Raw genomic sequence first — 55,241 nt, forward strand, 5'->3', positions numbered from 1 at the left:
GGGTACGTTTCCTGTGATCAATGAGAATGGATCGTCCGGCGGCGCCGGTTTGGGGAGGCGTTTAAGGGTTTCGGAAGAATTGCGCAAGACTTAATTATTTTGCGCCCGTCCAAGACCTTGGCCTCTTGATAATGTCTATGTGGGGATTGCCGAGCGCGATTCCAACGCCGCCGACGACAAAGGCGCAAGTTGGCGCAAATCAACGACTTATGCGCGATTGCTAGCGAAACACTTCAGGCGACGGGATTGCTTGACCATTTGCTGGAGCGGGTAGCGGGAATCGAACCCGCGTATTCAGCTTGGAAGGCTGCTGCTCTACCATTGAGCTATACCCGCGGGTCATGATCCGTCTGACAGAATGGTGGAGGGAGTTGGATTTGAACCAACGTAGGCTGAGCCAACGGATTTACAGTCCGTCCCCTTTAACCACTCGGGCATCCCTCCATATTCTGTCGGGATCAAGCGACCAGGCATTTCAGATCGAAGCGCTCTGCCGGAGCAAGGCACCCCTTCGATCTGCGCCGGGTATATGACCGCCCCGTTTCATCCTGTCAACACGATCGGTCAGAAAAAGTTGCGAAATTCGCCATAAAGATTGCGAGCCGTCGATTTCGCGAAAAACGGTTCCCCGTGCCCTCGATCACCAGTATAAGGCGGGCATGAGCAAAGATATTCCGGGCGACAAGAGCGCCAAAGACACCCATTATGCCACTCTCCGCCGCGCCCATCGCGACGCCCGGCGCGAGCGCGGCGAAATTCCGACGCCCGTCCAGGACCGCCGCAAGAAAACATCAAATGCCGACTGGAAGGCACCTCAGCTGGCGCCCGACCAGGTCCTGCTCTACGGCATCCACACCGTTCGTGCCGCGCTCGATAATCCTGAACGCCAGATCACCAAGCTGTCGGTGACGCAGAACGCGCTTGTGCGGCTCGAAACCGGTCCGGTCGAATCGCTCGGCTTTCCGGTGGAAATCGTCACGCCGCAGGATCTCGACAAGTTACTCGGGCCAGACGCCATCCATCAGGGCGCCATGCTGGAAACACAGCCCCTGCCCGTTCGCCGCCTTTCGGCACTGACGGACAGCCCGCTGATCCTCGTGCTCGACCAGGTCACCGACCCGCACAATGTCGGCGCCATCATGCGCTCGGCCGTCGCCTTCGATGCCGGAGCGCTGATCACCACCATGCGCCACAGCCCGACGGAATCTGGCGTCATGGCCAAGTCCGCTTCCGGCGCGCTGGAAATGATCCCCTATATCCAGATCACCAATCTGGCCGATGCGCTGGAAGAACTGCACAGGCTCGGCTTCGTTTCGGTCGGTCTTGATTCGGAAGGCCCTGCCCCCCTCGAGCAGGCACTGTCCGGCGACAAGATCGCGCTCGTGCTCGGCGCCGAAGGCAAGGGATTGCGGCAGAAGACGCGCCAGACCGTCAATGCGCTCGCCCGGCTCGATATGCCCGGCGCCATCAAGTCGCTCAATGTCTCCAACGCCGCGGCAATCGCCATGTATGCCGCGAGCAGTTACCTGGCCAACAAGGCGTGACCGGCGTTATTGGGTGAGGTTCAGCTTGCCGACCGACAGTCTGGCTTCGGGGCAGCCGTCCCGCAGCTTGCGCCATGTGGTGACATTGAGTGCCATTTCGCAGCGTGCCAGATAGGTGAAATCGCCGATGCGAATGCAGGTGGTCTGGCCAAGCTCGAGTTTCGAACCATCGCGATCGCGGCAAGTGCAGCGTATGTTCGGCGGCGACGCATGCGACAGAGCGGGAAGTATCCCGGCAAAGGCCGAAACGAGCATGACCAACAAGAGAGCCGGAGCGCTTTTCATAGCTAGAGCTTAATACAAAAACGCTCGCCCTCCAAGCAAAGCAGGCGGCGCCCTGCGTCGATCAAGCCTTCTTCAGGAACTCGGTGCGCAGTACCAGGCCCTTGATCTTGGCGTGGCGGCACTCGACTTCCTGCGGATCATCGGTGAGGTGGATACCCTTGATCATCGTGCCCCGCTTGAGCGTCTCCGAGGTGCCCTTAACCTTCAGATCCTTAATGAGCGTAACGTTGTCGCCCTCGACGAGGATCGTGCCGTTGCTGTCCCTGACGTCCATTTTCGATTCCAATTCATGATGCTGTAAAGCTTGTGATCGGCGTCTACCGCCTTGGACGTTGCTTGTCCAGTCGGCCTCGAAAGGCAGATGGTAGCGCGCTTCCGTGCGCGAGCCCATGAAGGGAAAACCGTTTATCCTGGCTATCGCCACATAGAAAAGCCGGACACTTGGCGTGCCCGGCTTTCAAGGTTCTGCGATCCCGCGCGTGATCAGGCGGCGATATCGAAATGACCGCGATCGGCGATCGCCTTTTCAGCCTCGGTGATTGCTGCTTCCTTCGAATCCGGGCTGATGGAGAGGCCTTCGGCACGAACGAATTCGACATCGGTGATGCCGATGAAGCCGAACACCGTGCTCAGGTAGGTCTCCTGATGGTCCATTGCGCTCATCGGAGAAGCACCCGAATAATGGCCGCCACGGGTCGAGGCAACAATCACCTTCTTGCCCTTTGCCAGACCTTCAACACCGGATTCGGTGTAGCGGAAGGTGGTTCCGGCAACGAGGATGCGGTCGATCCAGGTCTTCAACTGGCTCGGGATGGCGAAATTGTACATCGGTGCGCCGATGACGATGACGTCGGCAGCGAGAAATTCGTTGAGCGAGGCGCGGCCGGCGTCAAGCTCGGAAACGAGGGTGGCATCGAGCCCCTCGGGGTTGGCCGAGGCCGCCATCAGGTGCGAACCGTTGAGATGCGCCAGAGGAGCGGCGGCGAGATCGCGGTAGGTGACCGTGTCGCCCGGGCGCTCTGCCTTGATGCGTGCAACGATCGACGCTGTCAGGCGACGGGATACGGAATGATCTCCGAGGATACCGGAGTCGATGTGGAGAATGTTCATGTTGGCACCTTCGTGTCTTGAGTGGCGTTTGGGTGCATTACATATGAATTTAAAACAATGAGCCGAGAAGTCCGCCCTTCTTTGACAGACTGTTTCCTGATAGAGACAATACCAGTCTCGACATTGGCCAGTCTCGACTTTGGACGGAACGGAAGGTGTGACATGCAGGACCTGAACGACCTCGCCCTGTTTGCTGCCGTGGTGAAGCACAAGGGCTTTTCCGCCGCGGCGCGGGTACTCAACATCCCGAAATCCAAGCTCAGCAAGCATGTGGCGCGGCTAGAGCAGCAGCTTGACGTTCGCCTCCTCGAACGCTCGACGCGCAAGCTGCGGGTGACCGAGATCGGCCAGGCCTTCTACGAGCGCTGCGAGACGATCCTCTCCGGCGTCGAGGCGGCGGAAGCGGTGGTCGCGGCGGCCAAGAGCGAGCCGTCCGGCATCGTCCGCCTCGCCTGCCCGATCGGCTTCACGCCGATGGTCGGCCATATCCTGCCCGCCTTCCACCGGCGCTATCCCGGCGTCAGGTTGCTGATCACCACCACCAACCGGCGGATCGACCTGGTCGAAGAGCGCATCGACATTGCACTACGGGCTCGCGACAATCTCGATACCGACAATCACCTGATCGTACGCAAGCTTGGACAGGCGCGCCAGTTCCTCGCGGCAAGTCCGGCACTAATGGCCAGGATCGGCAGCGTGACGATCGACACACTCGGCAGGATGCCGACGCTTTCGATGAACGAACAGCACGGCTCCGACGCGTGGCAGCTCAATCACACCGACGGAACGAAGCGCGATATCGTCCACCAGCCGATCATCGGCTGCAGCGATTTCGGCATTCTCGAGCGTGCGGCAATCGAAGGCGTCGGGATTGCGCTTCTGCCGGATCATCTTTGCGCGCGCGCCTTCCGCACCGGCGTACTCTTGCCCGTGCTGCCGGAATGGTCTTCCAACGACGCCATCGTTCACCTGGTTTTCACCTCGCGCCACGGCATCCTGCCCGGCGTCCGGGCGCTCATCGACTTCCTCGTCGAAAATCTGCCCGGCGCCATGTCTCGTTGCAAGGAAATCGATCCGGCCCCGGCGATGCTGGAGGCAGCGGAATAGTATGGGTGCCGGAAGACGAGGCCATGGGTTGCGACTGTGCGCATCGCAGCCGGAAAACCGGACTGCCAAGTGCGTTTTCGCTTTACACGCGATCAGAATATGCTAACTCCCTGCCCACATGCTGCCCTTATAGCTCAGTTGGTAGAGCACCTGATTTGTAATCAGGGGGTCCCGGGTTCGAGTCCTGGTGGGGGCACCATTCTTTTCCTTTCCCGCCTTGATCTTTTATGCATGATACCGATGGTATCGGCAGCGGTGATACCTGCCGCCAGTTGAAGAACGGACGCGCAGGACTTCTTCGAGGGCTCTCTCAGTTCGCCGGCGCCCATTTCTTAAAAGCATACAGGCATTTCATGGCTCGCACGTTCAAAACCATCGCTTTCGCAGCCTCCGGCACCATCGAAGCGCAGAGGGCTGCAGAGGAATTGATCGCTCTTTACGGCCAGCATGATCCCGACGAAGCAGACGTGATCGTGGCGCTCGGCGGCGATGGCTTCATGCTGCACACGCTGCACAAGACGATGAATTCCGGCAAGCTGGTCTACGGCATGAACCGAGGCTCGATCGGCTTTCTGATGAACCGTTACAGTACCGAGAACCTGCACGAGCGCCTCGCGGAGGCTGTCGAGAACACGTTCCGGCCGCTGGAAATGCAGACCACCGATACCGATGGCAAGCGCTTCCGGGCGCTCGCCATCAACGAGGTCTATCTTTTTCGCCAGTCCTATCAGGCCGCGAAACTGCGGGTCGTCGTCGATGGCCGTGTCAGGCTGGAGGAGTTGATCTGCGACGGCGTCCTGCTGTCCACGCCGGCAGGCTCCACCGCCTACAACCTCTCCGCCCACGGGCCCATCCTGCCGCTCGAAGCGCCGCTTTTGGCGCTGACGCCCGTCAGCCCCTTCCGGCCCCGGCGCTGGCGTGGTGCACTACTGCCCAACAAGGTGACCGTCGACATCGCCATTCTCGAACCGGACAAACGCCCGGTCAACGCAGTGGCCGATCACGTCGAGGTCAAGTCGGTCGTCCAGGTCCGGATCGCCGAATCCGAGAAGATGACGGCGCATATTCTCTCGGACCCTGACTATTCCTGGTCTGACCGCATTCTTGCCGAGCAATTCTCGAACTAGCGCGGCGTCCGTACCCGCAATCTTTTGAGTTGGAATCGATTCCCGCCGAAGGTTGTGCAAGAATTCAACGTGCCTTCGGGCCTGCGGGGGACAACAGCACCCGAGCAATCCTGCTGTCACACGCGTGCACCAAAGGCGACGACGATGCTCCAGTTTCGAAATTTCAGGGCAGCCACGCTTTCCGCCTGTTGTCTTGCCTTGCTCCTCGCCGTCGGATCTTCCGCCCATACCGACGACCCTGTTCTCATGCCCGACAATGTCATTTTCGTCACGAGTACCGGATATTGGGAAGAAAGTGGCGATCCGCTGGCCGTGCTTGACCCGAACGCCGCCAAGACGGAAAACGCGCCGGCAGCGAGTTCGTCGCCCGCGGCAGCACAGCGCGGATATTACAAGCTTGTCGCCGTGCGTCAGCCCGAGGGAAATACTCACGTCTTCCTGCAGCAGATCGCACTTGGCGCCGCAGGGCCGAAGGTGGTTTCGTCCGCGGAACTCGAAGAGTTTTCGGCGATGAAAGTCTACGTGACCGACATCCGGCCGGAAACATCGGATGGCGTTTCCCGCCAGCCCGGATTGTTTGCCACCGTCTATCTGAAGACCGATCCTGGCGCGACGGAACCGGAAACCTGGACCGTGCTGATCGACGACATCGGCGACATCAAGGTCGAGCGCGAAACCAACTGACCAAGATGCATCCTCAGAAGCAAAAACCGGGCGATCGAGGCGCCCGGCTTTTTTTGTTTGTCACCCACGTGTAGTCTTAGGCGAGATCGTCGACCAGGGCATCAGCGCCGCCACTGACCCTGTGGGCCAGAGCCGCTTCCATGAACTCGTTGAGATCTCCGTCAAGCACGTCGTCTGGCGCCGTGCTTGCTACCCCGGTACGCAGGTCCTTGACCAGCTGGTAGGGCTGCAGCACGTAGGAGCGGATCTGGTGGCCCCAGCCGATATCGGTCTTCGACGCGGCTTCGGCGTTGGCCGCGTCTTCGCGCTTCTTCAGCTCCGATTCGTAGAGACGGGCGCGCAGCATGTCCCAAGCCTTGGCCTTGTTCTTGTGCTGCGAGCGCTCTTGCTGGCACTGCACGACGATGCCGGAGGGCATGTGCGTGATGCGCACGGCCGAATCGGTCGTATTGACGTGCTGGCCGCCGGCGCCGGACGAGCGATAGGTGTCGATGCGGCAATCGCTCTCGTTGATGTCGATCTGGATCGAATCGTCGACCACCGGGTAGACCCAGATGGACGAGAACGAGGTATGACGCCGGGCGTTGCTGTCATAGGGCGAGATCCGAACCAGCCGATGCACGCCCGATTCGGTCTTCAGCCAGCCATAGGCATTGTGGCCCTTGACCAGCAGGGTCGCCGATTTGATCCCAGCTTCTTCGCCGTCATGGATTTCCATCAACTCGACCTTGAAGCCCTGCCGTTCGGCCCAGCGGGTATACATGCGCAGAAGCATGTTTGCCCAGTCCTGGCTTTCGGTGCCGCCGGCGCCGGAATGCACCTCAAGATAGGTGTCGTTGCTATCCGCCTCGCCCGATAGCATCGCTTCGACCTGGCGCCGCGCCGCTTCGGCCCGAAGCACCTTTAACGCCTCTTCCGCATCCTTGACGATGTCGGCATCGCCTTCTTCCTCGCCCAGTTCGATGAGGTCGATGGCATCCTGCATCTGCCGTTCGAAAGAGCGAACGCTGTTGATGCCGTCATCGAGCTGCTGGCGCTCGCGCATCAGTTTCTGCGCTTCGCTCGCATCGTTCCAGAGGTTTGGATCCTCAGCCTTGTTGTTCAACCAGTCCAGCCGTCTTACCGCCTGGTCCCAGTCAAAGATGCCTCCTCAGCAGGCTTATGGCCTGCTTGATTTCGTCGACGATATTCTCGATTTCGGTCCGCATTGTCCTGCTTCTTGCACTCGAATGAAATGTGCGCCGTGAATAACGGCACCCGCCGTTCCTGTAAAGACGGCGGGCGTCGGTAAGGGAAGATTAGCTAGGGTCAGGCGGAGTCAAAACAGTCCGCTCGAGCCACGGTTGATGGCGTCGTTTGCCTGCGGCGAAGCCTTCAGGATTTCCTCCGGCGGAATATACTCGGCGCCGCCATCGATCACCGAGAAGCTCTCGGCCGGGCCAGTCCCGGGCTTGAAGGCTTCGATGATGGTGTCCGGGTCGCCCTCGGCCGCCGCCATGCCGGTCTTGCGGTTGACGGGAATAAGGCTCATTCCCTCCGGCGGCACGAACTTGACCGGGCGCGTGCCCTGCATCGCTATCTGCATGAAATCGTTAAATACCGGGGCAGCAAGACCGCCGCCCGTCGCGCCGCGTCCGAGCGGCGCCGGATTGTCGAAGCCGAGATAGAGGCCGGCGACCATGTCCGGCGTGTAGCCGACGAACCAGGCATCCTTTTCGTCATTGGTCGTGCCGGTCTTGCCGGCCACCGGGCGATCGAGCTTGATCTTGCCGGCAGCGGTGCCGCGGGTGATCACGCCTTCCATCATCGAGGTGATCTGATAGGCGGTCATCGGATCGAGAACCTGTTCACGATTGTCCGTGAGAACCGGTTCTTCCTGGTCTTCCCAATCAGCAGCATTGCAATTGTCGCAAGTGCGCTCCTCGTGGCGGAAGATCGTCTTGCCGTAGCGGTCCTGAATGCGGTCGATCATCGACGGCTTGATCTGCTTGCCGCCATTGGCAAGCACCGCATAGGCCGAAACCATCCGCAGCACCGTCGTTTCGCCCGAACCGAGCGACATGGCCAGTACCGGCATCATCTTGTCGTAAATGCCGAAGCGTTCGGCATATTCGGCAACCACGTTCATGCCCATGTCGTTTGCAAGGCGAACAGTCATCAGGTTGCGCGATTTCTCGATGCCGAGACGCAACGTCGATGGGCCGGCCGAACCGCCACCGTAGTTTTCGGGCCGCCAGACCTGACCGCCGGTCACGAGTTCAAACGGGGCATCGAGAATGACGGATGCCGGCGTATATCCCTGGTCGAGCGCCGCCGCGTAGACGAAGGGCTTGAAGGACGAGCCGGGCTGGCGCATCGCCTGCGTCGCGCGGTTGAATTCCGACTGCCCGTAGGAAAAGCCCCCGGCCATGGCCAGAACGCGGCCGGTCTGCGGGTCCATGGCAACAAGGCCGCCCTGCACTTTCGGCGGCTGACGCAGGCGAAACTCGCCGTCCACGTCCGTCGCCTCGACATAGACGACATCGCCCGGGCCGACGACGCCTTCCGGCGATTTAGCCGACTTGCGATCCCCCGTCGACGAGCGATAGGCCCACTGCATGTTCTTTGCCGTAATGTGCCCGGTCAGGCGGTCGGCGCCGACTTTGCCGCCGCCATCCTTTTCCGGCTGAATACCGATTTCGGCACCGTTTTCGTCGACGGCGAGCACGACCGCAAGCTTCCACTCCGGCACATCGGAAAGCGCATCTAGCTTGCCGAGCGGCTCGCCCCAGTCGCCGCCGATCTCGATCGTCTTCAGTGCGCCATGGAAACCGCGCCGCTCGTCATAGGAGACCAGCGCATTCTGCAGCGCCTTGCGCGCCTCGACCTGCAGCCTGGGATCAAGCGAGGTGCGAACGGACAGGCCGCCTTCGTAGAGCGCATTGTCGCCGTAGCGTTGGATGATCTGGCGCCGGACTTCCTCGGCAAAGTATTCCGAGGCGAACAGGTGCGAGCCGCCGCGCCGGACGCTGACGCCAAGCGGCTGTTTCTTCGCTTCCTCGCCATCGGCCTTGGTGACGTAGCCGTTCTCGACCATGCGGTCGATGACCCAGTCGCGGCGTTCGAGCGCTGCCTTTTCGCGGCGGAACGGATGATAGTTGGAAGGGCCCTTCGGCAGTGCCGCCAGATAGGCCGTCTCGGCAACGGTCAGTTCGGTCACCGACTTGTCGAAATAGGTGAGTGCTGCGCCGGCGATGCCGTAGGAATTCAGGCCGAAGAAAATCTCGTTGAGGTAAAGTTCGAGAATGCGGTCCTTGCTGTAGGCCTGCTCGATGCGGAAGGACAGGATCGCTTCCTTGACCTTGCGGTCGATCGTCTGGTCGGCCGAAAGCAGGAAGTTCTTGGCGACCTGCTGGGTGATCGTGGACGCGCCAACTGGGCGACGACCGGAACCGAAGTTCTGCAGGTTGACCGTGATGGCGCGGGCAAGACCGGTGATGTCGACGCCCGGATGCTGATAGAAATTCTTGTCTTCGGCCGAGATGAAGGCGGCCTTGACGCGGTCTGGAATGGCCTGGATCGGCAAATAAAGGCGGCGTTCGCGAGCATATTCGGCCATCAAGGCGCCATTGCCGGCGTGAACGCGCGTCGTTACCGGCGGCGCGTAGCTGTTGAGAACCTCATAATCAGGCAAGTCCTTGGTCACGTGGCCAAGATAGATGGCGGCAGCTGCGGCCACGCCGAGCACCAGAAATGCGCCAATGCCAAAGAAATATCCAATCAGTCTGATCATCAGCCAGATACCGGTACCCTGTTGTCGTTTCTCTGTGCGGAGCACGCGAGCATGGTGGGCCTACCCCGCACCTTGTCCGAATGCAATCACGCCGAACGAATTAAACCGCAAAGAACGGCGCTGCCGGTTGTCCCGCAGCCGCCCTTTACGTCTACGATCGGCCACCTCTTCCCGATTACCGATCGCATAATTCAGGTTCCGGATAGCGACCGGATTGTGAGCAAAATAGGGCTTTTCGCGTATTAAACACGCGCATCCCCTTGAAAACGATATCGCTGTTACTTCAGCGACACAAATCACATCAAATGTTATTGCTTTGGAAAACAGGAAAACGGCTCAAAGCGCATTCGCCACGACGATATCTTTAACCGCCATTTGCCACCGACCCGCCCCGATAGCTGCGCACCGCACCGGCCAAAAGATCCGCGACTTTCTTGCGCCAAACCGGATCGACCAGCAACTTCTCGTCCTGCTTGTTGGACAGAAATCCGAGCTCCAGCAGGATCGACGGGACGTCGGGCGCCTGCAGAACCCGGAAGCCGGCATGGCGGTGGGGATTGTTGATGAGGTTGATCTGCCCCTCGAAGGACGAAACCACGGAGCGCGCCAGATTGACCGAGAACGCCTGCGTCTCGCGGCGCGTCAGATCGATAAGGATGTCGGCAACCTCGGCGGGTTCGCTCTTCAATGTAATTCCGGCAATCTCGTCGGACAGGTTCTCACGCTCGGCGAGGTTGGCCGCCAGATGGTCGGACGCCTTGTCGGAGATCGTATAAACGGTCGCGCCGCGGATATCGCGCTGCTTGAGCGTATCGGCATGCACGGAAATGAAGAGATTGGCGCCGTGCTGGCGGGCAATCTGCACCCGTTCCGGCAAGGACAGGAACTCGTCCTTTTCCCGCGTCAGGAACGCCTTGACACCCGTCTCCTTGTTGAGCGTCTCCACCAGTTCGCCCGCAAAGGCGAGCGTCACGCTCTTTTCTTCCATCTTGGTTTCAGAGCCGATCGCGCCGGTATCGATGCCGCCATGCCCGGCATCGATGGCGATCACAAATTGTCCTGCGGCCGGCGGGTCGATGACACGGCCCGCCTTGATGGCCGTCACGGTGCCCGTCCATTTCTGTTCCTCAAGGAGCCCCGAAAAGCGCTCCTCAGTCACACGCTCCGCATCAAGTACCAGCCGGAAGCCCCTACCCTCCTCGTCGGCCATCACATCCGCGACTGTGATCTCCACTGGCTTGTTTGCCGTCAGCACGACGCGCGCGCTACCGGCCCCCATGGCACCGTAACGGATTTCCGTGAACAGGCCGCGCGCCGCAAGGTCCTCCGGTTTCAATCCGAACGAGGTTTCGGGCAAATCGACAATGACGCGCGTCGGGTTGGCAACGTAGTGAACGAAGAAAACCGGCTTCTTGTCGAAATCGATGACAACCCGTGTGCGGGCGTCATCGCCCGCGATCCGTGCGCCATAAGCGAGCAACGGGGCTTCGGCGGCCTGTGCGGCGGGTACCGAACACAGGAAGAAAAGCCCCAGCAAACCTTGCCGCATCATCGCAGATAGGATCAAACCCGCTTTTCCTTGTCGCCAACGCTCCGCAGGATGCGCGACCGGCGCATCACGGACAATTCGGACACGGCCTCCTGATTCAGGATCTGGCGATGCACACCGCCGGTTGCCACTACGATCATCCATGACCCCTTATGGTTAACCAAACATTGCCGAACGCGGCAAACACCTGCGGCCACCGGTCGCCGCACCGAAAAACAAGCCTTAAAGCTGCCAGAACCGGCATCCTGGCAGTGCATACCCCGACAAGCGAATCAATCAATATTATGGCCGTTCCGGCTTTTCCCTTGCCATTGTGGCATAGAAAACATAAAAGCTTCACAGGGAGAAAGTGTTGACGGGATAGAATCGACTACCGGCAGCCAAAGGGTTTTTAAAGCCCCGGCGCCAGAGCATGATCGGAACAGGTAAGACCCGGTTCAACGTGGATCATGTCTCGGACAAGCAGTCGCGCTTCATCCGCCGTCGCTCCACCTTCTCCTCGCATACTGAATCGTGAAATTCCGGCGGTGGCCGGTGCGTTTATGGTGACGATCACCGAAGGCCCGTGAGCGGGCACATTCATCGGGCCTCCAGGGCCTACTACATTGGCATTCTTGTTTGGTCATTGACGTTGTCTCAGCAGTATCGGTCAGAAGTAAACAGGCCCCGGAACGAAACCGTTCCGGCTGCCGTCTGGCTGTTGGACCATCTCCCCGACCACGCAGGAACATTCACATCCGGCGAAAAACCTGAACTGTATGGAACGTGTCCTCCGGGGCGCGTTTTTCCTGCTGTTTCACAGGTGCGCCGAGGAGCACCACTTACATGGCAGAGAAAATGCTTATCGATGCGTCTCACGCTGAAGAGACGCGCGTCGTTGTCGTACGCGGAAACCGCATAGAAGAATTCGACTTCGAATCCGAACACAAGAAACAGATCCGCGGCAACATCTACCTCGCGAAAGTCACGCGCGTAGAGCCGTCGCTGCAGGCCGCCTTCGTCGATTACGGCGGCAACCGCCACGGCTTCCTGGCCTTCGCCGAAATCCACCCCGACTACTACCAGATCCCGCTCGCCGACCGGCAGGCACTGCTGAAGGCGGAAGCTGAGGAAGCGCGCCGGGATGACGATATCGAGCATGTCGAGACCGGGACGGATCTCGGCCCTGATTCCGATGAGGAAACAGTAGCTGCAACGGAAGAAACTGTTGCCGAGCCGGAAGAAGCCGCAGTCGCGGAAAAGCCGAAGGCCAAGGCAAAGCGCCCGCGCCGGACCAAGAAGGCGGCAGCCGAGACGGTCGAAGCCGTGGCGGAGACCGCCGACGCCGATGGCGAGGAAGGTTCGACCGGCGAGATGGCCGCCATGGTCGATACCGACAGCATCTCAGAAGAGACGCGCGGCCGCCGCCGCAATTCCGATGACGATGATGACGACGATGGTCATCAGGAGGAAAAGGAAGTCATCGAATCCGTCGGCGCCGAAGACGCCATGGAAGAAGTGCCGGATCGTCAGGTTCGCAAGCCACGCAAGCAGTACCGCATCCAGGAAGTCATCAAGCGCCGGCAGATCCTGCTGGTACAGGTGGCCAAGGAAGAACGCGGCAACAAGGGCGCGGCACTGACCACCTACCTGTCGCTCGCCGGCCGCTATTCGGTGCTGATGCCGAACACGGCGCGGGGCGGCGGCATCTCGCGCAAGATCACCAACCTGCCGGACCGCAAGCGCCTGAAGGAAATCGCGCGCGCACTCGACGTGCCGCAGGGCATGGGCGTCATCCTGCGCACCGCCGGTGCCAACCGCACCAAGGTAGAGGTCAAGCGCGACTTCGAATATCTGATGCGCCTGTGGGAAAACGTCCGCACGCTGACGCTGTCCTCGACCGCTCCCTGCCTCGTCTATGAAGAAGGCAGCCTGATCAAGCGCTCGATCCGCGACCTTTACAACAAGGATATCAGCGAGATCATCGTTGCCGGCGAGGAAGGCTACAAGGAAGCCAAGGGCTTCATGAAGATGCTGATGCCGAGCCACGCCAAGGTGGTTCAGCCGTACCGCGACGTGCACCCGATCTTCTCGCGCTCGGGCATCGAAGCCCAGCTCGACCGCATGCTGGTGCCGCAGGTGACGCTGAAGTCCGGCGGCTACATCATCATCAACCAGACCGAAGCGCTGGTCGCGATCGACGTCAACTCGGGCCGCTCGACCCGTGAACATTCGATCGAGGATACCGCACTCCAGACGAACCTCGAAGCGGCCGAGGAAGTCGCCCGCCAGCTGCGCCTGCGCGACCTTGCCGGTCTCGTGGTCGTCGACTTCATCGACATGGAAGAAAAGCGCAACAACCGCGCTGTCGAGAAGCGTCTGAAGGATCATCTGAAGAACGACCGGGCCCGCATCCAGGTCGGCCGCATCTCGCATTTCGGCCTGCTCGAAATGTCGCGCCAGCGCATCCGCGCGTCCGTTCTCGAATCGACGATGCAGATCTGCCCGCATTGCAACGGCACGGGCCATGTGCGTTCGCAGTCTTCCGTCGCCCTGCATGTCCTGCGCGGCGTGGAAGAATATCTGCTGAAGAACACCACGCACAACATCACCGTGCGCTCCACGCCGGATATCGCGCTCTACCTGCTCAACCACAAGCGCGGCACGATCGTCGATTATGAAGAACGTTTCGGCGTTCAGATCATCATCGAGGCGGACGCCCATGTCGGCGCGCAGCATTTTGCCATCGATCGTGGCGAAGCCGTCGAAAATCCGGTCAAGATCGACCAGATCATCCACTTCGAACCCGAGCCTGAGGAGGACGATGATATCGTCATCGAAGAGGATATCGAGGACGAAGAAGAAGTCGCAGTCGAGGCCAAGGCTGAGCGCGCCGAGCGCGAGCCGTCAGCACAGGGCGACGACCAGGGCAACCGCAAGCGCAAGCGCCGCCGCCGGCGTCGTGGCGGCCGCGGTACCGGCCCGAACGGTGAACAGCCGTCCGCAGAAGCCGGTGCCCGTGCCGACGACATGTTGGATGAGGATGGCGACGAGGACGAAGGCGACGACGATGCCGTTCAGGCAGCTGCCGATGACGCCCAGGATGCAGGGCTGAGCGAGGAAGAACGCCAGAAGCGCAAGCGCCGCCGCCGCGGCAAGCGTGGCGGCCGACGCAACCGGCCGGACGAAGCCGAGGGCGAAAACCTTGCCGTCAGTGGCGAAACGGCGAACGATGAACTATTGGAGACTGAATTCGACGCATCGCCGGCTATCGCAGCCGAGGCAACTGCATCGGCTGCGGCAACAACAGAAGAGGCGTCCGAGGCACCTGTCGCCGCCGAAGAAGAGGCAAAACCCGCCAAGCCGAAGCGCGGCCGCAGCAAGAAAGCCGTAGCCGCCGCTGTTGAGGAGGCCCCCGTTGTGGAAGCTTCCGTCCCGACCACAGATGCAGAGGCCCAGGCAGCGATCGAAGCACAGCCGCAGGACGTCGCCGTTGCTGAGGAATCCGTCGTCGAAAAGGCAGCGGCTTCCCTTGAGGAGAGCAGGCCGGTTCGAGCCAACCGCGACATCGATTCGATCGCCAGCGAACCGGTGGTAAAATCATCCTCGGCCAGTCAAGACGGCGACGAACCGCCGAAGCCCAAGAAGGGCGGCTGGTGGCAGAAGCGCGGCTTCTTCTGAGCGACATCTGAAGAACTCAAAATGAAAAAACCGGCCGGGCGATTGGCCGGTTTTTTTGTGCCCGTACCTGTTTCATAAGGAACAGCGAAAATAGCAGTCATATAGGATTGTGCCGCCGGGACGAGATGAGCTCGTCGACGCCAACTGGAGGAGGCAATCATGCGACGCTTCGTTATCGCCACGGCCCTTGCCGCCGTTCCGGCGGTTTCCTTGGCAGCATCGTTCCATGCCGACAGCGACAGCCGCCAACGCTTTAATGACTACTATTACAAGAGCTATGACACTGCCTTTGAGCCGATCTGTGTGGTGCGGAAAGTCCGTTCGGTTGACGACCGGGGCAACCCGGTCGTCCGGAAAGTCCGCATTTGCCGCTGAGGCCCGCTGCCTCCCTAGAGAATATCGAGCCATTGCGCGTCCGTTGGACGCGCATCGCAGGCCTCGCGCCCGAGCGCAAGCAAAGCCGCTCAGCGCCTCACAGTTTGATTCAGCATCATCACTTTCTGAATCGAAAAAATCCAGCAATCATCTGATATCGTTCGATGTTACGCCAACCAGCGAGCGATGCGGTCCATCGCCTCGACCATCTCGGCTTCCGCGCCAGCATAGGAAAAGCGCATCGCGCGGTGCCCTTCGAGCGGGTCGAAATCCAGCCCCGGCGTTGCCGCAACGTTGATTTCTGCCAGCATCTTTTTGGCAAAATCCATGCTGTCATTGGTGAACCGGCTGACATCGGCATAGGCATAGAATGCGCCGTCCATCGGCGAGGCGATGGAAAAACCGATCTCGGGCAGGCGTTTCAGCAGGAGTTCGCGGTTGGCGGCATAGGATGCCTTGTAGACGTCAAGCTCGGCCTCGGCGCCAAGGGCTGCTTCGGCTGCGATCTGCGACAGTTCCGGCGGCGAAATATAGAGGCTCTGGGCGATGCGCTCGAAGGCACGCACTTGCATCGGCGGCAGCACCATCCAGCCGATCCTCCAACCGGTCATGCAATAATATTTCGAGAAGGAATTGATGATCACCGCCTCGTCCGTGACGCTGAGAGCGGTCGTCTCCTCGCCCGCAAAGGTCAGGCCGTGGTAGATCTCGTCGGAGATGAAGGCGATGCCGCGGTCGTGGCAGTAGTCGGCCAGCGCCTTCAGTCCCTCCCTGCCCGTGACAGTGCCAGTCGGATTGGCGGGACTTGCCAGGAGAACGCCGTTCAGCGGTTTTCCGGCTTTTGCCGCGGTGGCCTCGAGACTTTGCGGTGTCAGCGTGAACCCGTTTTCGGCATCCGCCTCGACTTCGACAACCGCCACGCCGAGTGCTGCCAGAATGTTGCGGTAGGCCGGATAGCCCGGCCGGGCGATTGCAACGCAGTCACCGGGATCGAACAGGGCCAGGAACGCCAGATTGAAGCCCGCCGATGATCCCGTCGTCACCGCGACCCGTTGCGGATCGACCTCCACGCCGTAGCGCGTACGATAGTGCCTGGCGATCGCCATCCGGAGCGACGAGGTTCCAAGCGCATCCGTATAGCCCAACCGCCCGTGCATGAGTGCCGCACGCGCAGCTTCCAATGCAGCCTTCGGCGCCGGATGGCTCGGTTGCCCGACAGCCATGGAAATAACCGGATATCCGGCTTCACGGCGCTTCGTTGCCTCGGCCAGCACGTCCATGGCATGAAAGGGTTCGACGGAACTGCGGGTAGATAGCGGCTTCAACAGCACATCCTCGATGTTTTTGACCTCTCCGCAGCCATGTGCCTGATCGCAATGGGCTTCACAAGTGCGCGAGCGTCGCATTTCTGCCGATTTTGCGGTTTCGTTTGGCGCCGCGCGCCCCTATGCTGGCTGCAGAAATTCTGTTGTCTTTCAAACAAGCCTGTTGACCCCACCTCGGCAATTGAACGACAGACCGACCACATAAGAAAAGGCTACGAGGAAAGACATGGCATTCAACGCCCGAAAGACCATCGCCGCAACACTCATCCTGCTTTTGGCGACGGCTGCGCTGCCGCAAGGTGCGCAGGCGCTGGATGACAAGCAGAAGCAGGAGATCGGCGCGTTCATCAAGGAATACCTCGTCGCCAATCCGGAAATCCTCCTGGAAGCGCAGCAGGCACTGAAGAAGAAACAGGCCGACGAGCAGCTGCAGCAGGCGGAAGCCGCCGTCAACGACAATGAAAAGGCGATCTTCCAGTCGAAATATGACGTCACGCTCGGCAATCCGAACGGCGACGTGACCATCGTCGAGTTCTACGACTACAATTGCGGCTACTGCAAACGCGCCCTGTCCGACATGGACGCCGTTCTCGAAAAAGACAAGAATGTCCGTTTCGTGCTGAAGGAACTGCCGATCCTCGGACCGGATTCGATGGCCGCGCATAAGGTAAGTGCCGCCTTCCGCGACATTGCGCCGGAGAAATACGGCGACTTCCATCGCGCGCTCCTCGGCGGAGAAGAGCGCGCGACCGAGGAAACGGCAATCGCCGTTGCCGGCAAGCTCGGCGTTGCGGAAGCCGACCTTCGCAAGAAGATGGACGCGAACACGCAGGATGAAGGCGTCAAGGAAGCTTATACACTTGCCAACAGCCTCGGCATCACCGGCACGCCCTCCTATGTGGTCGGCCGCGAGACTGTTTTCGGCGCGGTCGGCGCAGAGGAACTGGAAACGAAGGTCGCGAATGTCCGCGCTTGTGGCAAGACCGTCTGCTGAACGCCGGTTTTCCAGCAATAGCGAGCGTTATCGCTTGTGGACAAAAGCCGCGGGGGGCCGTAGGGCTTTTCCTCGCGGAACCATCCGTCTATAGGTAACGCTCGATTATCGGACCCGATCCCCTATGCCATCGACAATTTTCGTGCTGAACGGCCCCAACCTCAATGCGCTCGGTAAACGTGAGCCCGGCATCTATGGGGCGCAGACGCTGGCCGATATCGAGGCGATGTGCATGGAACACGGCAAGACGCTCGATCTCGACGTCGTCTGCCGCCAGAGCAATCATGAAGGCGACCTCGTCGACTGGTTTCACGAGGCGGGGAACGTGGCGCAGGGCATTATCGTCAACGCCGGCGCCTATACCCACACCTCGATCGCCTTGCACGACGCTGCGAAGGCAATTGGTATCCCGGTCATCGAAGTGCACCTTTCCAATGTCCACGCCCGTGAAGAATTCCGGCACAAGTCGATGCTCGCTCCGGCGGCAAAGGGCGTGATTTGCGGCTTTGGCGCCGATAGTTACATTCTCGCGCTCAATGCGCTAAAGACACTCACGCAACAGACGAAATAAAAAGAACACGAGGCTCTCATCCATGGCTGACAAGAAACCCGGCATCGACCAGACGCTGATCCGCGATCTCGCCAACATCCTGAACGAAACCGATCTGACCGAAATCGAAGTGGAACAGGAAGACCTGCGTATCCGCGTATCGCGCGCCGGGACACCGCAATACGTCTCCGCTCCGGTTCCGGCCATGACGGCTCCGATTCAGACGGCGGCTGCCGCAGCGCAGGCTGCCGCACCGGAGAGCGCAAGGACCTCGAAGAACGCCGTGACCGCGCCGATGGTGGGCACCGCCTATCTGTCGTCCGCTCCGGGTTCGCGCCCCTTCGTTGAAGCCGGCGCCACAGTCAAGGAAGGCCAGACCATCCTGATCATCGAAGCCATGAAGACGATGAACCAGATTCCGGCCCCGCGTTCCGGCCGCGTAGTCGAAATCCTCGTTGAAGACGGCGCGCCGGTTGAATACGGCGAAGCGCTAATCATCATCGAATAGGCCATCACAGATGATTTCCAAGATCCTTATCGCCAATCGCGGCGAAATTGCCCTCCGGGTCCTGCGCGCGTGCAAGGAACTCGGAATCGCGACAGTTGCCGTTCACTCCACGGCCGATGCCGATGCCATGCATGTACGCCTTGCCGACGAAAGTGTCTGCATCGGACCGCCGCCCTCGCGCGACAGCTATCTGAACATCCACCAGATCGTCGCGGCCTGCGAGATCACCGGCGCCGATGCCGTGCATCCGGGCTATGGCTTCCTGTCGGAGAATGCCAAGTTCGCCGATATCCTCGACGCGCATGGCATCACGTTCATCGGTCCGACGGCCGATCACATCCGCATCATGGGCGACAAGATCACGGCGAAGGAAACCGCCAAGTCCCTTGGCATTCCCGTCGTTCCCGGCTCCGCCGGCGAGGTGAAGCCAGAGAACGCGCTGGAAATCGCCCGCAAAATCGGCTTTCCCGTGCTGATCAAGGCGACGGCCGGCGGCGGCGGACGCGGCATGAAGGTGGCCCGCAGCGAGGACGATCTGTCCGAAGCCGTTTCCACCGCCCGTTCGGAAGCTCTGGCCGCGTTCGGCAATGACGCAGTTTATATGGAAAAATACCTCAGCAAGCCGCGCCATATCGAGATCCAGGTGATCGGCGATGGCGAAGGCAATGCCATCCATCTGGGCGAGCGCGACTGCTCGCTGCAGCGCCGCCACCAGAAGGTCTGGGAAGAAGCCAACTCCCCGGCGCTTAATGTCGAGCAGCGGATGAAGATCGGCGAAATCTGCGCCGACGCCATGCGCAAGCTGAAATATCGCGGCGCAGGCACCATCGAGTTCCTCTACGAGAACGGCGCGTTCTACTTCATCGAGATGAACACCCGCCTGCAGGTGGAACACCCGATCACCGAGGCGATCACCGGCATCGACCTTGTCCACGAGCAGATTCGCGTCGCTTCCGGTGCCGGCCTGTCTGTAACGCAGGACGAGGTCGTCTTCTCGGGCCACGCCATCGAATGCCGCATCAACGCCGAGGATCCGCGCACCTTCGTGCCCTCGCCCGGCACGATCACGCATTTCCATGCGCCCGGCGGTCTTGGCGTCCGCGTCGATTCCGGCGCCTATCAGGGCTACCGGATCCCGCCCTATTACGATAGCCTGATCGGCAAGCTGATCGTGCACGGGCGTACCCGCGTCGAATGCATGATGCGCCTGCGCCGCGTGCTGGACGAATTCGTCATCGACGGCATCAAGACGACGCTGCCGCTGTTCCAGGACCTGATCAACAATCAGGACATCGCCAACGGTGATTACGACATCCACTGGCTGGAGCACTATCTGGCCCAGCCGTCCGAATGAGGTTTTGAATGAAAGGGACCCGCAGCAAGCAGCCGGACATCACCCCGGATTTGCTGTTGCGGGCCTATTCCATCGGCCTTTTCCCGATGGCCGATTCGGCAGACGACCCGGAGCTTTTCTGGGTCGAGCCGGAACTGCGCGGGATTATCCCGCTCGACAACTTCCACGTTTCGAAAAGCCTCGCGAAGACGATAAGGCGCGCACCCTTCGATATCCGTTACGACACGGCCTTCGAGGAGGTCATGGAAGGCTGCGCTGCCCCTGCCCCAGACCGACCGACAACCTGGATCAACGCCAAAATCCGCTCGCTCTACGCAACGCTGCACGGCATGGGACACGCTCACTCCGTGGAAGCATGGGAGGGGGAGGAACTTGTCGGAGGGCTCTATGGGGTCTCGCTCGGCTCGGCCTTCTTCGGCGAAAGCATGTTCTCGCGCCGCACGGACGCCTCGAAGATCTGCCTCGTCCATCTGGTCGAGCGCCTGCGCAAGCGTGGCTTTACGCTGCTCGACACGCAATTTACCACCGAACACCTGAAAAGTTTTGGCGCAATAGACGTGCCCAAGGCGCGCTACGAAAAGCTGCTGGCGCGCGCCGTCGCCTCACCGCATATCAAATTCTGAAAATCGGGATGTTGCCTACTGGCTGGCTGCAGCGTCCGGCGGCGGCAGGTCGGACTTTGCCTTGCAACTGTTCAGCCAGACGTCATAGACCGGATGTTCGACGGCGTTCAGGCCGGGGCTGTCGGCAAACATCCAGCCGGTAAAGATGCGGCGGATCTTGCGGTCGAGGGTGATCTCGTCGACCTCGACGAAGGTGTCGGTCTTCGGCGCCTCGGTATCGTCGCGGCTATAGCAGACGCGCGGTGTCACCTGCAGGGCGCCGAACTGAACGGTCTCGCCGATATAGACGTCAAAGGTGGTAATGCGGCCGGTGATCTTGTCGATGCCGGAAAAGACGGCCACCGGATTGGTGATACGCGCCGCCTCGGTGGCCACGGTCATGGAGAGAAGCGAGGTACCGGCAATCGCGAACAGGGCAGCCGCCGCAAAGGCCCGGCGCATCTGAATTCGCTGATTTGAAATTACCATTTACGCCCGTCTCCCGCGCGATCCCGATCAAAGTACCGGGTATCAGGCGCTAAACATGAAATGTGGCCGGGGCATGGTGCCACGGGTGCAATCGAAAGTAGGAAAAACCCCGGCCTTAAAATTCGGCTCAGGACCGTGGCGTCCAGGCATCATAGTCGCCGGTTACGCGCGGACGCTCGCCGTTCTTGCTGATCGAGCCCTGGGGACGATAGGCATCGGCGGTACCGGTGGCATTCACGCGGTGCGGCTTCTGCCATTCGCGCGGTTGATAGTTTTCGTCGGCGGGCGAAACATCGGTGCGGTGATGCATCCAGCCATGCCAGCCCGGTGGAATGGCGGAAGCATCGGCATAGCCGTTGTAGATTACCCAGCGGCGGGTACGGCCCTCGGAGTCCTTGCCGCCCTCGTAATAGACGTTACCGGCGGCATCTTCGCCGACCCGCTTGCCGAAGCGCCAGGTATGAAAGCGCGTGCCGATCGTCTGTCCATTCCACCAGGTAAAAATCTGCAACAGAGACTTCATGATGTCCGTCCTTGACCGCGCCAAACAACCGCGCGGGATATCCTAGAGTGCTGTTCCGCTTATGCCGCGCAGCCTCTTCAATGTCCAGTGATTCCGTTGCCGCAGCGAGGAACGAAGCGTTGCATCAACATGGAAACAACGTCTGCACACCGTTAGCCGAGCGGCTTTTCCATGATGATCGCGGGAATGCCGGACTGGTCGTCGCCGCAATTGGCCGTCGCGCCGATTTTCACGAAACCGTGCGCTTCATAGAAGGAGATGGCCGCGAGGTTCTCTGGCTCCACTTCGAGCTGCATGAACTCGGCATCGGGAAAGCAGGTTTCGAGTTCGGCAAACATGTCGCGGCCGATGCCCTGCCGCTGGAATTTCGGCAGGACGTAGAGCTGATGCAGGATTGCGCCCTTCTTGAGAGTGTCCGACATCGCGGCAAAGCCCATGCCGGCGATGTCCTTGCCGTTGTCCGCGACCACGAACTCGGCATTCTTGCGGGCAAGCCGCGCCTTCAGCGCCGGCACCGAATGCCATTTCGCCGTCAGCTCCGCGACCTTTTCAACGCCATAAAGCGTATCATAGGTGGCGTGCCATGTTTCGCCAAGAAGCGCGCTCACCCTGGCAAGATCGCGCTCCGAAGCTGTGCGGACAAAGAACACCGCTTAGTCCTCGAGCCCGAGTTTGGCCTTGACCAAAGCCTGCACGGCTTGCGGATTGGCCTTGCCGCCGGTCGCCTTCATCACCTGGCCGACGAACCAGCCGGCAAGCGAGGGCTTCGCCTGGACCTTGGCAACCTGATCAGGGTTTGCCGCAATGATCTCGTCGACGGCCTTTTCGATGGCGCCGGTATCGGTCACCTGCTTCATGCCGCGCGATTCGACCAGTTCGGCCGGATCGCCGCCCTCGTTCCAGACGATTTCGAACAGGTCCTTGGCGATCTTGCCGGAGATGACTTCCGACTTGATCAGGTCGAGAATACCGCCAAGTTGAACGGGGGAAACCGGAGTGTCTTCAATGCCTTTGCCGGCTTTGTTCAAGGCACCCAGCAGGTCGTTGATCACCCAGTTGGCGGCGATCTTGCCATCACGGCCGGCGGCAACGGCCTCGTAATAGTCGGCGATCGCCTTCTCCGAGACGAGTACCGAGGCGTCATAGACCGATAGCCCGAGCTCGCGCACGAAACGCTCCTTCTTGTCATCCGGCAATTCCGGCAGATGCGCCTTCAGCTCCTCGATGAAGACGTCGTCGAACTCCAGCGGCAGAAGGTCCGGATCGGGGAAATAGCGGTAATCATGCGCGTCTTCCTTGGAGCGCATCGAGCGTGTCTCGCCCTTGTTCGGATCGAACAGGCGGGTTTCCTGATCGATGGTACCGCCATCCTCGATAATGGCGATCTGGCGGCGGGCTTCGTATTCGATGGCCTGGCCGATGAAGCGGATCGAGTTGACGTTCTTGATCTCGCAGCGCGTGCCGAACCCTTCGCCCGGGCGGCGCACCGAGACGTTGACGTCGGCGCGCATCGAGCCCTCGTCCATGTTGCCGTCGCAGGTGCCGAGATAGCGCACGATCGAGCGCAGCTTGGTCATGTAGGCCTTGGCCTCGTCCGAGGAGCGCATGTCGGGCTTGGAAACGATCTCCATCAGCGCCACGCCCGAGCGGTTGAGATCGACATGGGACATGGTCGGATTCTGGTCGTGCATCGACTTGCCCGCATCCTGCTCCAGATGCAGCCGCTCGATACCGACCTCGACATCCTCGAACTGGCCCTGGCGATCGGGGCCGACCGAAATGATGATCTTGCCCTCTCCGACGATCGGGTCCTTGAACTGGGAAATCTGATAGCCCTGCGGCAGGTCCGGATAGAAATAGTTCTTGCGGTCGAAGATCGAGCGCTTGTTGATCTTAGCCTTCAGGCCAAGTCCGGTGCGCACCGCCTGCTTGACGCATTCCTCGTTGATCACAGGCAGCATGCCGGGCATGGCGGCATCGACGAGCGAGACGTTGGAGTTCGGCGCATTGCCGAAGGTCGTGGACGCACCCGAAAACAGCTTCGAATTGCTCGTCACCTGGGCATGGACTTCCATGCCGACGATGATCTCCCAGTCGCCGGTGGCGCCTGGGATATAGCGTTTCGGATCGGAAATGCGGACATCGACAAGGGTCATGGAATGCTCTTCTGTAAGCTCGAAATCGTGACCTTCTCGGTAGAACAATTGGCTGGGGGGTGCAAGGCTTGTCACATCCCACGTGACGTATTGCAGCCACCAGAAGCGTTTGAGGTCCGTTCAGATATGCCTGCCAAAATGGCGCGATGACACAAAGCCTGGCCGCAATCCTCCTCATCCTGCTGATCAATGCCCTCACCTTCTGCGTCTTCTGGTGGGACAAGGACGCCGCCCGCAAGGGGCGATGGCGCGTTCCTGAAAGCCGGCTGCTCTGGCTTGCGTTGATCGGCGGCAGCCCGGGCGCGGTCTTGGCCCAGCGGCTCTTGCGTCACAAAACGCGCAAGGAGCCCTTTCGGACGCAGCTGATGCTCATCTGCGCGCTGCACCTGGTTGGCCTCGTCGCGGGGCTTTCCGCGCCGTTCTGGGCTCCCATGGCGTTTGCTGCGATGTCGCTCGCGCTCTGATCACCAGCAAACAACCGCTGACAGGAAAATACCGGCGAGAGCGAATTGCCTCGCCGGACTTCCAAACGCTGATCTCGCCGGATTTCAAAACAAGGTGATGCCGCCGCCGGTGAGCTCAAAACCACTGCTGGCCAGATTGAGCAGCAGGCTCTTCCAGCAACTTGCTCAAGCCGACGGACTCGACGTCCCTGTCGAGTTTTGGCGCATAGGCAGTCGAAAGCCAGCTGATCGAATATCCGTGTTTGCGGAAGAAGCTGATCGCCGGCGTATTTTGTGAATGGGTCTTGATAACGGACGCCTCGAACCCTTCGACGAGAATACGGCGCTCCAGTTCGGCAAGCAGGACGGAGCCAAGGCCATTCCGTTGCACCGCAGGCCTTATCCAGAGATCGGAGATATGGCCGTCATTGTCTTCGCGCGCGGCCCAGCCGGCGGCTTCGCCGCCGAACTCGATGACGCTGACCGAAAACCACTTCGACCGCAGAAAGGAGAGAAACGCCAGTTCCGCCACGCGGCGCATCGCTTGTGCGTCGGCAACGCCGGAAACGGCCTTCTCCCAGGCTTCGAGCCCGATCGCCGTCAAGACGAGGATTTCTTCTTCGCGCGCTGGACGAATTTCGGCCATTAAGCGGCTCCCTTCCGCTCCAATAGAACATTCGAACCGAGTCTTGGCCAGACCGGTGCCGATCAAAGGAATTTGCGCAGCCCCACCTTTTCCACAACGGCGCCGACCACATCCCATTCGGCCGGCGCCTGCCAGCAGATATCGAATCCTGTTAGACGATAAAAAGCCAAAGCTGCCGAATTGTCCCGATGGGTTTCGAGCACCGCGACCGTGCCGCCTTTGGTCTGGATAAGGTGGCACGCTTCAGCCACCAATGCTGTTGCTATTCCTCGACGCTGAAACTGCGGCGACACCCAAAGATCGGCGATTTCGCCACGCGCGGCGATGACGCCGCACCAGCCCGCGATATTGCCGTCAATCTCCGCGATTATCGCGTGCGGGATGCATTTGGCGGACATTTCTGCAAAAATACGGCGAGCACCGTTCAGGACTTCCACAGAAGTCCAGTTGGGCTCAACCGGATTGGCGGCAAAAGCCTCCAGGCTGGTTCGCGCGATCGCCGCCGCATCGGTTGCGACGGCAGAACGGATCGTTACCACCACTTCTGCGGCGAGAACTTACCGGCTGCCTGCTCGATGACATGCGCAGTCTTGAACAGGGTCTCTTCCTCGAACGGCTTGCCGATCAGCTGCAGGCCGAGCGGCAGGCCCTTGTGGTCGAGGCCGGCGGGGACGGCGATGCCCGGAAGCCCGGCCATGTTAACCGTCACCGTGAAGATGTCGTTCAAATACATCTTGACCGGATCCGATGCGAGATCCTCGTCGGCGATGCCGAAGGCGGAGGACGGGGTAGCAGGCGTCAGGATCGCATCGACGCCGGCATGGAAGGCCAGTTCGAAATCGCGCTTAATCAGCGTGCGGACCTTCTGGGCGCGCAGGTAGTAGGCATCGTAGTACCCGGCCGAGAGCACATAGGTGCCGATCATGATGCGGCGCTTGACCTCCTGGCCGAAGCCGGCGGCGCGGGTCTTTTCGTACATGTCGGCAATGTCCTTGCCGTCGACGCGCAGGCCGTAGCGGACGCCGTCATAGCGGGCAAGGTTGGATGAGGCTTCGGCCGGGGCAACGATGTAATAGGCCGGAAGCGCATATTTGGTATGCGGCAGGCTGATATCGACGATCTCGGCACCGGCGTCCTTCAGCCAGGCGATGCCCTGCTGCCACAGCGTCTCGATCTCTTCCGGCATGCCGTCGACGCGGTATTCCTTCGGGATGCCGATCTTCATGCCCTTCAGCGATTGGCCGAGCGACGCCTCGTAGTCCGGCACCGGCAGATCGACGGACGTGGTGTCCTTCGGATCGACGCTCGCCATCGATTTCAAGAGGATCGCCGCGTCGCGCACGTCGCGGGCGATCGGGCCGGCCTGATCGAGCGACGAGGCAAACGCGACGATGCCCCAGCGCGAGCAGCGGCCATAGGTCGGCTTGATGCCGACGGTGCCGGTGAAGGCGGCCGGCTGGCGGATCGAGCCGCCGGTATCGGTCGCGGTAGCGCCGGCGCAGAGGAAGGCGGCCACGGCCGCGGCCGAACCGCCGGAAGAGCCGCCGGGAACCAGATCGAGGTTGGAGCCCTTTGACTTCCACGGGTTGATCACCGGGCCGTAGTAGGAACTCTCGTTCGACGAGCCCATGGCGAACTCGTCCATGTTGAGTTTGCCGAGCATGACGGCACCGTCGTTCCAGAGGTTCTGGGTGACGGTCGATTCGTAACGCGGCTTGAAGCCGTCGAGGATATGGCTGCAGGCCTGCGTGTGCACGCCTTCTGTGCCGAACAGGTCCTTGATCCCGAGCGGAATGCCTTCCAACGCTCCGGCCTTGCCGGCTGCGATGCGGGCATCGGATGCCTTGGCCATGTCTCGCGCCTTGTCCGGCGTTACCGTCACATAGGCGTTCAGCGCAGGATTGGCCGCCTCGATCGCGCCGATATAGGCTTCCGTCAGCTCGACGGCGGTGATGTCCTTGGAGCTGAGCTTGGTGCGCGCTTCAGCGATGGTCAGGCGGGTCAGGTCGGTCATGGCAGGCTTTCAAAATCGGGAGCGTTCGGGCGACGGCTACGAAGGGCTTATTCGACCACTTTCGGGACAAGGAAGAAATTCCGGTCCTCGTTCGGGGCATTGGCGACGATGTCGTCGGCCTTGTTGCCGTCGGTCACCACGTCCGCCCGCATCTTCATCTCCATCGGCGTCACCGAGGTCATCGGCTCGACACCATCGACATTCACCTCGGAGAGCTGCTCGACGAAACCCAGGATGCCATTCAGCTCGCCGGTCATGCGCTGCGCATCCTCTTCGCTGACGGCAATGCGGGCAAGACGCGCGACGCGCTTCACGGTGGCGAGATCAACTGACATGGATATTCTCCGAGTACGACATTTCCTACCCGCTATAATGACCAAGCACCGGGCACGCAACGGGGGAATCGCCCCGCTGGGTACCTCGTCGAGCATTTCCGCGGGGTGGAAGAGGCTAGAAAGAGACGATACCACCGACGGCAGGAACCTCGACCTTCGCCTTGCCACCGTCCATTGCGGCGACGAACGTGTCGGCCGTCTGGTCGATGATGCCGAACGAGCCGTAGTGGCAGGGGATGACCGTACCGAACTTGAAGAAGCGCTGGCAGGCGAGCGCGGCGACGGCTCCGCCCATGGTGAAGCGATCGCCGATCGGCACAAGGCCGATTTCCGGCTGATGCAGCTCGTTGATGAGCGCCATGTCGGAAAAGATGTCGGTGTCGCCCATATGGTAGAGCGTCGGCTCGTCTTCGAAATGCAGCACCAGCCCATTTGCGTTGCCGAGCGAATGCGACACGCCGTCCTCGGTGATCTGCGCCGACGAATGCAACGCGTTGACGAAGGTGGTCGATAAACCATCGAGGTGGATGGTGCCGCCCGTATTGCCCATTTCCAGCGCCTTGACGCCGCGCGAGCCGAGCCATACCGCCAGAGCGGCATTGGCGACAACGGTGGCACCGGTTTCCTTCGCCAGCGCGATCGTATCGCCGACATGGTCGTCATGGCCGTGGGTCAGGAGGATGTGGGTCAGCCCTGCCGCCGCATCCTTGCGCGTGGACTCGTCAAAGGACGGATTGCCGGTAAAGAACGGGTCGATCAGGATTTTTGCCTTGGCGGTTTCCAGATGAAAGGCGGAATGCCCGAGCCATTTGATCTTCATGAAATACTCCTTGGTGATTTGTCGGCCGGATGCGGATATGGATCAGCCGACTAAACCTTAAAGACCGAATCGGCAAATCACATGGCTGTTCTCACGATAGACGAACTCGTATCCAACCTCCTGCCCGGCCAGGCGATCGGCGGGCTCGACCTCGGCACCAAGACGATCGGCATTTCCGTCTCCGATCTCGGCCGGCGATTTGCCACGCCGCGCGAACTGATCAAGCGGGTGAAGTTCGGCATCGACGCCGAAGCGCTGCTTGCCATGGCGGCCAAGGAGAAGATTGCCGCCTTCGTCATCGGCCTGCCGATCAACATGGATGGTTCCGAAGGCCCGCGTGCCCAGGCAACAAAGGCGTTCGTGCGCAACATGGCGCAGAAGACCGACATTCCCTTTGTTTATTGGGACGAACGGCTTTCGACGGTGGCAGCGGAACGGGTGCTAATCGAGATGGATGTCTCGCGAAAGAAGCGCGCTGACAGGATCGATTCGGCCGCCGCATCCTTCATTCTTCAGGGTGCGCTCGACAGATTGACGTCGTTGGCGAAGGATGCGACCCCGGATTCGGCAGGCTGAACCGCCGGAAAGCGGCGGCTGTACCAGGCGCGAATCTCGCGGCGCTTGCGATAGGCGATGATCGCAAAGACGATCAGGCTATCGAAGGCGATGGCGCGGGCGACGAGCGGCGGGATGGTTTCCGGCGGCAGGCCGAGCACGTGGCCGTAGACGGCGAAGACGAGATCATGCGCCTGCCGGGTCAGCATGAAGATGCCGAAGCTCATGTCGTAGTAGGAAAGGCCGTACCAGCCAGTGAGCAGGATGACGGGGCAAGCCCAAAGGATCAGGAACCACCTCATGCCGCTCTCCCCTCAGCCATCATGCCGCGCTTCAACTGCACCGAAGCCCAGTCGAGCGCCATGGCGCCGACCAGAACGACGGCCGGGATCGTCAGATCGAGCGCGAGGCCCGCAAAAAACATCATCATGATGATCGTCAAGCCAGTTCTCACCGAACGTGCTCCATTCCAGAAATCGTTATATTTGTCGTCACGTCCCACTCTTGTCCCTTAACCCCGGCCACGCAACGTAAACCATCCGTTAAGGTTAATTTCGGCGCGATGCGGTTGCCGTCCTGTGGACAAGAGTCTATCGATGGATTTCTCCCTCCTTCGGGCCTCTTCATGACGATCATCTTCGAAAGCATCCTGCCGATCTTCCTGCTCGTGTCGCTGGGCGTCTGGCTGAAGCGTTCGCCGCTGATCGATCTGACGCTCTGGGAGGGACTGGAGCAGCTCGGCTACTATATCCTCTTCCCCGCCCTTCTGTTCTCGACGCTGGCGACGGCCGATTTTACCGGCATGAAGACGGATGCGACGGCGCTGGCGACGATCGGAAGCGTTACGCTGATGTCGGCCGCGCTGCTGTTGCTCTGGCCGATGCTGCGTGCCCGCCACGTCTCCTCCGCCGCCTTCACATCCATCTTCCAGACGGCGACACGCTGGAATGGCTTCATGGCACTCGCCATCGCGCAGAAGCTCTACGGCCCACTCGGTCTCAGCCTGACGGCGCTGGTGATGACGCTGGTTATCATCCCGATCAACCTCTACAATGTCGGCGTTCTCATCGGCTTCAATGGCGGGCCGAAGGGGCTGAAATTCTTTGCCTTCAAGATCGCCACCAATCCGCTCATCGTCGCCTCGGCGCTCGGCATCGTGCTGAATGCGTCGGGGATTCCGGTCTACGGACCAGTGCTGAACGCCATCGAGATGCTGGCCAGCGCCTCGCTCAGCCTCGGCCTCGTCATGGTCGGCGCGGGCCTGAAGGTTTCGGATGCGCTGCGGCCGAGCCTTGTCGCCCTCCTTGCCGTCTTCCTGAAGCTGATCATCATGCCGGTCTTCATGGTCGGCACCGCCTATGCTCTCGGCATTCGCGGCGACAGCCTGCTGGTGATCGCGCTCGGCGCCAGCGTGCCGACGGCGATGAACGGCTATCTGCTTGCCAAGCAGATGGGGGGCGATGCGCCGCTCTATGCAGCTGTCGCAACCGTGCAGACGGTCGTCTCGTTCTTCACCATCCCGCTGGTGCTGACTGTTACCGGCTATGTCGCGGGCGGATAAAGCAGATCGACGATATAGGCGGAGTCGAAGCGCGAATCGAGCATGCCGTAGGTTGAGCGCCAGCCGGCGGCAAGACGGGATTCAAGGAACGCGTCGGCAATGCGCCCTGCCCCTAGCCGATAGAGTTCGGCGGCAGCGGCAGCGAGCGCCAGCTGCTCGACGAGCATGCGCGCTGCCCCTTCGTCGCGCTCGCACAGCGACATGGCCGCCCTAAGCACATCGACGGTCTTCTTGGCAGACGGGCCGAGATCGCGGCTGATCACCTGGAACAGTAGCTCGAACAGATCCTTGCCACGCGTCAGCACCCTGAGCACGTCGAGCGCCATGACATTGCCGGAACCCTCCCAGATCGCATTGACCGGGGCTTCGCGATAATGCCGGGCGATCGGCCGTTCCTCGACATAGCCGCTGCCGCCGAGGCATTCCATCGCCTCATAGATCAGCGCGGGGGCGATCTTGCAGCACCAGTATTTCGCGACCGGCGTCATGATCCGCGCGTAGGCCGCGTCCTCGGCGCTGTCGCGCGCCTTGTCGAAGGCTTCGGCGAGCCGGAAGGACAAGGCGCTTGCCGCCGCCACGTCCAGCGCCATGTCGGCCAGAACCCGGGTCATCATCGGCTGGGCAATCAGCGTCTTGCCGGAAACCTTGCGGCCACGCACATGGTGCACGGCCTCGGCAAGTGAAGCCCGCATCATGCCGGCCGACGCCAAAGCGCAATCGAGCCGCGTCAGCGTTACCATGTCGAGAATGGTGCGGATGCCGGCATCCGGCGTACCGAGCACGAACCCGAACGTGTCGGAGAATTCCACCTCCGACGAGGCGTTCGAGCGATTGCCGAGCTTGTCCTTCAGCCGCTGGAAGCGCAAGCCATTGGCAGAGCCGTCCTCCAGGAGGCGCGGCACGAGGAAGCAGCCGAGACCGTCGCGAGTCTGCGCCAGCATCACGAACGCGTCGCTCATCGGCGCCGACATGAACCATTTGTGGCCGTTGAGACGGTAGATGCCCTCGCCGACCCGCTCGGCCGTCGAGGTGTTGGCACGCACGTCCGTGCCGCCCTGCTTTTCCGTCATGCCCATGCCGATAGTGACGGACGACTTCTGCATCCAGGGCCGGTTGGATGAATCATACTTCCGCGACAGGATTTTTGGCGCCCATTCCTTCTGGACGGCTGGCGACGCGGAAATCGCCGCCACGGAGGCGCTGGTCATTGTCAGCGGGCAGAGATGGCCACATTCGAGCTGTGCCGTCAGATAGAAGCGGATCGCCCGCGCCTTGTGCGATCGTCCGCGCTCGTCGGCGATGTTTTCCCAGGCCGAGGCATGCAGTCCCGATGTCATCGAGCGGCGCATCAGCGCGTGCCAGGCGGGATGGAACTCGACCACGTCGAGACGTTCGCCGCGCGGTCCGTGGGTGCGCAGCTTCGGCACGCCCTCATTGGCCATGCGCGCCAGGTCCTGCGCCTCCGGCGATGTCGCATAGCGGCCAAGCGCCTCGAAGTCGTCGCGCAGGGGCCGCGGCATCGACGCGGCAATGTCGACCACGAGCGGGTCGGACCTGAATGCGTTGATTCCCGACCAGGGCTTCGGCTGGTTCAGTTCGGCGAGTTTCTGTTCATTTCGGTTCAGAGTCATGTCGCGTTTCTAACCCAAGTCCCTGTGCTTAGGAACAGCACCGGGATGGGATAAACACCGCTTCCCGCAACAATTTACAGGAAGCGCGCGAACGGCCACAAAAGCACGGGAATGCGCCCTGTTTGCATAGCCTCAGCCTTGCCGGTTCGCCCTGCAGTCATTATAGACCCACGCAACTTCACGATATGAGGCGGCTCCCCATGGATTTCTTTCCGCATCGCCACCTGCTCGGCATCAAGGGCCTGAGCGAACAGGACATCACGCTCCTGCTCGACCGGGCCGACGAAGCCGTCAAGATTTCCCGCCAGAGAGAGAAGAAGACCTCGACGCTGCGTGGCCTGACGCAGATAAACCTCTTCTTCGAAGCCTCGACCCGGACGCAATCCTCCTTCGAGCTTGCCGGCAAACGCCTCGGCGCCGACGTCATGAACATGTCGGTCAGCAACTCCTCGGTGAAGAAGGGCGAGACGCTGATCGACACCGCGATGACGCTGAACGCGATGCATCCGGACGTCTTGGTCGTTCGCCATTCCTCGGCCGGGGCCGCCGCGCTGCTCGCACAAAAGGTTTCCTGCTCCGTCGTCAACGCCGGCGACGGCCAGCATGAGCATCCGACGCAGGCGCTGCTCGACGCGCTGACCATCCGCCGCGCCAAGGGCAAGCTGTCGCGCATCATCGTCGCCATCTGCGGCGACGTGCTGCATTCGCGCGTCGCCCGCTCCAACATCCTGCTTCTGAACCAGATGGGCGCCCGCGTTCGCGTCGTGGCCCCTGCCACACTGCTGCCGTCCGGCATCGCCGACATGGGCGCCGAAGTCTACCATTCGATGAAAGAAGGGCTGAAGGACGCCGATGTGGTGATGATGCTGCGCCTGCAGCGCGAGCGCATGGCCGGCTCCTTCGTGCCCTCGGTGCGCGAATATTTCCGCTATTACGGGCTCGACGCCGAAAAGCTGAAGGCGGCCAAGGACGATGCGCTTGTCATGCATCCCGGCCCGATGAACCGCGGCGTCGAGATCGCCTCGGAAATCGCCGACGGGCCTCAGAGCGTGATCGAGCAACAGGTCGAGATGGGGGTCGCGGTGCGCATGGCGGTGATGGAAACGCTTCTTCTCTCGCAGAACCAGGGGCCGCGCGCATGACCAACGCCCTCGTCCTGAAGAACCTCCGCATCATCGACCCCTCGCGCAGCCTCGACGAGACCGGAACCATCATTGTCGAAAACGGTGTTATCCTTGCTGCCGGAAAGAGCGCCCCGGGCGCTCCGAAAGGTGCCGAAGTCAAGGATTGCAGCGGCCTCGTCGCGGTCCCGGGTCTGGTCGATGCCCGCGTCTTCGTCGGCGAACCCGGCGGCGAATATCGGGAAACCATCGAATCCGCGTCACGTGCCGCGGCCGCCGGCGGCGTCACCTCGATCATCACCATGCCCGATACCGATCCGGTCATCGACGATATCGCGCTGGTGCAGTTCGTGCAGAAGACGGCGCGCGACAAGGCGCTGGTCAATGTCTATCCCGCGGCGGCGCTCACCAAGCATCTCGACGGCGAGGAAATGACCGAATTCGGCCTGTTGCGCGAGGCGGGCGCCGTCTGCTTCACCAATGGACGCGAGCCCGTGCACGACACGCTGGTTCTGCGCCGTGCCATGACCTATGCGCGCGAATTCGGCGCCGTCATCGCGCTCGAAACCCGCGACAAATATTTGGGCGCCGGCGGCGTCATGAACGAAGGCCTGCTCGCCAGCTGGCTCGGCCTCTCCGGCATACCGCGCGAAGCCGAGATCATCCCGCTCGAGCGTGACCTGCGCATCGCCGGACTGACCAGGGCTGCTTATCATGCCGCGAAGATCTCCCTGCCAGAATCCGCCGAAGCCATTGCAACGGCCCGCAAGCGCGGGGCGAACGTCACCTGCGGCATCTCGATCAATCACTTGACGCTGAACGAGAACGACATCGGCGAATACCGCACCTTCTTCAAGCTCTCGCCGCCGCTGCGCGGCGAGGACGACCGCGTGGCGATGGTTCAGGCGCTCGCCGACGGCACGATCGACATCATCGTTTCCTCGCACGATCCGCAGGACGTCGATACCAAGCGGCTGCCCTTTGCCGATGCCGCGGATGGCGCAATCGGTCTGGAGACGATGCTGGCCGCTGCCCTGCGCCTCTATCACAGCGGCGACGTGCCCCTGATGCGCCTGATCGACGCCCTGTCCACGCGGCCCGCCCAGATCTTCGGCCTCGACGCCGGAACGCTGAAACCGGGCGCCAAGGCCGACATCGCGCTGATCGATCTCGACGAACCCTGGATCGTTTCGAAGGACGCCATCGTATCCCGTTCAAAAAACACACCGTTCGAAAATGCCCGCTTTACCGGCCGGGCAGTTCAAACCTATGTTGCGGGAAAACTGGTCCACGCCATCTAGGCGAGACGGACCACGGGAGGGGAACCGGTGGAACTTTTTGTCTGGCAACTGGGACCTGCGCCGACGGTCATCAGCATCATCTTTGGCTACCTGCTCGGCTCCATCCCCTTCGGCCTCATCCTGACGCGCTTGGCCGGCCTTGGAGATGTCCGCAAGATCGGCTCCGGCAATATCGGTGCGACCAATGTCCTGCGCACCGGCAACAAGAAACTTGCGGCCGCCACCCTGCTGCTTGATGCCCTGAAGGGAACTGCCGCTGCGGCAATTGCCTCACGCTGGGGTATCGAAGCCGGCATCGCCGCCGGCTTTGCCGCTTTCCTCGGCCATCTCTTTCCCCTCTGGCTCGGGTTCAAAGGTGGCAAGGGCATTGCGACCTACATCGGCGTCCTGCTCGGGCTGGCACCAATCATCGTTCTCGTCTTTTCCGCCGTCTGGCTGGCCATGGCTAGACTGACGCGTTATTCCTCCCTCTCGGCACTGGTTGCAACGCTCGTCGTTCCGGTTGTACTGTTGGTTTCAGGATACGGGAAAATCGGCCTGCTCTTCGTGCTGATGAGCATCATCACCTGGATCAAGCACAGGGCAAATATTCAGCGATTGCTGGCCGGAACGGAAAGCAAGATCGGGCAGAAGGGATAGGACTGCATGTCGAACGCCAGCGCGGGACGAAACGGGATTGCGCTGACGGAACGACAACGGATTGCCTGGCTGAGGCTGATCCGCAGCGACAATGTAGGCCCTGCGACCTTTCGCGATCTCATCAATCATTTCGGCTCGGCCGAAACGGCGCTCGAAATGTTGCCCGAACTGTCGCGCCGCGGCGGTTCCACCCGCGCGATCCGCGTCGCGTCCGTGGCCGAAGCGGAAAAAGAGCTTGCCAGCGCCCATCGTTTCGGCGCCCGTTTCCTTGGCATCGGCGAGCCGGATTATCCGCCGGCCCTGCGCCAGATCGACGGTGCACCGCCCCTCCTCGCCGTCAAGGGCGATCCGGCCATCGGCACCGTGCCCTCTCTCGGCATCGTCGGCTCGCGCAACGCCTCGATCAGCGGCACCAAATTTGCCGCGATGATCGCGCGCGACGTCGGCCGTGCGGGTTATTCCATTATCTCGGGCCTTGCCCGCGGGATCGATACGGCGGCCCATCGTGCCAGCCTCGACACAGGCACGATCGCAGCGCTTGCCGGCGGTCTCGACCAGCCCTATCCGCCCGAAAATATCGACCTTCTGGACGAGATCACCGAAGGCAATGGCCTGGCAATCAGCGAAATGCCCTTCGGCTGGGAACCGCGCGCCCGTGATTTCCCACGCCGCAACCGCTTGATCGCCGGCGTCAGCCTCGGGCTTGCCGTCGTCGAGGCGGCCTCCCGTTCCGGCTCGCTGATCACCGCGCGCTACGCCGCCGATTTCGGCCGGCTCGTTTTTGCCGTGCCCGGCTCCCCGCTCGATCCGCGCTGCCATGGTACCAATGCCCTGTTGAAAGACGGCGCGATCGTGACGACGGAAGCGCAGGATATCCTGCAAGCTCTGGCGCCTCTCAGCCGTATCGACCTGTTCACGCCACCGCAGGCGGAGGAACCGGGCGAACATGATGCTGGCCCGATGGCGCCGCCGCCGAATGAGAACGATCGCATGCGGATCACCGATGCGCTTGGGCCCACGCCCGTCGAGATCGACGACATCATTCGCCACACCGGCCTTTCCGCGTCAGCCGTCTATCTTGTCCTGTTAGAACTGGATCTTGCCGGACGGCTTCACCGGCATCCCAGCGGCCTTGTTTCGCTCGCCATTGGCGAATGACAGATGCCGCTTGCCCGACAGGATGTCGCCGGCCTCGACGAAGGCCATCTCGATCAGGTAACACAGCATGTCCGCGCCCTCATCGCTGGCGACGCCGCGCAGTTCGCCCAGCATCTGCCGGACATAGGTGATCTTGTCATGTGTCTGAGCGTCCCTCTTGCCGGCGCCGGGCGAATTCGGAATCATCGGTTTTCCCTGCTGTGCATTCAACTCGCCCGCAAACAGACACACGGGTCCGAGCCTAACCCAAGACGACCCCTGTGCATGTCATCGCCTAGTAGCGCATTACGAAGCTGGAAGCTCCCCTTCCGGCCTCCTTCCAGCCGCGGACGAGTACACTAAAAAGACGATAACGCATTTATCTTTAATTGCAATACTAACGAAATCCCTTATAGGTTGTATTACGTTGTATGGGCTTATTTTCAGCCCGGCACTTGACCGCAGACGAATCCCTGTCCATGTCGGGGCTTCGATATTCCCAATGTGCCGCCTCTTCCCGGCATGGCACAGCTTTGAACGGTTGCTCTAAGAACATGACCATGAATGTTGTCGTCGTGGAATCGCCTGCAAAGGCGAAGACCATCAACAAGTATCTCGGGCCTGGTTACAAGGTGCTCGCGTCGTTTGGCCACGTTCGCGACTTGCCGGCCAAGGACGGCTCCGTCCTGCCGGATGACGATTTCGCCATGCTGTGGGAAGTCGACAGTGCATCTGCCAAGCGGGTCAAGGACATCGGTGATGCCCTGAAGTCCTCGGACGGCCTCATCCTTGCAACCGACCCGGATCGCGAGGGAGAAGCGATTTCCTGGCACGTGCTCGACCTTCTGAAAAAGAAGAAGCTGATCGGCGACAAGCCGGTCAGTCGCGTTGTCTTCAACGCCATCACCAAGAAGGCCGTGCTCGATGCCATGGCCAATCCGCGCGATATCGACGTGCCGCTGGTCGACGCGTATCTCGCCCGCCGCGCACTCGACTATCTCGTCGGCTTCAACCTATCGCCGGTTCTCTGGCGCAAGCTGCCGGGTGCCCGTTCGGCCGGCCGCGTCCAGTCCGTCGCTCTGCGCCTCGTCTGCGACCGGGAATCCGAAATAGAGCGCTTCGTTTCTGAGGAATACTGGAACCTTTCGGCGCTCCTGAAGACGCCGCGCGGCGATGAATTCGAGGCACGGCTGGTATCGGCCGAAGGCAAGCGCCTGCAGCCCCGTTCCGTCACCAATGGCGAAGACGCCGGCAAGCTGAAGGCCCTGCTCGAAGGTGCGGCCTACGTCGTCGAAAGCATCGAGGCAAAGCCGGTCAAGCGCAATCCGTCGCCGCCCTTCACCACCTCGACCTTGCAGCAGGCGGCCTCCTCCAAGCTCGGCTTTTCCGCGTCCCGCACCATGCAGGTGGCGCAGAAGCTCTATGAAGGTGTCGATCTCGGCGGAGAGACCGTAGGCCTGATCACCTATATGCGTACCGACGGTGTGCAGATGGCGGCAGAAGCGATCGATGCGGCCCGCAGCGCGATCGGCAGCCAGTTCGGCAGCCGTTACGTGCCGGAAAAGGCAAGGCTCTACTCGACCAAGGCGAAGAACGCCCAGGAAGCGCACGAGGCCGTGCGTCCCACCGACTTCGACCGCACACCCGACCAGGTGAAGCGTTTCCTCGATGCCGACCAGTTGCGTCTCTACGATCTGATCTGGAAACGCGGCATCGCCAGCCAGATGGCATCGGCCGAGATCGAGCGCACCACGGTCGAGATCCTCGCTGACAACAACGGCCAGAAGGCAGGACTCAGGGCCGTCGGCTCCGTCATCCGCTTCGACGGCTTTATTGCAGCCTACACCGACGCCAAGGAAGACGGCGAACAGAGCGATGACGGCGACGAGGATGGCCGTCTCCCCGAAATCAATGCGCGTGAAAACCTCGCCAAGCAGAAGATCAATTCGAGCCAACACTTCACCGAGCCGCCACCGCGTTATTCGGAAGCAACGCTGATCAAGAAGATGGAAGAGCTCGGCATCGGCCGTCCCTCCACCTACGCCGCGACGCTCGCCACATTGCGGGATCGCGAATATGTGACGATCGACAAGCGCAAGCTGATCCCGGAAGCCAAGGGCCGCCTGGTGACGGCCTTTCTCGAAAGCTTCTTCTCGCGCTACGTCGAATATGATTTCACGGCATCGCTGGAAGAAAAGCTCGACCAGATTTCCGCCGGTGAGCTCAACTGGAAGGATGTTCTTCGCGATTTCTGGAAGGACTTCTTCGCCCAAATCGAGGACACCAAGGAACTTCGTGTCACCAACGTTCTCGATGCCTTGAACGAAGAACTGGCGCCGCTGGTCTTCCCGAAGCGCGAGGATGGCAGCGATCCGCGCATCTGCCAGGTCTGCGGCACCGGCAAGCTGTCGCTGAAGCTCGGCAAATACGGTGCCTTCGTCGGCTGCTCGAACTATCCGGAATGCAATTTCACCCGTCAGCTCTCCTCCGACAGCAATGGCGGCGACGAGGCTTCCGTATCGAACGAACCGCAGTCGCTCGGTAAGGACCCTCATACCGGCGAGGAAATCACCCTGCGCTCCGGCCGTTTCGGGCCTTATGTCCAGCGCGGCGATGGCAAGGAGGCCAAGCGTTCGAGCCTGCCCAAGGGCTGGACACCGGCCACCGTCGATCACGAGAAGGCGCTGGCGCTTCTCTCCTTGCCGCGCGACATCGGTGCCCATCCGGAAACCGGCAAGATGATCTCCTCCGGCCTCGGCCGCTACGGACCGTTCATCCTGCATGAGGGCACCTATGCGAATGTCGATTCGATCGAGGACGTCTTCTCGATCGGTCTCAACCGAGCCGTCTCCGTGCTCGCCGACAAACAGTCGAAGGGTCCCGGCGGCCGCGGGCGGACTGCGGCGGCGGCTCTGAAGGAGATCGGCGACCATCCGGATGGCGGGGCCATCACCGTGCGCGACGGCAAATACGGTCCTTACGTCAACTGGGGCAAGGTCAATGCGACGCTGCCAAAGGGCAAGGACCCGGCGTCGGTGACGCTCGCGGAAGCACTTCTCCTGATTGCCGAGCGCATCGCCAAGGGCGGCATCAAGACAACCAAGGCGAAGACGACAAAAACGGCAAAGCCGAAGGCCGCAAAGACTGAGGGCACCGCCGCAAAAACGGCAAAGCCGAAAGCCGCAGCCAAACCCAAGGCGGCCGCCAAGCCGAAGACGGCAGCAAAAGCCAAGAAGGGCTGAACGTGACCAGGACACCGCGCGATCGCCCCGAACGGCCCGGCAAACCCGCAGTCCGGCTCGGCCGCGCGGGCAGACAAATGCCTGCTCCTGCGGAAGACACCGTGATCATTCACGGTGCCGTGCCGCCGCGCGACGTGCTGATGCGCTTCATCACCGACAATCCGGACAAGGCGTCGAAGCGCGAGATTTCCAAGGCTTTCGGCCTGAAGGGTGAAACGCGCGTCGAACTCAAGGCGCTTCTTCGCGAGCTTGAAGAAGAGGGAATGCTCGAAAAGAAGCGCAAGTCGCTGGTGCGTCCCGGCGCCCTGCCCCCGGTCACCGTGCTCGATATCACCACTCGCGACAAGGACGGCGAACTGATCGGCCGCCCGGCCGAATGGCCGGAGGATGCGGGCGTCGCGCCGGCAGTCGCTATTCGCCAATCCACCGTGGGCAAGGCCAAGGGCAAGACGCCGGTCGGTGGGCTTGGCGATCGCGTGCTCGCAAAGATTTTCCCGTCCAAGGACCGCGCCGGGCCAGCCTACACGGCACGCATCGTCAAGGTTCTCGACAGGAAACGCAGCGGCAACGCCGCACTCGGCGTCTTCCGTGCGTCTGACGGCGGCGGCGGTCGCATCATGCCGATCGAGAAGCGCGGCGATGAACTGCAGGTCGATGCCGGTCATGAGGGACAGGCGCAGGATGGCGATCTCGTCGAGGTGGAAATCGCCCGTATCGGCCGTTTCGGGCTGCCGCGCGCGCAGGTGAAATCGATCATCGGCTCGGTCGCCACGGAAAAGGCGATCTCGATGATCGCAATCCACGCTCACGGTATTCCCTATATTTTCCCCGACGGCGTTGTCCGCGAAGCCGAAGCGGCCGGTCCCGCCACCATGTCGCACCGGGAGGACTGGCGCTCGCTGCCCCTGATCACCATCGATCCGGCCGACGCCAAAGACCATGACGACGCGGTACATGCCGAGCCCGATCCTTCGCCCGAAAATCCGGGCGGCGTGATCGTTACCGTCGCTATCGCCGACGTCTCCTGGTATGTGCGGCCGAAATCGGCGCTCGACCAGGAAGCCCTGAAACGTGGCAACTCCGTCTATTTCCCTGATCGCGTCGTGCCCATGCTGCCGGAACGCATATCCAACGAGCTCTGCTCGCTGAAACAGGGCGTCGACCGGCCGGCGCTTGCCGTGCGCATGCGTTTTTCGAAGGAAGGCCGCAAGGCCGGCCACACCTTCCACCGCATCATGATGAAGAGTGCGGCCAAGCTCTCCTACAGCCAAGCTCAGGCGGCCATCGACGGCACGCCGGACGATCAGACCGGGCCGCTGCTCGAGCCGATCCTGAAGCCGCTCTGGGATGCCTACCGGATCCTCACGCGCGGCCGCGACCGCCGCCAGCCACTCGAGCTCAACATGCCCGAGCGCAAGATCATCCTGAAGCCGGACGGCACGGTCGACCGGGTTTTCGTGCCGGATCGCCTTGATGCGCACAAGCTGATCGAGGAGATGATGATCCAGGCAAATGTGGCCGCCGCCGAGACGCTGGAGATCAAGCGCCAGCCACTGGTCTACCGCGTCCACGACGCGCCGTCGCTCGCCAAACAGGAAAGCCTGCGCGCGTTTCTGGCTACCCTCGACCTCTCCCTGGTCAAGGGTGGCAACCTGCGCTCAAACCACTTCAACGGCATCCTGTCGAAGGCTGAGGGCCAGCCTTACGAGACCATGGTCAACGAGATGGTGCTGCGCTCCCAGAGCCAGGCGATCTACAGCCCCGAAAATATCGGCCATTTCGGCCTCAACCTGATGAAATACGCGCATTTCACCTCGCCTATCCGCCGTTACGCGGACCTGATCGTGCATCGCGCGCTGGTCGGTACGCTCGGGCTCGGCGAAGGCGGCATCACGCCGGCCGAGGAAGCGGCACTCAACGATATCGCAGCGGAGATTTCGACCTTCGAGCGCCGCGCGATGGCGGCCGAGCGCGACACGGTCGACCGGCTGATCGCGCATTATCTGAGCGGCCGCGTCAACGAGGAATTCGATGGTCGCGTATCAGGCGTGACCAAATCGGGACTATTTGTCACCCTTCCGGCCTATGGCGCGGACGGTTTCGTGCCTATATCTACGCTGGGACGCGACTATTTTATCTATGACGAGGCGCATCAGGCTCTTTCCGGTGAAAAAACCGGGCTCGGCTACCGCCTCGGTGATCCGGTCCGCGTCAAATTGGTGGAAGCCGTGCCGCTTGCCGGCGCGCTCCGCTTCGAAATGCTCAGCGAAGGGCGCAAGATGCCGACGGCGACGCGCTCCTTTCACAAATCCGGTCGCCGGGATCGCAGCGGCGCCCGCACAATGCCGGGAACGCGACCATCGCGCGGCAGGCGATAGAGGACGTGACGGCAAGGCCCCACGTCCGCAGATTGAGGATATGGACATGCAGGCAGCTCGCAGCACTCCGGAAACAGTCCGCTTTGAACAGACACGCGAGGCCGAGCGTCCCGCGGGCCGATCGATCAAGCGCGGACTTCTGAACACCTGCCCGGCCTGCGGCAGCGGCAAGCTTTTCGGCCGGTTCCTGAAGGCCGTACATGCCTGCGAAGCCTGCGGTGAGCAACTCGACGAGCATCGCGCCGACGACTTTCCGCCCTACATCGTCGTGACGATCATGGGCCATATCGTTCTCGGCGGATTCATGATGACGGAAATGATCCTGCCGCTGTCCAACTGGGGGCACCTGGCCATCTGGGTGCCGATCACGATCCTCGGCTCTCTCGGCCTGATGCAGCCTGTCAAGGGTGGTGTCGTTGGCCTGCAATGGGCGCTGCGCATGCACGGCTTCGGCGGTCATGAGGATAAGCCGGAAGACGTTCTGCCTGTCACGGACCGTACTGCGTGACGGGCAGCGGCGACGGGCTGGCCGATGGCCTGCTCTCCACCACGCAGAGACCTCGTTCACCGCGGCCGCGCGATGCCGCGTCGATCATGCTGCTCGATCGTTCGCGGGCTCAGGTGCGCGTGCTCGTCGGCAAACGCCACAAGGCGCATGTCTTCATGCCGGACCTTCATGTTTTTCCGGGCGGCCGCAGAGATGCGTCGGATTATAGACTCCCCTGGTCCGGAGATATCCATCCTGCCGTAATCGAACGGCTGAAAGCAGCCTATGTGCAGCGTGCAAGCGAAAATCGATTGCGCGCCATCGCCCTTGCAGCCCTTCGCGAACTCCACGAAGAGGCGAGCATCGCCATTGGCCGCAAATACAGCGGAAACACAACGTTACCTTTCCTTCCCGATCTCACAAACTTGCGCTATATGGCACGGGCGATTACCCCTCCGGGATTTCCGCGCCGGTTCGACACCCACTTCTTCGCCGTTTTTACGGACGAGGCAGGCGTGGAACCCACGGATATCCGCGACAGCCGGGAGCTCGAAGATTTGAGATGGATTGATGTGAACGATGTTTCGGCCGTGCACATGCCCGACATCACCGAAATCATCCTCGGCGATTTGAGGGCGAGCCTCGAATCCGATGCCTCTCTGCCCTTTGGAAGGCCGGTGCCGTTCTACCACACACGTCATGGACGATTCGTCCGAGACCTTCTCTAAGGAATTTCATTGCATGTCACAGCCGCCGTCCGGCACGCTAGCGCCGGTTGAGGAGATACACTGGCCATCGCTGATCGCCGCGATCGCCTCCATCACGGCGGTGGGGATCGCGATCGGCCTCGGCCTGCCGCTGCTCAGCATCATCATGGAAAAGCGCGGCATCTCCTCGACACTCATCGGCCTGAACTCGGCGATGGCCGGGCTTGCCTCGATGGCGGCGGCCGCCGTCACGGCAAAGACCGCCCACAACTACGGTGTCGCCAACACGATGCTGCTCGCCATCCTGTTTGCGGCAATCAGCGCGCTCGGCTTTTACTACATCGAAAACTTCTGGCTCTGGTTTCCCCTGCGCGTCGTTTTTCACGGCGCCATCACCGTGTTGTTCGTCCTGTCGGAATTCTGGATCAACGCCACGGCGCCACCCAGCCGCCGCGGTTTGGTGCTCGGCATCTACGGTACCATCCTGTCCCTGGGATTTGCCGCCGGCCCCCTGCTCTTCTCCATCCTTGGCAGTGAGGGCATCCTGCCCTTTGCCTTCGGTGCCGGCGTGATTCTGCTTTCGGCCATACCGATCTTTCTTGCCCGCAACGAAAGCCCGGTCCTTGATGAGAAGCCCGAGCTGCATTTTATGCGCTATGTCTTCCTGGTGCCGACCGCGACGGCCGCGGTCTTCATTTTCGGTGCCGTCGAATCAGGTGGCCTGTCGCTGTTTCCAATCTACGGAACACGCACCGGCTTCACCGAATCACAGGCAGCGCTGCTTCTGACCGTCATGGGCATCGGCAACGTGATTTTCCAGATCCCGCTTGGCATGCTCTCGGACCGCATGAAGGACCGCCGCAACCTTCTGGCTATGATGACTGTCGTTGGCTTGGCCGGAGCGCTGTGTCTGCCGCTGCTGCAGGGCAACTGGTGGCTGATGGCGGTCGTGCTCCTGTTCTGGGGCGGCAGCGTCTCGGGCCTTTATACGGTGGGCCTGAGCCACCTCGGCTCGCGCCTGCATGGCGCCGACCTCGCGGCCGCCAATGCCGCCTTCATCTTCTCCTATGCGGTCGGCACGGTGGCTGGCCCGCAGGCCATTGGAGCCGCCATGGACATTACCGGCAACGACGGCTTTGCCTGGTCGATCGCCGCCTTCTTCGCGCTTTATGTGGTACTTTCCGTGATCAGGATCGTTTTCAACCCAAAACGGACTTGACTTTTCGGGCGCGATTTGTAGTTTCGCGCCAAGTTTGCCGGGACCCGCCTTGGATGTCCGCGGCTTTGTTTTTTATAAAGGCAGGACGACCATGGCGAAAGCTGCAAAAATCAAGATCAAGCTGCTGTCGACGGCCGACACGGGTTTCTTCTACGTGACCTCGAAGAACAGCCGCACGAAGACGGACAAGATGTCCTTCACGAAATACGACCCGGTCGTACGCAAGCACGTCGAATTCAAGGAAACCAAGATCAAGTAAGATCGGTTTCCCTCGGGAATGCAAAGGCGCCGGCTGAAAAGCCTGGCGCTTTTTTTGTGCCGGAAAGAGTGAGTCGGTCTGGTGACTCTATCCCGCCTCGTCTGTCGCTGCTGTGAATCAAAACGCCGTCCCGGAAAGGGACGGCGTTTCAATGGGCGTCGACTGATCGAAACCGCGGCACGAGGAACCGCATTGGTTACAGATCAGCCGACAAACCCCACGACCCAGGAGATGCGGCGGACCTGACATCATGGGGTAATCGACGGGAATTTATCCCTTACCAATGACAATTGACCGGAATTAAAAAAAAATCAATGAATTCTTAACCAAAGCCCAAGCGAGAGCGCTGACATGGTTAATTTCACCAATGCCTTATAGACGACTCGCGCATATTTCGAACTGTACCTGCCCCCAGATAACGGCCTTGCAAAAGTACTATGATATTTTCATAAAATGAGCGATTAGCAACATGGAAAAAATACGGCATCGATTTCTATCGCCGTAATACGCTGAATACATTATTTTAATTTAGAAACAGACAATTCATCGATGCGCTCCGCCCCGACAGTTCATGATTTTGGACAGCAATCATGACATGCAGCATGCGGTAGCGACGCGTTTGACGCTTAACTAGATAAACCGGGCGGACTAAATCAGTTTTTCTGTGGAAAACTGCGCCATATGCGGAAATTTTGTGCGAGTTCGGCTCAGGCCGCCGCGGCAACGACCTGGTTTCTGCCGTTGTTCTTGGCCTGGTAGAGCGCAGTATCGGCGCGCTTCAACAATGCCTCCGGTGTGTCGCCTCCCGGATTGAGCGTGGCTATTCCAAGAGACGCAGTTATCGGCAGAATTGTATCTGTATTGCGAAGAGAAAAAGGCCTGTCTTCGACGATTGTACGCAGACGCTCGGCGATCGCCGCGGCCGCATCGGCGGGCGTATCGGGCATGACCAGGACGAATTCCTCGCCGCCAAACCGGCAGGCGAGATCGGCACCGCGCACTGTCGAGCGAACCCGGTGTGCGAATTCGCGCAGCACCTCGTCGCCGGCGTCATGTCCATAGGTATCGTTGACGCTCTTGAACCGGTCGATATCGGTGATGCAGATCGACAGGGGCCGGCCGCGAGCAATGGCACGATCGACCAGCAGCTTCAGATGACTATCCAGATAACGGCGATTGTGCAGCCCGGTCAGCCCATCGGTGACCGCAAGCTCGATCGTCTGTTTGACGCTCGCCCGGAGCCGGTCGTTGCAGTGCTTGCGGCGAATCTGCGTCAGACTGCGGGCAACGAGCTCGTTGGGATCCACCGGGCGCATCAGATAGTCGGTGACGCCGAGATCGAGCGCGCGCACGACCATGTCCTCATGCCCCTGCTCGGCAATCAGCAGGAGCGGAATATACCGCGTGCGTTCCAGCGAGCGCAGCTGCGAGCAGAGCCGCAAGGGATCGTAGTTGTCGAAATTCGAATTGACGATAACAAGATCGAAGCCGTTTTCGGCCGCCTCGAAAAGCGCCGCCTGCGGATCGGACATCGCCGTCACCTGGGCCACCGGCTTCAGCGCACGGACAAGCCGCTCCTGCGAGCTGCCGCGGCCATCGACCAGCAGAACATTGCCGAATTCGTCAGGACGATCGAGGGAGGCAAGGTCCGACAGACCGACACTATGGGCCGTCTCAGCGCGCAGACGCAGTTCGTCGCTGACGTTCTTCAACCGCACGAGGCTCTTGACGCGCGACATCAGCTGCAGGTCGTTGACCGGCTTGGTGAGGAAATCATCGGCGCCGGCCTTCAGGCCGCGCACCCGGTCGGATGGCTGGTCGAGCGCCGTAACCATGACGACGGGGATATGGGCCGTGCGAGAATTCGCCTTCAGGCGCGCGCAAACTTCGAAACCGTCGATGCCGGGCATCATGATGTCGAGCAGGATCAGATCAACCGGCTGCTTGTCGCAGATTGCCAGCGCCTGATACCCGTCGGCGGCCGTCAGTACGTCGAAATACTCGGCCACGAGCCGCGCCTCAAGCAGCTTGACGTTGGCCGGTATGTCATCGACGACAAGAATACGCGCGGTCATGCAATCTTTCCTGCCAATGAGCGCTTGATGTTGCATCAAACGCAAATCTCTCGTTCAAAGCGCCTATTGATAACCGTTCGGCGCCGCGTCAGGCGTCACCCAGATAAGTCTTGATCGTTTCAATGAACTTCGGCACCGAGATCGGCTTGGAGACATAGGCCTCGCAGCCTCCCTGCCTGATCCGTTCCTCGTCGCCCTTCATGGCAAAGGCGGTGACGGCGATGACCGGAATCACATGCAATTCGTCATCTTCCTTCAGCCACTTGGTCACCTCGAGCCCGGAAACCTCTGGAAGCTGGATGTCCATCAAAATCAGGTCCGGGCGATGTTTTCTCGCAAGATCAAGGGCTTCCATACCGTTGCGGGTCTGGATAGTCGTGTAACCCGACGCTTCGATCAGGTCACGAAAGAGCTTCATATTCAGCTCGTTGTCTTCAACAATCATCACCTGCTTGGGCATTTCGATCCCTTGTTTTGCGGTTCCGGCTTGCAAGCCCGGCGCATCCAGATAAGTTGCGCGCGGATGATTTCACCTGTTCCCGGAAACCTGACGCTAAAGCTATTTGGTTGAAAAACAGGTAATATTCGGTGAAAAAATCACCTGAAAGAAACAAAGGACAGACGCCTTTGACCCCCGCGGAAGAAACATCGATCGCCATCCTCGCATGGCTGGCAAACGAGCCGGAACTGCTTGGACGTTTCCTGGCATTGACGGGTACCGATCCATCCTCCTTGCGCCATGCCGCGGCCGATCCCGGCTTTTTGGCCGGCGTTGTCGATTTCCTGATGGGCCACGAACCAACGCTGCTTTCCTTCTGTGCGGCGACCGGCACGCCGCCCGAAGACGTCGTGCGCGCGCACATGGTTCTGTCCGGTCCGCCCGGAGATTTCTGACAATGGCCGAATTGCTCGACCTCGACCATGTCCGGCTGACGAACCGGCCGCTGATCGTCTGCGATATCGACGAGGTGGTGCTCGAATTCCTGACGCCGTTCCGCAATTTCCTGCGCGCGTCCGGCCGTGACCTCTTGCCGCGATCGTTCCGCCTGCATGGCAACATCGTGTTGCTCGAGAACGGCGAGGCGGTCGCCGACGATCTGGTCTCCGCGCTGCAGGAGGAATTTTTCACGCGACAGGAGGAATGGCAGACGCCGGCGGCGCTCGCGGTCGAGACGCTGGCCGAACTCGCTGAAGAGGCGGACATCGTTTTCCTCACCGCCATGCCGCCTCGCCATGCCGTCGTTCGCCGCGCCCTGCTCGACCGTTTCAGTCTCGGCTATCCGCTGGTTTCCAGCGAAGAAGCGAAAGGTCCCATCGTCAAACGGCTGCATGCCGGGCGCAAGCTTCCCTTCGCTTTCATCGACGATATCTCGCATAACCTTCATTCCGTTCGCGAACACGCTCCAGACTGCCTTCTCGTCAATCTGATGGTCAATGCTGATTTCCGGCGGTTGGCGCCCGACCCCGGGGAAGGCATCGCCAAAGCGGGCGACTGGACGGACGTGGCGCGGATCGTCCGCGCCCATATTTCCCGCTAGCGTCCGCGTCGTTTCCATCAGCGTAGCTCCAGACGCATCAGCGGGCGCCCATCCTTGCGTTTGGCCACCTCTGCAAAGCCGGCGGCCTCGAAAATGCGGGTCGAACCGACATAAAGGCCGATCGATTTCGACTGTTTGGTCCTGTCGATCGGGCAGGCCTCGAGAACACGCGCAGCGTTGTTCCTGGCAAAGGCGATGGCTTCCGACAGCATTCTGTGGCTCAACCCCTTCCCGCGCTGAGGGCGCGGCATGTAGAAACAACTGACAGCCCAGACTGCGGGATCCGTCGCGTCCCCGGGCAAAAGCGGCCTCGATACCGTTTTCGGCGAGTTCCATTGCGGCAGGTCCGCGCGGGGGCCGACCTGCACCCAGGCGATCGCCTGCCCACCGCGATAGCCGAGAAGGCCAGGCGGCGGCCCTTCAGCCACGCGATCGTGCATGAACATGCGCTTGGCATCCGCGTTCATTGCCTGGCGCTCTTTCGCGGAAACCCGAAAATAGGTGCACCAGCAACCATAGCGGGCGCCCTGTGGTCCGAAAAGCGTCGCAAAATCATCCCAGCGATCCGGCGTCAGCGGCCGTGCTTCGAAATCTTCCGGCGTCACGTTCCCTTCCCTTTCGTCTTGAGACTCGGCAGTTTACGGCGTAACCTGGAGATGTTCAACATTTGTTCTCATCATGACCGCAAACGAGGCCGCCATCCCGGGATTTTGCCGCGACTGCTTAAAACAGGCGACAGGCGGACGACGCTGCTCGGCCTGCGGCAGTCCGCGGCTGCTTTACCATGCCGAACTCTACCAGCTGACGCTTGCCCACATCGATTGCGACGCTTTCTATGCGTCCGTCGAAAAACGCGATAATCCTGATCTCGCCAACACGCCGGTGATCATCGGCGGCGGCAAGCGCGGGGTCGTCTCGACCGCCTGCTATATCGCCCGCATCCATGGCGTGCGCTCCGCCATGCCCATGTTCAAGGCGCTGGAGGCCTGTCCGCAGGCGGTCGTCATCAAGCCGGACATGGAGAAATATGTCCGCGTCGGCCGGCAGGTGCGCATGCTGATGCAGGAGTTGACGCCCCTCGTCCAGCCGCTTTCGATCGACGAGGCCTTCCTGGAGCTCAAGGGGACGGAGCGGCTGCATCACGATCCCCCTGCCCGGACGCTCGCAAGATTCGCCCGCCGCATCGAAGAGGAGATCGGCATCACGGTCTCGGTCGGCCTCTCCTATTGCAAGTTCCTCGCCAAGGTCGCCTCCGACCTGCAGAAGCCCCGCGGCTTTTCGGTCATCGGCGCTGCCGAGGCGCTGGACTTTCTGAAAGAGAAGCCGGTCACACTGGTCTGGGGTGTCGGCAAGGCCTTTGCCACGACGCTGGAGCGCGACGGCATCCGCACCATAGGCCAGTTGCAGGCGATGGAAGAAACCGAGCTGATGAAGCGCTATGGCACGATGGGCCAGCGCCTCTATCGTCTGTCGCGTGGTCAAGACGAGCGTGCGGTCGAAATCAACGGTGAAGCCAAAAGCGTCTCTTCGGAAACGACCTTCAACGATGACCTCTGTGACTATGACAACTTGGTTTCGCATCTGCGCCGGCTGAGCGAGCAGGTGGCGCACCGGCTGAGAAAGGCCGAGATCGCCGGCCAGACCGTCGTGCTGAAGCTGAAGACCGCCGACTTCAAGATCCGCACCCGCAATCGCCGCCTCGACAGCCCGACGCGGCTGGCCGACCGCATTTTCCGCACCGGCATGCAGCTTCTCGACAAGGAAGCCGACGGCACGAAATTCCGTCTGATCGGCATCGGCGTCACCGAGCTTTCCGATACGGGTCTCGCCGACCCGCCCGACCTTGTCGATACTCAGGCGACGCGCCGCGCGGCGGCGGAAGCGGCAATTAACGTGCTGCGCGACAAGTTCGGCAAAACGACGGTCGAGACCGGCTACACGTTCGGCAGGGGCCGGCGCGGGAAGTAGCGCAATCAGCGCGTGTTCCCGGCGGAACAGCAAAGTTTCCTTAAATCTCTCAGGCTAGGCTCATCCCTCGTTTCCTGCGCCCGGATGTGTTCATGGTTTTGCGTCTCGCATTTGGCATCGGCCTTGTCTTTGCCCTCTCCGCCAGCACCGCACTTGCAGCCGGTAACCCGGCTCCCCTGCAGATCGTCGTCTCCAAGGACCAGCAGTCGCTGGTCGTCTACGACGGCGACACGGTGATCGCCACCTCCAACGTCTCGACGGGCAAGGCCGGTCATTCGACGCCGACCGGCATCTTCTCCATTCTGGAAAAGCGCCGCTTCCACAAGTCGAACATCTATTCGAACGCGCCGATGCCGTTCATGCAGCGGCTGACCTGGTCGGGTATCGCCCTGCATGCGTCGAATCACGTTCCAGCCTATCCCGCATCGCACGGCTGCGTGCGCATGCCAGAGGATTTCGCCAGGCAATTGTTCAAGATGACCGGCCGCGGCCTGCATGTCCTGATCTCCGATCGTCAACTGACGCCAGTCGCCATCGCCGATCCCTTCCTCTTTCAGCCGGCAGTCGTAGAACCCGTTTTGCTTTCGGATGTCACCCTGCGGCCCAGCGTCTCGCAAGTTCATACGAAAACAGTTGAAGTTGCCACGATTCAGCCGGAACCCGCCAAAACGGCGGCGGTCGAAACCGAACGGAAACCGCCGATCCGCATGCTGATTACCCATCGCGGCCAGCGGGAAATCTCGCTCGATGTCCAGATACTGCTCAACGCCTTGGGCTATGCCGCGGGAATCGCCGACGGTTATGCCGGCGCACAGACCGTGGAAGCCATCAAGGCCTTCCAGACGGCGGAGAAGCTCGCCATCGACGGCAAGACGACGCCCGCCTTTGTCGAGGCCCTCTATGCCAAGGCCGGCAAGGGCAAGCCGCCGAACGGCCAGCTTCTGGTGCGCCGCAATTTCGAGCCGCTGTTCGAAACGCCGGTGGTGATCGCCCAGCCCGAGATCGCGCTCGGCACGCATTTCCTGCAGTTCCAGAACATCGACGCCTCGACGGGCAAGGGCGAGTGGTTCGCCATGACGCTCGACAATGCGCTGCCCGGTCCGATAAAGAAACGGCTTGGAATTACCCTCGAAGAGGATGCGATGGCCTTCAATGCCGTCCAGCGCACGATGGGTCGCATCACCATCCCGGACGATGCACGCCAGCGGATCAGCGAGTTGCTGACCGAGGGATCGTCGATGACCATATCCGACATGGGCCTTGGACAGGAAACCGGTGACGGTACCGACTTCGTGACAATCACCCGAAGCGGGCTCTGAACTGCAGGGAGGCGTTCTGCTACACCAGTTCGACGTCGATCACGCCGGGGGCTGTTCTCAGCGCCGCGGCGATCTCGGCCGAGATGCGGTATTTCTCGCTAAGCTCCACCTCGATCTCGCGCTGACCATTGTCCTTGATGACGATGAAGGAAACGAGCCCGTCACCCCTGGTGTTCAGATGCGTGGCGACCGAGCGCAAGGGGCCGGAATCGCGAACATAAACCCTCAGCGCCTTCTGCAGCTGCAGCGAGCGTTCCTCCAGCGACTGCAGGGTCTTGATGCGAAGCCCAATACCTTCCGGTCGCTCCTCGGCTTCAACTGTAATGACCAGCGATTTTCCCGCTTCGAGCAAGTCGCGATACTGATTGAGCGCCTCTGAAAATAGCACGGCTTCAAACTGGCCGGTGGAATCAGAGAAGGCCACGATTCCCATCTTGTTGCCAGTGCGGGTTTTCCGCTCCTGCTTCGAGGTCACCGTGCCGGCGAGACGCCCGTTGGTCGCGCCCTTTTTTACCGAAGCAGCGAAATCCGCGAAGGTCTGGACGCGGATCTTGGCGAGCAGGTCGTTGTAGGTGTCGAGCGGATGGGCCGAGAGGTAGAAGCCGAGCACCTGGAATTCGCGATGCAGCTTTTCCGAAGCAAGCCATGGCGCGTAGGCCGGCAGGCTGATCTTTTCCGGCCCGGTGGCCGCCCCTGCCCCGAACATGTCGCTCTGACCGCTGAGCTTGTTGGCCTGGGCGATCTGCGCAAAACCGAGGACGCGGTCGAGGCCGCCCACCAGTTCGGCCCGGTCATGGCCGAAGCAATCAAAGGCGCCGGCGCAGATCAGGCTTTCGAAGACGCGGCGGTTCAGCAGCTTCGGATCGATCCGGAGGCAGAAGTCCTCAAGGTTGGCGAAGGGCTCGTCTCCACGCACTTCGACGATGTGATCGACGGCCGCCTCGCCGACGCCCTTGATGGCAGCCAGCGAGTAGTAGATGCGGTTGTCACCGGTCTCGAACCGCCTGAACGAGGTCTGCACCGACGGCGGAATAACTTCGATGCCGAGCCGGGCCGCATCCTGGCGGAAATCGTTGATCTTGTCGGTGTTCGACATGTCGAGCGTCATCGACGCCGCCAGGAACTCGACCGGATAATGCGCCTTCAGATAGGCCGTCTGGTAGGAAACGATAGCATAGGCGGCCGCGTGCGACTTGTTGAAGCCGTAATTCGCGAATTTGGCGAGCAGATCGAAGATCATGTCGGACTGCGCCTTGGAGACGCCGTTGGCGACGGCGCCGTCGACGAAGCGGGCACGCTGCTTGTCCATCTCCTCCTTGATCTTCTTGCCCATGGCGCGGCGCAGAAGGTCGGCCTCGCCCAGCGAATAGCCGGACAGGACCTGGGCGATCTGCATCACCTGTTCCTGGTAGACGATAACGCCCTGCGTTTCCTTGAGCAGATAGTCGATTTTCGGATGGATCGATTCGATCTCTTCGTCGCCATGCTTGCGGGCGTTGTAGACTGGGATATTCTCCATCGGGCCCGGACGATACAGCGCCACCAGCGCAATGATGTCCTCGATGCAGTCCGGCCGCATGCCGATCAGCGCCTTGCGCATGCCGGCACTTTCCACCTGGAACACGCCGACCGTGTCGCCCTTCGACAGCATCTCGTAGGTCTTCTGGTCGTCAAGCGGCAGCGCTTCGAGCTTGACCTCGATGCCGCGCTTGGCGATGAAATCGACGGCGACCTTGAGCACCGTCAGCGTCTTCAGCCCGAGGAAGTCGAACTTCACCAGCCCTGCCTGCTCCACCCATTTCATGTTGAACTGGGTGACCGGCATGTCCGAGCGCGGATCACGATACATCGGCACGAGCTGCGACAGCGGCCGGTCGCCGATGACGATGCCGGCGGCGTGGGTCGAGGCGTGGCGGTAGAGGCCCTCGATCTTCTGGGCAATATCCAGAAGCCGGCCGATCACCGGCTCCTTGTCGACCTCCTCCTGGAAACGCGGCTCCTCCTCGATTGCCTTCGACAGCGGCGTCGGATTGGCCGGATTGTTCGGCACCAGCTTGCAGATCTTATCGACCTGGCCATAGGGCATTTCGAGCACGCGGCCGACGTCGCGCAAGGCGGCGCGCGCCTGCAGCGATCCGAAGGTGATAATCTGCGCTACCTGCTCCCGGCCATACTTGCGCTGGACGTAGCGGATCACCTCTTCGCGGCGGTCCTGGCAGAAATCGATGTCGAAGTCGGGCATCGAGACGCGGTCCGGATTGAGGAAGCGTTCGAACAGCAGCGAGAACCGCAGGGGATCGACGTCGGTGATGGTCAGCGCATAGGCGACCAGCGAACCCGCCCCCGAGCCACGGCCCGGGCCGACGGGGATATCCTGAAGCTTCGCCCATTTGATGAAGTCGGCAACGATCAGGAAGTAGCCCGGGAACTTCATCTTCTCGATGACGCTGAGTTCGAAGTCGAGCCGCTCGCGATAGTCCGTCTCGGTGTAGCCCGGTGACATGCCCAGCTTCTGCAGCCGGTCTTCCAGGCCCGCGACGGCCTGACGGCGCAGTTCGAGCGCCTCGGCGCGTTCGGCTTCCGCCGGATCGTCAGAGGCTCCGGTGAACCGCGGTAGGATCGGTCCGCGGGTCTTGAGCACAAACGCGCAGCGCCTGGCGACCTCGATCGTGTTTTCCAACGCCTCCGGCAGGTCGGCAAACAGCGCCGCCATGTCCTTGCGGCTTTTCAGGTAGTGATCCGGCGTCAGGCGGAAGCGGCTGTCATCCGACACCATCGCATTGTGCGCCACGGCCATTAGGGCATCATGCGCGTCGAACTCAGCCGGCGACGGAAAGAACGGTTCGTTGGTCGCGACCAGCGGCAGCTCGAGCTTGTAGGCGAGGTCGATGATCCGCCCCTCGTGGCGGCGGTCATATTTGCCGTGACGCTGAAGCTCGACGTAAAGACGGTTCCCGAACAGCGCGGCCAGCGTTTTCAACCGGGTCTCAGCCTGAGCCGGATGACCGGACTTCAGGGCCATATCAACCGGTCCGCCCGACGCGCCGGTCAGCGCGATCAGGCCTTCCGTTCCGACCTCCTGCAGCCAGGACAAAGCAATGCGGACCGACTGGTTGCCTTCGCCGCCAAGATAGGCGCGACTGACGAGATCGACGAGACGGACATAACCGGCATCCGTCGCAGCGATCAGCACGATCGCCGGAAGTTTCACCAGGTGCTGCGCATGCCCGCGCTTCTCGCCCTCGGCCTCATCCTCCATATCGATCGACAACTGGCAGCCGATCAGCGGCTGCAGGCCGTCATCCATGCATTTCAGCGAAAACTCAAGCGCTGCAAACAAATTGTTGGTGTCGGCGATACCGATCGCCGGCTGCCCGTCCGCTACGGCGTTGCCGATGATCTTCTTGATCGGCAGAGCCCCTTCGAGCAGCGAAAAGGCCGAATGAACGCGAAGATGCACAAACTGCGGAGATGCTTCACCGTCCTGCTGCTTGTCGTTTACTGCATCCGCCATCGCGCACCCCGATTCCCATGAGGGCCGCAGGATATCCCGTTTCCACCCGCCGATGTCCAGATTTCATCCGCGAGGCAGCGGCTTTTTCATGTGACCTACCGCTTGTCCACAGCCGGGCATATGAAGCACCCACTGCTATAATGAGAAAAGGCTCGTCACATGCCCATGACGATGATCGAAAAGCTGGCCACGAACATGGCGATTGAGGTGAAAGCAGCGAGGTCCCGAAGAAAGTCAGTCATTGCAAGGCTCCCTTTTCCGTTATGTTCTCATCTTGTTCTATTTCTGTTCACGCGTCAAGCAACAATACCCACTCGTCCGTTTCAATGATCGGGAGATGGTAAACAGTTTCAATCTGGCTTTCCTCCGGCAGAAATGACCTCTGGACGCTTGCAGGCGGGCCGATTAGTCTGGCGCCGATGACAATCGGGGGATGAACAATGAGGATGTCATGGGCCGTCATGACGGCGCTCGTTTGCTTTTCAGCAATGGCGGCGCAGGCTGCCGAAGCGATCGATCCCGAGCGCATCGTCTCCGCCGCCACCGGCGACTGGGACAAGGACGGCAGCCTGGATCTTACAATGCTGGTTTCAGCGCCTGAGGGCAGCGATGAGGACC

The 55,241-nt window shown here is 61.1% G+C and carries 54 protein-coding genes and 3 tRNA genes (1 of these 57 running past the window's edge); 30 read left to right on the top strand and 27 right to left on the bottom strand.

Translation table 11 applies throughout. The features are described 5' to 3' along the window. Nucleotides 1-262: 262 nt before the first annotated feature. Together ACSQ2W_RS00005 and ACSQ2W_RS00010 are read right to left on the bottom strand one after the other, a co-directional pair. Nucleotides 263-336, bottom strand: a tRNA-Gly gene (locus ACSQ2W_RS00005). Between the two features lie 23 nt (nt 337-359). Beyond that, nucleotides 360-444: transfer RNA gene (locus tag ACSQ2W_RS00010), tRNA-Tyr, on the bottom strand. Nucleotides 445-659: 215 nt separating this feature from the next. On the opposite strand from ACSQ2W_RS00010, the gene ACSQ2W_RS00015 reads away from it, so the two are divergent. After that, nucleotides 660-1,544 (top strand): TrmH family RNA methyltransferase, encoded by an 885-nt coding sequence (locus ACSQ2W_RS00015; RefSeq protein WP_436084401.1) that lies wholly within the window; start codon nt 660-662, stop codon nt 1,542-1,544. 6 nt (nt 1,545-1,550) lie between these two features. Here ACSQ2W_RS00015 and ACSQ2W_RS00020 read toward each other — a convergent pair whose 3' ends face one another. The 3 genes from ACSQ2W_RS00020 to ACSQ2W_RS00030 all read right to left on the bottom strand — a co-directional run bounded on the left by ACSQ2W_RS00020 (nt 1,551) and on the right by ACSQ2W_RS00030 (nt 2,939). Then, complete coding sequence (locus ACSQ2W_RS00020) at nt 1,551-1,829, bottom strand: hypothetical protein (RefSeq protein WP_436084402.1); 279 nt, start codon at nt 1,827-1,829, stop codon at nt 1,551-1,553. A gap of 61 nt (nt 1,830-1,890) precedes the next feature. After that, nucleotides 1,891-2,103 carry an alkylphosphonate utilization protein gene (locus ACSQ2W_RS00025; RefSeq protein ID WP_436081675.1) on the bottom strand — a complete coding sequence of 71 codons (213 nt, stop codon included), beginning with the start codon at nt 2,101-2,103 and terminating at the stop codon, nt 1,891-1,893. A gap of 209 nt (nt 2,104-2,312) precedes the next feature. Then, entirely contained in the window at nt 2,313-2,939 is a 627-nt protein-coding gene (locus ACSQ2W_RS00030) for an FMN-dependent NADH-azoreductase (protein ID WP_436084403.1), read from the bottom strand. A gap of 162 nt (nt 2,940-3,101) precedes the next feature. Between ACSQ2W_RS00030 and ACSQ2W_RS00035 the strand changes: the two genes are divergently transcribed. The 4 genes from ACSQ2W_RS00035 to ACSQ2W_RS00050 all read left to right on the top strand — a co-directional run bounded on the left by ACSQ2W_RS00035 (nt 3,102) and on the right by ACSQ2W_RS00050 (nt 5,857). Next, complete coding sequence (locus tag ACSQ2W_RS00035; RefSeq protein WP_436084404.1) at nt 3,102-4,046, top strand: LysR family transcriptional regulator; 945 nt, start codon at nt 3,102-3,104, stop codon at nt 4,044-4,046. Nucleotides 4,047-4,169: 123 nt separating this feature from the next. Beyond that, nucleotides 4,170-4,245: transfer RNA gene (locus tag ACSQ2W_RS00040), tRNA-Thr, on the top strand. Between the two features lie 154 nt (nt 4,246-4,399). After that, a complete protein-coding gene (locus ACSQ2W_RS00045) occupies nt 4,400-5,173 on the top strand; it encodes an NAD kinase (protein ID WP_436084405.1) in 774 nt (257 codons plus the stop codon). A 144-nt stretch (nt 5,174-5,317) separates the two neighbouring features. Then, the gene (locus ACSQ2W_RS00050; protein WP_436084406.1) at nt 5,318-5,857 is read left to right on the top strand and encodes a hypothetical protein; all 540 of its coding nucleotides are present in this window, start codon (nt 5,318-5,320) and stop codon (nt 5,855-5,857) included. A 76-nt stretch (nt 5,858-5,933) separates the two neighbouring features. Here ACSQ2W_RS00050 and prfB read toward each other — a convergent pair. The 4 genes from prfB to ACSQ2W_RS00070 all read right to left on the bottom strand — a co-directional run bounded on the left by prfB (nt 5,934) and on the right by ACSQ2W_RS00070 (nt 11,318). Next, a protein-coding gene (gene prfB / locus ACSQ2W_RS00055) for a peptide chain release factor 2 (RefSeq protein ID WP_436084407.1) occupies nt 5,934-7,065 on the bottom strand; the annotation gives its coding sequence in 2 pieces (ribosomal slippage) (nt 5,934-6,995 and nt 6,997-7,065; 1,131 coding nt in all). A 110-nt stretch (nt 7,066-7,175) separates the two neighbouring features. Continuing rightward, nucleotides 7,176-9,629: a penicillin-binding protein 1A gene (locus ACSQ2W_RS00060; protein WP_436084408.1), complete on the bottom strand. Its 2,454-nt coding sequence runs from the start codon at nt 9,627-9,629 to the stop codon at nt 7,176-7,178. A gap of 364 nt (nt 9,630-9,993) precedes the next feature. Further along, the gene (locus tag ACSQ2W_RS00065) at nt 9,994-11,178 is read right to left on the bottom strand and encodes an N-acetylmuramoyl-L-alanine amidase (RefSeq protein ID WP_436087626.1); all 1,185 of its coding nucleotides are present in this window, start codon (nt 11,176-11,178) and stop codon (nt 9,994-9,996) included. A gap of 14 nt (nt 11,179-11,192) precedes the next feature. Continuing rightward, nucleotides 11,193-11,318 (bottom strand): hypothetical protein, encoded by a 126-nt coding sequence (locus ACSQ2W_RS00070; protein WP_436084409.1) that lies wholly within the window; start codon nt 11,316-11,318, stop codon nt 11,193-11,195. A gap of 685 nt (nt 11,319-12,003) precedes the next feature. On the opposite strand from ACSQ2W_RS00070, the gene ACSQ2W_RS00075 reads away from it, so the two are divergent. Together ACSQ2W_RS00075 and ACSQ2W_RS00080 are read left to right on the top strand one after the other, a co-directional pair. Beyond that, the gene (locus tag ACSQ2W_RS00075) at nt 12,004-14,838 is read left to right on the top strand and encodes an Rne/Rng family ribonuclease (protein WP_436084410.1); all 2,835 of its coding nucleotides are present in this window, start codon (nt 12,004-12,006) and stop codon (nt 14,836-14,838) included. A gap of 159 nt (nt 14,839-14,997) precedes the next feature. Further along, nucleotides 14,998-15,213 (top strand): hypothetical protein, encoded by a 216-nt coding sequence (locus ACSQ2W_RS00080; RefSeq protein WP_436084411.1) that lies wholly within the window; start codon nt 14,998-15,000, stop codon nt 15,211-15,213. A 167-nt stretch (nt 15,214-15,380) separates the two neighbouring features. Here ACSQ2W_RS00080 and ACSQ2W_RS00085 read toward each other — a convergent pair whose 3' ends face one another. Next, entirely contained in the window at nt 15,381-16,493 is a 1,113-nt protein-coding gene (locus ACSQ2W_RS00085) for a pyridoxal phosphate-dependent aminotransferase (RefSeq protein ID WP_436087627.1), read from the bottom strand. Nucleotides 16,494-16,764: 271 nt separating this feature from the next. On the opposite strand from ACSQ2W_RS00085, the gene ACSQ2W_RS00090 reads away from it, so the two are divergent. From ACSQ2W_RS00090 to aat, 5 genes are all read left to right on the top strand, one after another. Beyond that, the gene (locus tag ACSQ2W_RS00090; protein WP_436084412.1) at nt 16,765-17,532 is read left to right on the top strand and encodes a DsbA family protein; all 768 of its coding nucleotides are present in this window, start codon (nt 16,765-16,767) and stop codon (nt 17,530-17,532) included. A gap of 124 nt (nt 17,533-17,656) precedes the next feature. Beyond that, nucleotides 17,657-18,103, top strand: coding sequence for a type II 3-dehydroquinate dehydratase (gene aroQ, locus ACSQ2W_RS00095; protein ID WP_436084413.1), 447 nt, complete (start codon nt 17,657-17,659; stop codon nt 18,101-18,103). A 22-nt stretch (nt 18,104-18,125) separates the two neighbouring features. Then, nucleotides 18,126-18,590 (top strand): acetyl-CoA carboxylase biotin carboxyl carrier protein, encoded by a 465-nt coding sequence (gene accB / locus ACSQ2W_RS00100; protein WP_436084414.1) that lies wholly within the window; start codon nt 18,126-18,128, stop codon nt 18,588-18,590. A 10-nt stretch (nt 18,591-18,600) separates the two neighbouring features. Beyond that, nucleotides 18,601-19,944, top strand: a complete 1,344-nt coding sequence (gene accC / locus ACSQ2W_RS00105) for an acetyl-CoA carboxylase biotin carboxylase subunit (RefSeq protein ID WP_436084415.1) — start codon at nt 18,601-18,603, stop codon at nt 19,942-19,944. 8 nt (nt 19,945-19,952) lie between these two features. Further along, nucleotides 19,953-20,567 carry a leucyl/phenylalanyl-tRNA--protein transferase gene (gene aat, locus ACSQ2W_RS00110; RefSeq protein WP_436084416.1) on the top strand — a complete coding sequence of 205 codons (615 nt, stop codon included), beginning with the start codon at nt 19,953-19,955 and terminating at the stop codon, nt 20,565-20,567. Between the two features lie 15 nt (nt 20,568-20,582). On the opposite strand, the gene ACSQ2W_RS00115 is transcribed toward aat, so the two are convergent. From ACSQ2W_RS00115 to gatB, 4 genes are all read right to left on the bottom strand, one after another. Continuing rightward, nucleotides 20,583-21,035: a DUF2155 domain-containing protein gene (locus ACSQ2W_RS00115; RefSeq protein WP_436084417.1), complete on the bottom strand. Its 453-nt coding sequence runs from the start codon at nt 21,033-21,035 to the stop codon at nt 20,583-20,585. Between the two features lie 127 nt (nt 21,036-21,162). Then, on the bottom strand, nt 21,163-21,558 hold the full coding sequence (locus ACSQ2W_RS00120; RefSeq protein ID WP_436084418.1) for an NADH:ubiquinone oxidoreductase subunit NDUFA12: 396 nt from the start codon (nt 21,556-21,558) through the stop codon (nt 21,163-21,165). 152 nt (nt 21,559-21,710) lie between these two features. Next, complete coding sequence (locus tag ACSQ2W_RS00125; RefSeq protein WP_436084419.1) at nt 21,711-22,208, bottom strand: GNAT family N-acetyltransferase; 498 nt, start codon at nt 22,206-22,208, stop codon at nt 21,711-21,713. Between the two features lie 3 nt (nt 22,209-22,211). Further along, nucleotides 22,212-23,714, bottom strand: a complete 1,503-nt coding sequence (gene gatB / locus ACSQ2W_RS00130; protein WP_436084420.1) for an Asp-tRNA(Asn)/Glu-tRNA(Gln) amidotransferase subunit GatB — start codon at nt 23,712-23,714, stop codon at nt 22,212-22,214. 146 nt (nt 23,715-23,860) lie between these two features. Here gatB and ACSQ2W_RS00135 point away from each other — a divergent pair, with 146 nt between their 5' ends. Beyond that, entirely contained in the window at nt 23,861-24,178 is a 318-nt protein-coding gene (locus ACSQ2W_RS00135) for a DUF1294 domain-containing protein (protein ID WP_436084421.1), read from the top strand. 115 nt (nt 24,179-24,293) lie between these two features. Here the strand turns inward: ACSQ2W_RS00135 and ACSQ2W_RS00140 are convergent, their stop codons facing one another. The 5 genes from ACSQ2W_RS00140 to ACSQ2W_RS00160 all read right to left on the bottom strand — a co-directional run bounded on the left by ACSQ2W_RS00140 (nt 24,294) and on the right by ACSQ2W_RS00160 (nt 27,972). Then, a complete protein-coding gene (locus ACSQ2W_RS00140; protein WP_436084422.1) occupies nt 24,294-24,803 on the bottom strand; it encodes a GNAT family N-acetyltransferase in 510 nt (169 codons plus the stop codon). Nucleotides 24,804-24,865: 62 nt separating this feature from the next. Beyond that, complete coding sequence (locus ACSQ2W_RS00145; RefSeq protein ID WP_436084423.1) at nt 24,866-25,342, bottom strand: GNAT family N-acetyltransferase; 477 nt, start codon at nt 25,340-25,342, stop codon at nt 24,866-24,868. After that, entirely contained in the window at nt 25,336-26,817 is a 1,482-nt protein-coding gene (gatA, locus tag ACSQ2W_RS00150; protein WP_436084424.1) for an Asp-tRNA(Asn)/Glu-tRNA(Gln) amidotransferase subunit GatA, read from the bottom strand. Before gatA ends, ACSQ2W_RS00145 begins: the two co-directional genes overlap by 7 nt. Nucleotides 26,818-26,864: 47 nt before the next feature. Next, nucleotides 26,865-27,152, bottom strand: coding sequence for an Asp-tRNA(Asn)/Glu-tRNA(Gln) amidotransferase subunit GatC (gene gatC, locus ACSQ2W_RS00155; protein WP_436084425.1), 288 nt, complete (start codon nt 27,150-27,152; stop codon nt 26,865-26,867). A 115-nt stretch (nt 27,153-27,267) separates the two neighbouring features. Beyond that, nucleotides 27,268-27,972, bottom strand: a complete 705-nt coding sequence (locus tag ACSQ2W_RS00160) for a metal-dependent hydrolase (protein ID WP_436084426.1) — start codon at nt 27,970-27,972, stop codon at nt 27,268-27,270. Between the two features lie 81 nt (nt 27,973-28,053). Between ACSQ2W_RS00160 and ruvX the strand changes: the two genes are divergently transcribed. Beyond that, nucleotides 28,054-28,548: a Holliday junction resolvase RuvX gene (ruvX, locus tag ACSQ2W_RS00165; RefSeq protein ID WP_436084427.1), complete on the top strand. Its 495-nt coding sequence runs from the start codon at nt 28,054-28,056 to the stop codon at nt 28,546-28,548. Here ruvX and ACSQ2W_RS00170 read toward each other — a convergent pair. Both ACSQ2W_RS00170 and ACSQ2W_RS00175 read right to left on the bottom strand, forming a co-directional pair. Then, nucleotides 28,485-28,829, bottom strand: coding sequence for a DUF6105 family protein (locus ACSQ2W_RS00170; RefSeq protein ID WP_436084428.1), 345 nt, complete (start codon nt 28,827-28,829; stop codon nt 28,485-28,487). The genes ruvX and ACSQ2W_RS00170 overlap by 64 nt on opposite strands. Beyond that, on the bottom strand, nt 28,826-28,981 hold the full coding sequence (locus tag ACSQ2W_RS00175) for a hypothetical protein (protein WP_436084429.1): 156 nt from the start codon (nt 28,979-28,981) through the stop codon (nt 28,826-28,828). The genes ACSQ2W_RS00170 and ACSQ2W_RS00175 overlap by 4 nt, the downstream gene beginning before the upstream one ends. A 171-nt stretch (nt 28,982-29,152) precedes the next feature. On the opposite strand from ACSQ2W_RS00175, the gene ACSQ2W_RS00180 reads away from it, so the two are divergent. Next, nucleotides 29,153-30,088: an AEC family transporter gene (locus tag ACSQ2W_RS00180; protein ID WP_436084430.1), complete on the top strand. Its 936-nt coding sequence runs from the start codon at nt 29,153-29,155 to the stop codon at nt 30,086-30,088. Here ACSQ2W_RS00180 and ACSQ2W_RS00185 read toward each other — a convergent pair. Further along, the gene (locus ACSQ2W_RS00185; protein ID WP_436084431.1) at nt 30,070-31,719 is read right to left on the bottom strand and encodes an acyl-CoA dehydrogenase family protein; all 1,650 of its coding nucleotides are present in this window, start codon (nt 31,717-31,719) and stop codon (nt 30,070-30,072) included. The genes ACSQ2W_RS00180 and ACSQ2W_RS00185 overlap by 19 nt on opposite strands. A 200-nt stretch (nt 31,720-31,919) precedes the next feature. Between ACSQ2W_RS00185 and ACSQ2W_RS00190 the strand changes: the two genes are divergently transcribed. Genes ACSQ2W_RS00190 through dprA form a run of 4 tightly spaced genes read left to right on the top strand, consistent with a single transcriptional unit; the run spans nt 31,920 to nt 35,938 of the window. Next, nucleotides 31,920-32,861, top strand: coding sequence for an aspartate carbamoyltransferase catalytic subunit (locus ACSQ2W_RS00190; RefSeq protein ID WP_436084432.1), 942 nt, complete (start codon nt 31,920-31,922; stop codon nt 32,859-32,861). Continuing rightward, the gene (locus ACSQ2W_RS00195; RefSeq protein WP_436084433.1) at nt 32,858-34,141 is read left to right on the top strand and encodes a dihydroorotase; all 1,284 of its coding nucleotides are present in this window, start codon (nt 32,858-32,860) and stop codon (nt 34,139-34,141) included. Before ACSQ2W_RS00190 ends, ACSQ2W_RS00195 begins: the two co-directional genes overlap by 4 nt. 27 nt (nt 34,142-34,168) lie before the next feature. After that, nucleotides 34,169-34,780: a glycerol-3-phosphate 1-O-acyltransferase PlsY gene (gene plsY / locus ACSQ2W_RS00200; RefSeq protein ID WP_436084434.1), complete on the top strand. Its 612-nt coding sequence runs from the start codon at nt 34,169-34,171 to the stop codon at nt 34,778-34,780. Between the two features lie 6 nt (nt 34,781-34,786). Beyond that, the gene (dprA, locus tag ACSQ2W_RS00205; RefSeq protein ID WP_436084435.1) at nt 34,787-35,938 is read left to right on the top strand and encodes a DNA-processing protein DprA; all 1,152 of its coding nucleotides are present in this window, start codon (nt 34,787-34,789) and stop codon (nt 35,936-35,938) included. Here the strand turns inward: dprA and ACSQ2W_RS00210 are convergent. After that, the gene (locus ACSQ2W_RS00210) at nt 35,867-36,124 is read right to left on the bottom strand and encodes a hypothetical protein (protein ID WP_436084436.1); all 258 of its coding nucleotides are present in this window, start codon (nt 36,122-36,124) and stop codon (nt 35,867-35,869) included. The genes dprA and ACSQ2W_RS00210 overlap by 72 nt on opposite strands. A gap of 353 nt (nt 36,125-36,477) precedes the next feature. On the opposite strand from ACSQ2W_RS00210, the gene topA reads away from it, so the two are divergent. The 6 genes from topA to rpmG all read left to right on the top strand — a co-directional run bounded on the left by topA (nt 36,478) and on the right by rpmG (nt 44,209). Then, a complete protein-coding gene (gene topA / locus ACSQ2W_RS00215; protein ID WP_436087628.1) occupies nt 36,478-39,159 on the top strand; it encodes a type I DNA topoisomerase in 2,682 nt (893 codons plus the stop codon). Nucleotides 39,160-39,161: 2 nt separating this feature from the next. Further along, nucleotides 39,162-41,537 carry a ribonuclease R gene (gene rnr, locus ACSQ2W_RS00220; RefSeq protein ID WP_436084437.1) on the top strand — a complete coding sequence of 792 codons (2,376 nt, stop codon included), beginning with the start codon at nt 39,162-39,164 and terminating at the stop codon, nt 41,535-41,537. A gap of 46 nt (nt 41,538-41,583) precedes the next feature. Beyond that, nucleotides 41,584-42,045 carry a DUF983 domain-containing protein gene (locus ACSQ2W_RS00225; RefSeq protein ID WP_436084438.1) on the top strand — a complete coding sequence of 154 codons (462 nt, stop codon included), beginning with the start codon at nt 41,584-41,586 and terminating at the stop codon, nt 42,043-42,045. An 86-nt stretch (nt 42,046-42,131) separates the two neighbouring features. After that, complete coding sequence (locus ACSQ2W_RS00230) at nt 42,132-42,752, top strand: NUDIX hydrolase (protein ID WP_436084439.1); 621 nt, start codon at nt 42,132-42,134, stop codon at nt 42,750-42,752. A 13-nt stretch (nt 42,753-42,765) separates the two neighbouring features. Beyond that, nucleotides 42,766-43,950, top strand: coding sequence for an MFS transporter (locus tag ACSQ2W_RS00235; RefSeq protein WP_436084440.1), 1,185 nt, complete (start codon nt 42,766-42,768; stop codon nt 43,948-43,950). A 91-nt stretch (nt 43,951-44,041) separates the two neighbouring features. Then, complete coding sequence (gene rpmG / locus ACSQ2W_RS00240) at nt 44,042-44,209, top strand: 50S ribosomal protein L33 (protein WP_018325943.1); 168 nt, start codon at nt 44,042-44,044, stop codon at nt 44,207-44,209. Nucleotides 44,210-44,916: 707 nt separating this feature from the next. On the opposite strand, the gene ACSQ2W_RS00245 is transcribed toward rpmG, so the two are convergent. Both ACSQ2W_RS00245 and ACSQ2W_RS00250 read right to left on the bottom strand, forming a co-directional pair. Further along, nucleotides 44,917-46,284: a PleD family two-component system response regulator gene (locus ACSQ2W_RS00245; protein WP_436084441.1), complete on the bottom strand. Its 1,368-nt coding sequence runs from the start codon at nt 46,282-46,284 to the stop codon at nt 44,917-44,919. 88 nt (nt 46,285-46,372) lie between these two features. Continuing rightward, nucleotides 46,373-46,744 carry a response regulator gene (locus tag ACSQ2W_RS00250; protein WP_003547430.1) on the bottom strand — a complete coding sequence of 124 codons (372 nt, stop codon included), beginning with the start codon at nt 46,742-46,744 and terminating at the stop codon, nt 46,373-46,375. 167 nt (nt 46,745-46,911) lie between these two features. Here ACSQ2W_RS00250 and ACSQ2W_RS00255 point away from each other — a divergent pair, with 167 nt between their 5' ends. Both ACSQ2W_RS00255 and ACSQ2W_RS00260 read left to right on the top strand, forming a co-directional pair. Beyond that, nucleotides 46,912-47,178, top strand: coding sequence for a DUF3572 domain-containing protein (locus tag ACSQ2W_RS00255; protein ID WP_436084442.1), 267 nt, complete (start codon nt 46,912-46,914; stop codon nt 47,176-47,178). 2 nt (nt 47,179-47,180) lie between these two features. After that, nucleotides 47,181-47,822 carry a hypothetical protein gene (locus ACSQ2W_RS00260; RefSeq protein WP_436084443.1) on the top strand — a complete coding sequence of 214 codons (642 nt, stop codon included), beginning with the start codon at nt 47,181-47,183 and terminating at the stop codon, nt 47,820-47,822. A gap of 17 nt (nt 47,823-47,839) precedes the next feature. On the opposite strand, the gene ACSQ2W_RS00265 is transcribed toward ACSQ2W_RS00260, so the two are convergent. Next, nucleotides 47,840-48,427 (bottom strand): GNAT family N-acetyltransferase, encoded by a 588-nt coding sequence (locus ACSQ2W_RS00265; RefSeq protein WP_436084444.1) that lies wholly within the window; start codon nt 48,425-48,427, stop codon nt 47,840-47,842. Nucleotides 48,428-48,500: 73 nt separating this feature from the next. On the opposite strand from ACSQ2W_RS00265, the gene ACSQ2W_RS00270 reads away from it, so the two are divergent. Continuing rightward, on the top strand, nt 48,501-49,790 hold the full coding sequence (locus ACSQ2W_RS00270; protein WP_436084445.1) for a DNA polymerase IV: 1,290 nt from the start codon (nt 48,501-48,503) through the stop codon (nt 49,788-49,790). Nucleotides 49,791-49,888: 98 nt separating this feature from the next. Beyond that, nucleotides 49,889-51,109 carry a L,D-transpeptidase family protein gene (locus ACSQ2W_RS00275; RefSeq protein ID WP_436087629.1) on the top strand — a complete coding sequence of 407 codons (1,221 nt, stop codon included), beginning with the start codon at nt 49,889-49,891 and terminating at the stop codon, nt 51,107-51,109. A gap of 19 nt (nt 51,110-51,128) precedes the next feature. On the opposite strand, the gene dnaE is transcribed toward ACSQ2W_RS00275, so the two are convergent. Next, the gene (gene dnaE / locus ACSQ2W_RS00280) at nt 51,129-54,623 is read right to left on the bottom strand and encodes a DNA polymerase III subunit alpha (protein ID WP_436084446.1); all 3,495 of its coding nucleotides are present in this window, start codon (nt 54,621-54,623) and stop codon (nt 51,129-51,131) included. Nucleotides 54,624-55,063: 440 nt separating this feature from the next. Between dnaE and ACSQ2W_RS00285 the strand changes: the two genes are divergently transcribed. Further along, a protein-coding gene (locus ACSQ2W_RS00285; protein WP_436084447.1) for a hypothetical protein crosses the window boundary here: on the top strand, nt 55,064-55,241 show its 5' portion. The gene runs 404 nt beyond the window's last position; only the first 178 of its 582 coding nucleotides appear in the window; its start codon is at nt 55,064-55,066; its stop codon lies off the right edge, out of view.

This window comes from Pararhizobium sp. LjRoot255, assembly GCF_964252905.1.
Classification (GTDB): domain Bacteria; phylum Pseudomonadota; class Alphaproteobacteria; order Rhizobiales; family Rhizobiaceae; genus Pararhizobium.

Excerpts from the sequence above, each read along its gene's own strand:
- ACSQ2W_RS00015 (WP_436084401.1), top strand. The coding sequence starts at position 660 with ATGAGCAAAGATATTCCGGGCGACAAGAGCGCCAAAGACACCCATTAT.
- ACSQ2W_RS00020 (WP_436084402.1), bottom strand. The coding sequence starts at position 1,829 with ATGAAAAGCGCTCCGGCTCTCTTGTTGGTCATGCTCGTTTCGGCCTTT.
- ACSQ2W_RS00025 (WP_436081675.1), bottom strand. The coding sequence starts at position 2,103 with ATGGACGTCAGGGACAGCAACGGCACGATCCTCGTCGAGGGCGACAAC.
- ACSQ2W_RS00030 (WP_436084403.1), bottom strand. The coding sequence starts at position 2,939 with ATGAACATTCTCCACATCGACTCCGGTATCCTCGGAGATCATTCCGTA.
- ACSQ2W_RS00035 (WP_436084404.1), top strand. The coding sequence starts at position 3,102 with ATGCAGGACCTGAACGACCTCGCCCTGTTTGCTGCCGTGGTGAAGCAC.
- ACSQ2W_RS00045 (WP_436084405.1), top strand. The coding sequence starts at position 4,400 with ATGGCTCGCACGTTCAAAACCATCGCTTTCGCAGCCTCCGGCACCATC.
- ACSQ2W_RS00050 (WP_436084406.1), top strand. The coding sequence starts at position 5,318 with ATGCTCCAGTTTCGAAATTTCAGGGCAGCCACGCTTTCCGCCTGTTGT.
- ACSQ2W_RS00060 (WP_436084408.1), bottom strand. The coding sequence starts at position 9,629 with ATGATCAGACTGATTGGATATTTCTTTGGCATTGGCGCATTTCTGGTG.
- ACSQ2W_RS00065 (WP_436087626.1), bottom strand. The coding sequence starts at position 11,178 with ATGCGGCAAGGTTTGCTGGGGCTTTTCTTCCTGTGTTCGGTACCCGCC.
- ACSQ2W_RS00070 (WP_436084409.1), bottom strand. The coding sequence starts at position 11,318 with ATGATCGTAGTGGCAACCGGCGGTGTGCATCGCCAGATCCTGAATCAG.
- ACSQ2W_RS00075 (WP_436084410.1), top strand. The coding sequence starts at position 12,004 with ATGGCAGAGAAAATGCTTATCGATGCGTCTCACGCTGAAGAGACGCGC.
- ACSQ2W_RS00080 (WP_436084411.1), top strand. The coding sequence starts at position 14,998 with ATGCGACGCTTCGTTATCGCCACGGCCCTTGCCGCCGTTCCGGCGGTT.
- ACSQ2W_RS00085 (WP_436087627.1), bottom strand. The coding sequence starts at position 16,493 with ATGGACGTGCTGGCCGAGGCAACGAAGCGCCGTGAAGCCGGATATCCG.
- ACSQ2W_RS00090 (WP_436084412.1), top strand. The coding sequence starts at position 16,765 with ATGGCATTCAACGCCCGAAAGACCATCGCCGCAACACTCATCCTGCTT.
- aroQ (WP_436084413.1), top strand. The coding sequence starts at position 17,657 with ATGCCATCGACAATTTTCGTGCTGAACGGCCCCAACCTCAATGCGCTC.
- accB (WP_436084414.1), top strand. The coding sequence starts at position 18,126 with ATGGCTGACAAGAAACCCGGCATCGACCAGACGCTGATCCGCGATCTC.
- accC (WP_436084415.1), top strand. The coding sequence starts at position 18,601 with ATGATTTCCAAGATCCTTATCGCCAATCGCGGCGAAATTGCCCTCCGG.
- aat (WP_436084416.1), top strand. The coding sequence starts at position 19,953 with ATGAAAGGGACCCGCAGCAAGCAGCCGGACATCACCCCGGATTTGCTG.
- ACSQ2W_RS00115 (WP_436084417.1), bottom strand. The coding sequence starts at position 21,035 with ATGGTAATTTCAAATCAGCGAATTCAGATGCGCCGGGCCTTTGCGGCG.
- ACSQ2W_RS00120 (WP_436084418.1), bottom strand. The coding sequence starts at position 21,558 with ATGAAGTCTCTGTTGCAGATTTTTACCTGGTGGAATGGACAGACGATC.
- gatB (WP_436084420.1), bottom strand. The coding sequence starts at position 23,714 with ATGACCCTTGTCGATGTCCGCATTTCCGATCCGAAACGCTATATCCCA.
- ACSQ2W_RS00135 (WP_436084421.1), top strand. The coding sequence starts at position 23,861 with ATGACACAAAGCCTGGCCGCAATCCTCCTCATCCTGCTGATCAATGCC.
- ACSQ2W_RS00140 (WP_436084422.1), bottom strand. The coding sequence starts at position 24,803 with ATGGCCGAAATTCGTCCAGCGCGCGAAGAAGAAATCCTCGTCTTGACG.
- gatA (WP_436084424.1), bottom strand. The coding sequence starts at position 26,817 with ATGACCGACCTGACCCGCCTGACCATCGCTGAAGCGCGCACCAAGCTC.
- gatC (WP_436084425.1), bottom strand. The coding sequence starts at position 27,152 with ATGTCAGTTGATCTCGCCACCGTGAAGCGCGTCGCGCGTCTTGCCCGC.
- ACSQ2W_RS00160 (WP_436084426.1), bottom strand. The coding sequence starts at position 27,972 with ATGAAGATCAAATGGCTCGGGCATTCCGCCTTTCATCTGGAAACCGCC.
- ruvX (WP_436084427.1), top strand. The coding sequence starts at position 28,054 with ATGGCTGTTCTCACGATAGACGAACTCGTATCCAACCTCCTGCCCGGC.
- ACSQ2W_RS00170 (WP_436084428.1), bottom strand. The coding sequence starts at position 28,829 with ATGAGGTGGTTCCTGATCCTTTGGGCTTGCCCCGTCATCCTGCTCACT.
- ACSQ2W_RS00180 (WP_436084430.1), top strand. The coding sequence starts at position 29,153 with ATGACGATCATCTTCGAAAGCATCCTGCCGATCTTCCTGCTCGTGTCG.
- ACSQ2W_RS00185 (WP_436084431.1), bottom strand. The coding sequence starts at position 31,719 with ATGACTCTGAACCGAAATGAACAGAAACTCGCCGAACTGAACCAGCCG.
- ACSQ2W_RS00190 (WP_436084432.1), top strand. The coding sequence starts at position 31,920 with ATGGATTTCTTTCCGCATCGCCACCTGCTCGGCATCAAGGGCCTGAGC.
- ACSQ2W_RS00195 (WP_436084433.1), top strand. The coding sequence starts at position 32,858 with ATGACCAACGCCCTCGTCCTGAAGAACCTCCGCATCATCGACCCCTCG.
- dprA (WP_436084435.1), top strand. The coding sequence starts at position 34,787 with ATGTCGAACGCCAGCGCGGGACGAAACGGGATTGCGCTGACGGAACGA.
- ACSQ2W_RS00210 (WP_436084436.1), bottom strand. The coding sequence starts at position 36,124 with ATGATTCCGAATTCGCCCGGCGCCGGCAAGAGGGACGCTCAGACACAT.
- topA (WP_436087628.1), top strand. The coding sequence starts at position 36,478 with ATGAATGTTGTCGTCGTGGAATCGCCTGCAAAGGCGAAGACCATCAAC.
- ACSQ2W_RS00225 (WP_436084438.1), top strand. The coding sequence starts at position 41,584 with ATGCAGGCAGCTCGCAGCACTCCGGAAACAGTCCGCTTTGAACAGACA.
- ACSQ2W_RS00230 (WP_436084439.1), top strand. The coding sequence starts at position 42,132 with ATGCTGCTCGATCGTTCGCGGGCTCAGGTGCGCGTGCTCGTCGGCAAA.
- ACSQ2W_RS00235 (WP_436084440.1), top strand. The coding sequence starts at position 42,766 with ATGTCACAGCCGCCGTCCGGCACGCTAGCGCCGGTTGAGGAGATACAC.
- rpmG (WP_018325943.1), top strand. The coding sequence starts at position 44,042 with ATGGCGAAAGCTGCAAAAATCAAGATCAAGCTGCTGTCGACGGCCGAC.
- ACSQ2W_RS00245 (WP_436084441.1), bottom strand. The coding sequence starts at position 46,284 with ATGACCGCGCGTATTCTTGTCGTCGATGACATACCGGCCAACGTCAAG.
- ACSQ2W_RS00250 (WP_003547430.1), bottom strand. The coding sequence starts at position 46,744 with ATGCCCAAGCAGGTGATGATTGTTGAAGACAACGAGCTGAATATGAAG.
- ACSQ2W_RS00260 (WP_436084443.1), top strand. The coding sequence starts at position 47,181 with ATGGCCGAATTGCTCGACCTCGACCATGTCCGGCTGACGAACCGGCCG.
- ACSQ2W_RS00270 (WP_436084445.1), top strand. The coding sequence starts at position 48,501 with ATGACCGCAAACGAGGCCGCCATCCCGGGATTTTGCCGCGACTGCTTA.
- dnaE (WP_436084446.1), bottom strand. The coding sequence starts at position 54,623 with ATGGCGGATGCAGTAAACGACAAGCAGCAGGACGGTGAAGCATCTCCG.